Below are 44,123 nucleotides of genomic sequence, written 5' to 3'. Positions count from 1 at the left end.
ACGCCGACATCGAGGTCAGCGACGAGGGCGAACTGCCGTGGACCCAGCGCCTGGACATGACCGCGTTCCAGGAAGACACGGGCTACGAAGTCGAGTACGGCCTCGAAGCTGGCTTCCGCAAGTACATCGCCGTCCTCCGCGAGGAGGCCGGGCTGGACCCGCTGTAGGCAGTCGGAACGGTTCTGCGTCCCGGTCGGTCACAACGACCAATACGTCCCCCCGTCAACCGCCCGGGTAGACGGACATGGTCACAGGACTAGATTTCTGCACGGACCGGCTCCGCGTCGCCACCGGCGACCCGGACGACCCGACGCTGACGGATGCGCCCGCGCTCGTCGCGACGGTCGGCGCGGACGCGCTCGCCGACACCGGCCTCTCCCTGGACGAACTCGCGCACGCCGAACGCGACGGAACGGTGTACGTGGTGGGCGAGGACGCGAACCGAGTCGCCGACGCGACCCGTGCGACGGCGGAACCGCTGTTCGTCCGCGAGGTGCTGGCCGCCCGGGAGGGGGCTGGCGAGGCGCTGGCGGCGCTCGTGGAATCCGTGGCCGGCGACGACCCCGGGCGTGCCTGTTACACCTCGCCGGGGACGGTCGTCGAAGCCGACCTGCCGACCGAAACACACCGCGGGGTCGTCGCTGACGCGCTCGAAGCAGCGGGGTTCGACGCGACGCCCATCCACACCGGGCTGGCGACCCTCTACGGCGCGGCCGACGACGACGGCTACACCGGCCTCGGTGTGGCCGTCCGCCCGGAGTCCACCGCGGTCTGTCTCTCCTACTACGGCGTCCCGGTCGTCGCCTTCTCCCTCCCGACCGGCACCGAGGACCTCGTGGCACGGGCGGCCGACGCGGCGGACGCGGGTGAGAGCGACGTGCGCGTCGCGCTCTCGGCGTTCTCGCTCGGCCCCGACACCAAGGCTGGCGGCGTCGAGGGCGCGCTCGCGGAGGCCTACGACGGGCTGGTCGCGGACCTGCTCGACAGACTCGGGCACGAGGCCGACGAGGGGGACGTCCGGCCGGGCGTCGCGGCCCCGGTCGTGCTTGCCGGCGAGGGGGCGGTTCCGGGGCTCGAACTCCTGCTCGGTGGCCGACTCGACGACTCCGCGGTCCCCGTCTCCGTCGATTCGGTCCGCCGCGCCGCGGATCCGGTGACTTGCCCGGTACGCGGGGCGCTCGCCGCTGCGGAGGCCGACGTGGACGCGTACGAGGCGGTGGCCTGGTCCGAGACCGGGTCGCCCGAGACCGACGACGGGTCTGGCAACGGTGGCGCGTCGATGGCAGCCACCGGCGGTAGCGCCGAGACCGCCCCCGCCGACGGCCGGACGGGCGGGCAGAGCCCGGAGGACGACTCCGCGAACCGCGCCATCGACCAGATGTTCGAGCGCCTGGGCAAGCGCGACGACGAACTCGCCGAGGTGCAGGCCGCGGTCGACGAACTGGCAGCGCGTGTCGACGACCTGCGCGCCGAGGCTGCCCTCGCGACCGACCTCGCCGACGTCACCGACCAGCTGGACGACGTGGCTGCCGACCTCTCCGCCCTGGACGACCGCGCTGCCGCCGGAACCGACGTCGAACAGCTGGCCGAGCGCGTGGACGACCTCTCGGCGGACCTCGACGAGGCGACCGAGGACGCGACCGACCGCATCGGCGACCTCGAACGGCGGACGAACCTGAACGGCTCGCTGCTGGAGGACCTGCGCGAGGACCTCGACGACTCCGCCGAGGAACTGTCGGCGCTGACCGACCGGCTGGCCGACCTCGACGACCGGACGGTCGATGTGTCGGCCCACGACGCTCTCGACTCCCAGGTAGAGGAGGTCGCGGCGGACCTCGACGGACTGGGCACGATGCTCGACGGCGTCGCCGACGAACTCGCGGAGCTCCGGCTGGACCTCACGGCCGACCTGGACGCCGTCGAGGACGCGCTCGACGCCACCGGCGAGGACCTCGCGGCCCTGCGCGCGGAGAGCGCTGACGCCGAGCGCGTCGACGCACTCGCGGCCCGACTCGACGAGCTGGACGGATCGCTCGGGGAGCTCCGAGACGACGTTGACGCCGTGGACGACGAGGTTGCCGACGTGGCTGCCCGCGTGGACGGTGTTGCCGCGCAGGTCGACGACGTGGACGACGGCATCGCTGCCGTGGAGGACCGCGTCGACGCGGTCGAGGACCATGTGGGTGGCGTCGCCGACGACCTCGGCACCGTGCGGGAACGCGTCGATGGCGTCGACGACAGGCTCGACGAGACAGAGGCGGACGTGCAGTCGGTCGACGCTCGGGTCGCGGAGGTGGCCGAGCGAGTCGACTCGCTCGGGTCGGACCACGGGGAGCTGACGGGGCGTGTCGACGGCCTCGCAGCCCGGCTGGACGACATCGAGGCCCGCGACGTGGCGAGCACCGAGGACCTGGCCGCGCTCCGTGCGGACGTGAGCGACCAGCGGGAGGTCGTCGACGAGATCCGTTCGGAACTCTCTGCGGTCCAGGCAGACGCCGACGGGATGGACGAGCGCCTCGAATCGCTGGCTCGCGAGGTCGAGACCGTCGAGGACGAGGTGGCGACGGTCGCGGCGGAGTCGGTCGATCCGAGCGAACACGAGTCGCTCGCGGAGCAGGTTGGCGACGTGCAGGACCGGGTGGACGAACTCACCGAGGCGCTCGAAGACACCGGGGACGACGAGCTGGCCGAGCGAGCCGGTGAACTCGAAGCGCGTGTCGACGGTCTCGAGGACCGCGTCGAGGAGGCGGCCAGGTTCTCGGACCGGCTGGACTCGGTGGAGGAACGGGTCGAGTCGGACGACGAGGACGGGGAGGCGGCTACGGCGGCCCGGTCGTCCGCCGTCGCTGCTGGGATCGTCTCCGGGGCCACCGTCGCGGGAGTCGTCGGGCTGGTCGGTGCCGTCACGGGCCCGATGGGCGGCGGGCTGGCCGGCGTCGCTATCGCCGTCGTGGTCGGCGCGGCCGTGCTGTTGCGCTAGTTCCGCGACCGGCTCAGTTCTGGGTCTGGCTGTACTCGTCGACCCACTCCTTCAGGGTGATGCCCATGGCGGACTGGGTGATGGCGTTGGAGGAGGCGGAGTTCGCGCTCTTGACGAGTTCGGCCTCCATGGTGCGGGTGGGGACCTCGCCGAGGAAGTGCGGGATGGCACGCTGGACGGCGAGCGGACAGCCGACCTCGTGAGCGAGCGCGTAGCCGGAGATGGAGTGGGGAATCTCCTCGCTGGCGTAGTGCTCGCGGTCGGGCTCGTCGAGTAGCTCTGCGTCGACGAAGTCGACGTACTCGTAGGCCTTGCCCACGTCGTGGAGCAGGCAGGCGGCGACGACGACGTCCACGTCGGGGTCGGCCCCGTGGAACTCGCGCTGTATCTCGGCGGACTCGATGGCGATCTTGGTGACGCCGCGGACGTGCTCGACGTTGGTCACCTCGTGGATGTTCCAGGCGTACGGGATGTCCGCGATGTCCTGCCAGCCGCCGCGTTCGAGGCCGAGCGTCCAGGCCTCGACGACCTGGTCTCGTAGCTCGTCCTCCTCGATGCGGTCGAGCTCCGGGTAGGCGTCGCGGACCTGCGCCTCGTAGTCCGGCTCGGTCATCTCAGTACCCCTCGAAGTCCCCGACATCGTTCTTCTGGAGCGTCTCCTCCCCGATGAAGCGCGGGCGCTCTTCGATGGCGAGGAAGTTGTTCACGTCCTCGCGGGCCTGGGCAGCGACGTCCTTCGTCGGGTCGTAGTCGCGCGAGCCTTCGCTACCGAGGGCCTCGTGGAGGTCGTCGAGCGTCTCGAAGTAGAGCTCTGCGACGCCGTCGAACTCGGCGTTCTCCGGGTCGGTCGGATACACCGTCTGGTAGCGGACGACGCCCTCGATATCCTTCGCCAGCGGCGAGTGGTTGTTCTCCCAGTACTCGCGGAACTCCTCGTGGCTCATCCCCTCCTTGCGCACGAGGAACGCGCTGTGCTTGTAGAGGCCGTCGGTGTCGCCGTCGACCTCGTTCTTCCAGACCTTCTCCTCGCCGATGAACCGGGGGCGCTCCTCGACATCGAGGAAGTTGTTCACGTCCTCGCGCGCTTGGGCAGCGACCTCCCGCGTGGGGTCGTAGTCGCGCGAGCCTTCGCTGCCGAGTGCCTCGTGGAGGTCGTCGAGCGTCTCGAAGTACAACTCCGCGATACCGTCGAACTCGGCATTCTCGGGGTCGGTCGGGTACACCGTCTGGTAGCGCACGACGCCCTCGATGTCCTTCGCCAGCGGCGAGTGGTTGTGCTGCCAGTAGTCCATGAACTCGTCGTGGCTCATTCCCTCCTTGCGCACGAGCAGTGCGACGTGCTTGTACATACCTGCGGTCTACTCGGCACCGGACATAAAACTAGAGGACACAACTCTCCGTCGTATTTTTCGCGTTTCTCCGTGACGGAACCGGGATTGTGCCATCGAGAAGTGATTTGTACTCCATAAATACCCCGGATATGTGCGGGCGAACTGATTTAGGGTCTATTTAATAATTGTTCATGCATGGCACGGGGTACCAGTAATCGCAAGCAGCGCACCAGTAATAAAGGGGAATCCAGTGGTTTCGGGTCCCGTCGTAACTTCCTTCGGGCGACGGCAGGGGCGAGTGCTCTCGGATTGGCCGGCTGTCTCGACAACATCGGTGGCGGTGGTGGCAGCTCCGATACGATCACCTACGGCGTCGTCAGCCCGATGTCCGGCTCGTACAGCGGTCTCGCGCCCGGACAGCGGTACGGCGCGCGGCTCGCCATCGAGACGCTTCAGGAGGACGACGATTTCGACTTCGAGATCGAGGGCGTCTACAAGGACGGCCAGACCGAAGACACCGCCTCCGTCGACGCAGCCAGGCGGGCCGTCGAGGAGGACGGTGCGAACTTCATCATGGGGGCCATCTCGAGCTCCGTCGCTCTGGCACTGAACGAACTCGCCGCCGACGAGGAGGTCATCTACAACCCCGGCGGAGCCGCGGTTCCGGTCACCGGGAGCGGCTGCAACCAGTACGTCTTCCGCGCGGAGACGAACACGGCACAGATCGCCGAGGCGGTCTCCGAGTACACTGTCAACAACCTCGGGAACAACGTCTGGTTCCACATCGCGGACTACGCCTACGGCACGTCCGTCCGGAACCGTGTCGAATCCCGGATGCGCGAGGCCGACGCGAACCTCACCATCACCGGGAGCACCGCCTCGCAGCTCGGCTCCACGAACTTCGACACGTACATCTCCCAGATTGACAACTCCGACGCCGACGTCGTCGTCGTGGGGATGACCGGCGGCGACCTCATCAACTTCACGGCACAGGCCGTCGAGGCCGGCATCACCGAGGACAAGGACATCATGGCACCCACGATGTCCTTCCAGGTCGTCCGTCGGGCGCTCGGCCCGGCGGCGTACGGGCTGTACGGCGGTGTCCGGTACGTCGCGGACATCGACAACCCGCAGAACAACACCTTCCGCGAGGCGTACATGAACATGGACGAGACCAGCGCGCCGCCGGACAACTTCGCCCGGGTCGGCTACCAGTCCGTCATGATGACCGCGGAGGGCATCAAGGAGGCCGGCTCGACCAACGTCGACGACGTCATCGACGCGCTGGAGGGACTGGAGATGGACTCCATCCTCGGCACCAACCAGTTCCGGGCCTGCGACCACCAGGCGCTCAACCCGACGTGGATGGGCCAGTGCGTCGAGCCCGACTCGGGAGAGATGGCGGACGTCGAGCTCCTCTCGAAGGTCGAGGGGCCCGACGCCATGATCCCGTGCGAGGAGACCGAGTGCTCCCTCTAAGATGGTAGCGCTGCAAGCGAGCTTCGGTGTCAGCCTCCTCGATCAGCTCGTCAACGGGCTGACCGTGGGGATGGTGTACGTCCTCCTCGCGGCGGGACTGTCCATCATCTTCGGCGTGATGGACGTCATCAACTTCGCCCACGGGGAGCTGTTAGCCCTGGGCGCGTACTTCGGCGTCGCTATCACGACCGCCGGCATCGGCAACTTCTGGGTCGCGCTCATCGTTGCGCCACTCGCGGTCGCGGTACTCGGCGGTGCGTTGGAGCGGCTGACCGTCCGACCGCTGTACGGCAGGGACCCGCTGTACCACATCCTGCTTACCTTCGGGCTGGTGCTCATCTTCGTCGACGCCATCGAGCTGGTCTGGGGAACACAACCGCTCGGGACGATCGACGTCGGCGTGCTCTCCGGGACCGTCTCGATACTCGGCTTCCAGAAGACGCTGTACAGCTACTTCGTCATCGTCGCCGGGTCGCTCATCGCGCTCGGCGCGTGGCTGATGCTCGAACGCACGCGCTTCGGGCTGGTCGTCCGCGCCGGTTCGATGGACCGCGACATGGTCCGTCACCTCGGCATCGACATCGACCGCTACTACACGTTCGTCTTCGCGTTCGGTGCGTTCCTCGCCGCCGTCGGCGGGGTCATCCTCGCGGGTCGGCAGTCGGTCGGCCCCGGAATGGGTGGCTCGGTCATCATCCCGGCGTTCATCGTCGTGGTGCTCGGCGGACTGGGGAGCTTCCGCGGTGCGGTCGCCGGCGGCCTGCTCGTCGGCGTCGTGCAGGTCCTCGTCCAGTGGCAGGTGCCGTTCCTGGAGGGACTCGTCGTCTTCCTGCTCATGATCGGCGTCCTGCTCGTCCGGCCGCAGGGGCTGTTCGGCAGCCCGGAGTGGCACGACCCCGGCGAAGGGGGTGAACTGCTCACGGCCGCCGGGAGCGGCATACTGAGCGGCAGACAACGACGGCTGATCGGGGTGGGCGTCGTCGCGTTGCTCCTGCTCGCTCCGCTCGGTATCGGGGTGCTCTACGGTGCGTTCTACATCAACAGCATCCTCGTCGAGATACTCATCTGGGCGCTGTTCGCCCTGAGCCTCGACCTCGTGATGGGGTACACCGGCCTCGTCTCGCTGGGGCACGTGCTGTTCTACGGCCTCGGCGCGTACGCGACGGTGCTGTTCTCGCTGTACCTGGTGCCCTCGATCTGGCTCGCGCTGCTCGCCGGCATCGTGGTCGCGGCGCTCATCGCCTGGGTCGTCGGCTACCTGTCCATCCGCGTCTCCGGCGTGTACTTCTCGATGATCACGCTGGCGTTCGCCGAACTGTTCGCCAGCCTGTCGCTGAAGCTGCCCGGTCTGCGCGAGCAGTTCAACCCGACGCTTTCCTCGCTCGGCCTCCCGACCGTCCCGGCGCTGACCAACGGCGAGGACGGCATCGGCGCCGACGCGTTCTACTACGGCCTCTCGTCGGGGCCGGAGTTCGGTGACGTCTCCCTGCTCGGGGAGATCCACCTGTACTACTACGTCATCGTCGCGCTCGTCGTCGGCTCGTACCTCGTCTCCCGGCGGCTCATCGACGCGCCGTTCGGGAGTGTACTGCAAGCCATCCGCGAGTCGGAACAGCGCGCGTCGTTCCTCGGCTACGATACGACGGCGTACAAGCGCCGGGCGTTCGTCGTCAGCGGAGCGCTCGCGGGACTCGCCGGCGGGCTGCGCGCGACCCAGAACCTCGGGCGCGCCTCGCCCGGGTTCCTCGACTGGCTGCTGTCCGGCGAGGTCATCGTCATGACCCTGCTCGGCGGGATGGGCACGCTGTACGGCCCGATGGTCGGGGCGGCCGGCTACCTGTCGCTGGAGGAGATACTGCTCGACGTCGGTATCGAGCAGTGGCAGGGCGTGCTCGGCATCGTCTTCGTCCTGTTCGTCATCTTCGTGCCGCGTGGCCTCGTCTCGATTCCGTCGCTGCTGAAACAGTACACGGAGTCATCGTCGGAGTCACCCCCGGAGGGTGAGCCCACGGAGGTGTCCGACTGATGGCGGCGACGGACGACCAGACGGACGACACCAGGGAAGCGTCGTTCGGCGGCGGCGAGCCGGTGCTCGAGACGCAGAGACTGACTCGACGTTTCGGTGAACTCGTCGCCGTCGACGACCTCGATATCGAGGTCGGACAGGGCGAGTTCCGGAGCATCATCGGGCCGAACGGCGCCGGGAAGACCACCCTGTTCAACCTCATCTCGGGGGCCTTGCTGCCGAGCGAGGGGTCGGTCATCTTCGAGGGCGAGGACGTCTCCAAGCTGCGGCCGCACGAGCGCGTCCACCGCGGTATCGGCCGCTCGTTCCAGATCACGAACGTCTTCGGCGGGCTCTCCGTTCGAGAGAACGTCAGACTGGCCGCACAGGCGGTCCTTCAGGGGCGCTCGCCGGTCGAGAACGTCTTCCGGCACAAGGACTCGTTCGACGACCTGAACGGTCGGGCCGACGACGTGCTCTCGCGCATCGGGCTCGCCGAGCGCGGCCACGAACAGGCGAGCACGCTCGCCTACGGCGACCGTCGCCGACTGGAGATCGGGCTCGTGCTGGCGACGGACCCCCAGCTCGTCATGCTCGACGAACCGACCGCCGGCATGAGTGCCGAGGAGACCCGCGCCACGATGGAGCTCATCGGCGAGGTGCTCGGCGACCGGACCGTGCTACTCATCGAACACGACATCGAACTCGTCATGAACGCGTCCGACCGCATCACGGTGCTGAACCGCGGAGAGGAGCTGGCGACCGGGCCACCGGAGGCCGTCGCCGAGAACGAGCAGGTACAGCAGGCCTACCTCGGCGGTGGTGTGCTGTGAGCCTGCTCGAACTGGCGGACGTCCACGGCGGCTACGGCGAGACGGAGGTGCTCTCGGGCGTCACGATGGACGTCGAGGAGGGCGAGGTCGTCACGCTCGTCGGCCGCAACGGCGTCGGCAAGACGACGACGCTCCGGAGCATCGTCGGCGTGGTCGAACCGACCGCCGGGGAAGTCCGGTTCCGCGGCGAGGAGATCACCGGCTCGTCCTCGGAGACGGTCGCGCGGGACGGCATCGGGTTCGTCCCGGAGGAGCGCCGGGTCTTCCCCGGCCTCACGGTGACCGAGAACCTGAAGATGGGCCGGTTCGGCGGTGCGGACACCGCCCACCGCCGGAGCGTCGAGGACATCTGGGAGCTCGACGCCTTCGAGAACCTCCGCGAGCGCAAGGATAGCCGGGGCACCGACCTCTCCGGCGGCGAACAGCAGATGCTCGCCATCGCGCGGGCGCTCGTCGCCGGGGCGGACCTGCTCCTGCTGGACGAGCCGACGGAGGGGCTCGCACCCATCATCGTCGAGCGAGTCGCCGACCTCGTCCGCGAGCTCAACGAGGAGGGCATCACGGTCCTGCTCGTCGAGCAGAACGTGGCCGTCGCCTCCGCGCTGGCGGACCGCGTCTACATCCTCGACAAGGGGAGCATCGTCTACGAGGGCACACCGGAGGAGCTAGACGCCGACGAGGAGGTCCGCGACCGACACCTCGGCATCAGCATGTGACCCTCACCAAATCTTACGGTACAGCACGCGAAACGGATACTACGAACGTCCACAGTCACGACATATGACATACAACGACATCGAAACCGCGTCACGCGACGAACTGACCGAACTGCAGAACGAACGCCTCCGGAACACCGTCGAGCACGTGTACGAGAACGTGCCCTGGTACCGGGAGACCTTCGAGGACGCTGGCATCGCACCGGCGGACATCGAGAGCGTCGACGACATCTCGGAGCTCCCGTTCACCACGAAGGAGGACATCCGCGACAACTACCCGGACGGACTGTTCGCCGTCGACCACAGCGAGCTCCGCCGCGTCCACGCCTCCTCCGGCACGACGGGCAAGCCGAAGATCGTCGCCTACACCGAGGACGACCTCGGGGTCTGGCACGAGGTCATGGCCCGGTCGCTGTACGCCGCCGGCGTCCGCGAGGGCGACGTGGTCCAGAACTCCTACGGCTACGGGCTGTTCACGGGTGGCCTCGGCTTCCACGACGGCGTCGAGGAGCTCGGTGCCTGTGTCATTCCGACCGGCGGTGGCAACACGTCGCGCCAGCTCGACATGCTCCAGGACATGGGCTCCGACGTGCTCTCGTGTACGCCGTCGTACTGCCTCTACCTCGCGGAAACCGCCGAGGAGCGGGGTCTCGACATCAAGGACTTCCCGCTCGAACGTGTCGTCATCGGGGCCGAGCCGTTCACCGACCCGATGCGCGAGGAGATCGAGGAGGCACTGGGCGTGACAGCAGTCGACGTGTACGGCCTCTCCGAAATCATCGGACCGGGCGTCTCCATCGAGTGCGAGGAAGCACAGGACGGCCTGCACCTCTGGGAGGACCACTTCTACCCCGAGGTCGTCGACCCCAGAACCGGCGAGGTTCTCGACGAAGGCGAGGAGGGCGAGCTCGTCATCACGTCGCTCACGAAGGAGGCGTTCCCGATGATCCGGTACCGCACCGGCGACATGACGCGCCTGAACTACGAGGAGTGCGAGTGCGGGCGCACCATCGTCCGGATGGACAACATCACCGGACGGGCGGACGACCTGCTCATCATCCGTGGCGTCAACGTCTACCCGAGCCAGATCGAGGAGGTCATGGTCGACATGGCCGACGTCGCGCCCTACTACCGCATCGACCTCTACCGTGAGGGCAACCTCGACACGATGGAACTCACCGTCGAGCACGACGAGTCCTACGACGGCAGCCACAAGGAACTCGAGCGGGACATCGAGGGCAAGCTAAACGAAGTCCTCGACGTGAAGCCCGACGAGGTCGAGGTCGTCGGCCCCGGCGTCATCGAGCGCACCGAGGTCGGCAAGGTCAAGCGCGTCTTCGACCACCGGGAAGAGTAAACTCCCCCGTCGCCTCCGCTACCGGGGTCACCGCGGGGAGTAGCCGGCACCGTCGTCGAACCGCAGGCTGCACGTACTTTCTTGCTGTCGTCACCCGTCGAGAGAGCCATGCGGCGCACGCACGTCTCCGGGAGGACAGACACTGACGACGATGGAGAACTCGTCGGCGAGGGGGACCCTCACGCACAGGCGATGCAGGCGTTCCGGAACGTCGAGTCGGCACTGGCGGAGGCCGAGACATCCCTCGCCGATGTCGTCCGGACGCGGCTGTTCGTCGCCGACGCCGACGACGTGCAACAGCTCAGCGACGAACGGGAACGCGGCGAGGAACAGGACGAGCCCAGTCGGCGACAGCAACCGCTGGACAGTCCTCTCGAGCGTCTGATTGATTCCTGTCTTAGAGCAAAGAGAGTGATGAAATTACCCGGTTCAGTCCACGAAGCGGTAGACGCGCCCCCGGAACGTCGCGACCCGCTCGCCCCCGTCAGTGACGGGTATCTGGTACTCCGCGGTCCGCCCCGCCATGTGGGTCTCCCGGGCCTCGGCGCGGAGCGTGTCGCCGACCTCGACGGCGTCGAGGTAGCTCATGTTGGTCTCCAGCGCGACGGCCGTCGTCCCGTGTGAGTTCGAGGCGGCGGCGAAGGCGGCGTCCGCGAGTGAGTACACCGCACCGCCGTGTGGCGTTCCGTGGAAGTTGAGCATGTCCTCGGTGATGGTCAGCTCCAGCGTGGCCGTTCCCGGGCCGAGGTCCACGAGTTCGATGCCGAGCTTCTCGCAGAACGGGTCGGACTCGATGCGCTCCCGGACCTCCTCGGCGACCGGCTCCTCGTTCCCACTGGCGTCGTCAGCCTCCTCGGGGTCGTCACTCATGGGCGGCCACCTCCTCGACGCGCCCGCCGTTGACGAACAGCTCCTCGGGTGGGTCGCGTCCCTCGGGGTAGTCCTCGTGGTACTCCATCAGCTGGAACAGCGTTCCCGTGGGGTTCCGGGGCGAGACGAACGCCTCGGTCCAGGTGTCGAACTCGGCGCGGTCGACGACGCTGAGCCCACCGGCTTCGAGGGAGTCCGCGACGGTGTCCAGGTCCGCGACTTCCAGAGTGACGTGGTGGAGTCCGGGTCCGTTCTCCGCGAGGAACCTCGTGAGGAAGCTGTCGTCCTCGATGGGCTCGATGAGCTCGACCCGCGAGGCGTCACCGAGACGGTAGTAGACCCACCGAAAGCGGTCCTCGACGGTCTCGTCGTTCATCTTCTCACAGCCGAGCGCGAGCAGGACTGGTTCGGCGTCGGCCACCGACTCGACGGCGATGCCGACGTGGTCGACCCGGATGGGGACGTCGTGTGCCATGTGGTCGGGACGCACGTAGGGCGGCGACATACCAATTCGGGTGTCGGCAGGCGTCCGGGTCAGTCGAGCCAGTCCCGCAGCACCGCACCGAAGCCGGCCGCACCGATAGCGAAGGAGACGATACCGCCGACGCCGGTAAGAACGAGGAGACCGTTCAGGGCCGCCGCGATGAGGAGCGGGACGAGCCACTCGTCCGGGTCGGGCTTGACCAGTCGCTCGGCGATGGCGAGGTAGCCGATGGCTGCGCCGACTGCCCAGACGAGGCTCGCGACAAGAGCGAGCGGGATGGCGAGCACGATTCCGATGATGGTGACTGCGAGCAGGACGGTGACGACGACGAGTCCGACGAGCAGGACGAGCCCGTAGCCGAACGAGCCGACCGCGTCCTCGCGGACCGTGTCCATCATCCGACGGGTGTAGTCCGGCGCGAGCGCGACCATGATCGCGCCGACGACGAGCGTCGTCAGGAACGCCGACCCCGCCGAACTACCGAGGTTGACCGCGACGTCGATGCCGTTCGGGTCGGGGTCGAATCCCGGCTGGAGGACGATGCTGCTCACTGTGCCTATCATACGATACACACGCCGCCGCGGCGGAAAAAGGTTCCAGTCGCTGCGGTCGTGGGCGGGCGGACCCCGCGGCTCCCCTCAGGCGTGGTGCTCGATGCGGCGTCGGAGCTCCGACCGAATGCTGTCCGTGTCGCTGTCGTCGAACCGGAAGCTGTCCCGGGACTCGTCGGTTTCGGCCATCTCGGAGAGCAGCCCGCCGCGACGGTCGATTTCGAGGTGGACCTGCACCTCCTCGGCGGTCGGCGCGCAGATGAGCTCCAGCTCGTCGAGGTCGCCCGTGAACGGCCCGGAGCGTGGTCGGAACTCGAACTCCTGGGCGAACGGGTGAGAGTGGCCGAACCGGGTGCGTTCGACCTCGGAGCTGTGGAAGCCGAAGCCGAGGTCCTCGACGGCCTCGAAGAGCGCGGCCATGCGCTCGTCCGGCTGGACCTCGATGTGGTCCTTGTCCTTCGGGTCGAGTGCCCAGTCGATGTCGAGGCCGGTCTTGAGCCAGACCTTCACCCCGCCCCTGGTGAGCGGGGTCCCGTACGGGACGGTGAACTCGACCGGAATCTCCCGGCGCTCGCCCTCACCGATGGTGAACGAATCGGCGACGGTGAACCGCTCGAACACCGACTGCTCGTACCCCTCCTCGCCGCGGTAGCGGGTGACGAACGCGAAGTTGAGCTGTTCGATCTCCTGCTCGGAGGAGCCACCCTCGACTTCGACGGTCGCCTCGACGGTCTCCCCGGGGACGAACGAGCTGTCGGGGAGGATGGTGTCGACGGTTGCGGAGCCGATGCCGACGCTAGAGAGCACGCGTTTCATGTTTCGACCAACTATCTCCTTGCAACATAAGCTTTGTTCGAACCGTGTGGAATGACAGCAGAGACCGGGGCCTGCCCGTAGTTTGATAAGCCTACTGGCGGTAGGACCGTGCATGTACGAACGCTCGTTCATGGAGGGAACGCGGGGAACCCAGGCTGTCGACTGGGAGGAACGCATCGACGTGAAGCGGCTCCGCGAGGAGCGGTACGCGAAGGCGCTCGCCCGTCTCGAAGAGTCGGAGATGAGCTCGATGCTGCTGGTCTCGGACCCGAACATCCGCTACGTCACCGGCCTGGCGATGACCGGTGGCTCCGGCGCGGACCACTACACCCTGCTCACCGAGGACGGCGACATCGTCCACTGGGACACCGCCGACCACGCGAGCAACCAGCGATTCAACTGTCCGTGGCTCGACGACATCCGGTACGCCTGCCCCGGTCTCGGCAACGTCCCGCGGGCGTCCGGCCGGGACTCGGCCCGGAGCTGGCTGAAGCAGAAGATGGCCGACCTCGTCTACGAGGCGATGGAGGAGTACGGCGTCCACAAGGAGCCGATGGGCCTCGACGTGGGCAACATGGGCCTCATCGACGCGTTCGAGAACGACGGCGTCGATGTCAGAACGAAAGAGTGCGTCGACCTGATGCACGACGCCCGGAAGATCAAGACCGAAGACGAGATCGAGTGCCTCCGCATGGTCGCGGCCATCTGCGAGGCGGGCTTCCAGCAGCTCGTCGAGAACGCCGCGCCGGGCAAGCGCGAGTCTGAGGTCTGGGGCGACGCGGTCCGCGAGATATGGCGCCACGGCGCGATGGCCCAGGGCGGCTACGTCACGAGCGGCCCGAACACCTGGCCGAAGCACCAGGCGAACACGACCGACCGGATGATGCGGCCGGGCGACATCGTCTACGCCGACTTCTACAACATCGGCTACCTCGGCTACCGCTCGTGCTACTACCGCACTTTCTCCCTGGGCGAGCCGACGCAGGCCCAGCAGGACGCCTACGAGACCGCCGTTGACAACCTCTACGACGTGCTCGACCGCATCGAGCCCGGCGCGACCACCGACGAGATCTGCAAGGGCTTCCCCGATATGGAGGGCGAGCACGCCGACTGGTACGGCGCGACCGACCACTGGCAGATGACCACAAACCACTGGGCGCACGGGCTGGGGCTCCAGCTCTACGAGGAGCCGCTCATCTGGCGTGGCCTCTCGCCCGACCATCCCATCGAGATCGAGGAGGGCATGACGATGGCCGTCGAGACGATGGAGCCCGCCGACCGCCAGGGCGTCCGCGTCGAGGAGATGGTCGTCGTCCGCGAGGACGGCGTCGAGATCCTGAGCCAGTGGCCCGTCGAGGAGATCACGCAGATCGACTACTGACGGCTCAGAGCAGCTTCAGGTAGATGTTCTCGTCGTGGGGCTCGCCGCCGACGGTCGTCGTGGCGCGCTGGACGAGCTCGAACCCGAGCGAGCGGTAGAACTCGTTGCCGGGCTCGTTCGCCGCGAGCACCATCGCCTCGACGCGCTCGATGCCGCGGGTGCCGAAGTCGTCGATGGCGTACTCGACGAGCGCACGGCCGACCCCCTCGCCTCGATACTCCGGATCGACGTAGACGCGAAGCAGCGTTCCGGTGGCCTCGTCGACGACCCCGTGGACGAAGCCGATTACCGAGCCGGTCCTGTCCTCGTCGGCGTCCTCGCAGGCGACGATGAGACCCGTGTCGGCAGCGACGGCGTCCAGTTCGAGGCGGTCGGCGTCGTACCACTCCGTGACCGCCTCGCGGGTTGATTCGCGAGTCAGGATGTCCGGATAGTCGTGCTCCCAGGACCGCTCCGCGACGCCGATGATCTCCGGTACGTCGTCAGTGGCCGCGTGGCGGAAGTCCATGGTAACATGTGACGTGGTCGTGGGGCATTACTGTTCCCCCGGCACCCCTACTCGCTGTCCCCGACGCGCCACCCATGCGGCGACTCGTTGAGCCGCTCGCAGCCGTCCTCGGTGACGACGACGAGGTCCTCGATGCGCACGCCGAACTCGCCGTCGAGGTAGACACCGGGCTCGACCGAGAACACCATCCCCGGCTCCAGTTCCGTCCCGTTCCCGTCGACGATGTACGGCGGCTCGTGGACGTCGAGGCCGACACCGTGGCCGGTGCGGTGGACGAACCGCTCGCCGTAGCCGGCGTCCTCGATGACCTCGCGAGCCGCGCGGTCGACGGACTCGGCGGTGACGCCGGGTTCGACGGCCGAGACGCCCGCCTCCAGCGCCTCGCGGACCGTCCCGTGCACTTCCGCAAACCGCTCGGGGGGCTCGCCGGCGAACACGACGGTCCGGGTCTGGTCGCCGGGGTAACCGTCGACGTACGCGCCGAAGTCCAGTACGACGGGGTCGCCCCGTTCTATCTCCCGGTCGCCGTGGGTGTGGTGGGGCATCGCCCCGTTCGGTCCCGAGCCGGCGATGACGTCGAACGAGACCGATTCACCGCCGCCCGAGACCAGCCGCGACTCGATTTCGGCGGCCAGTTCGGCCTCGGTCCAGCCGACCACTTCCTCGCCCAGCTCTCGTAGTGCGACGCTGACCTCGTCCGCGAGTTGGCCGGCTCGCCGCAGGGCGTCGAGCTCGGCCTCGTCCTTGCGGACCCGCAGCTCGTCGAACACCACGCTGGCGAGGCCGAACGAGGCGTCCGGAAGCGCGGCTTCGAGGTCCTGCGTGAACAGCGCCCACATCGTGTCGTCGACGAGCACGTGGCCGTCGGCCGGGACTGAGAGGTCGGCAACCACGTCCTCGACGGCCGCCACCGGGTCCTCGCCGTCGCTCCAGGTCCGCACGTCCTCGACCCAGCTCTCGGACTCGACCTGCGAGCCGTAGAGGTCGGGGACGAGGAAGGTCGGGTCGCCTTCCGCGGGCACGAACAGGAACAGGTGCCGCTCCTGTGGCTCCTCGTCGAAGCCGGTCGCGTAGAACAGGTTCCGGCTCGGGAACAGCACGGCGAGGTCCCCCGCACCGTCTCGGAGCCGCTGCTGACAGGCCCGGGTGCGTCGCTCGAAGGCGGTTTCGGTCATGGCTCGGGTTTCGGACGCGGGGGTCAAGTAGGCTAGTGGGTTCGGGCACAGCGACTGGTCACGCACCACGAGGAGCGCGGGTCACTGCCGATTGCCGAATCGTTTTGACGCAGCCCGCGGAATCCAACGGGTATGAAGCTGGGAACCGGCCTGTTCACCTGCCAACGCCGCCCAGACGACGACCGTTCGACGACGGATATCTACGACGAGATGCTCGAGCTCTCGCGGACGGCCGACGACGCGGGCCTGGACAGCATCTGGGTGTCCGAGCACCACTTCACCGAGGACGAGTACCTGCCGGGAACGATGCCGTCGCTCGCGGCCATCGCGGCGGAGACCGACGAGATAGAGCTCGGCACCTGCATCGCGCTCGCACCGCTGTACGACGGCGTCCGGCTCGCGGAGGACACCGCGACTCTCGACCATCTCTCGCACGACCGGATGACGCTCGGGCTGGCCATCGGCTCCAACCCGGGCGAGTTCGAGGCCTTCGGTGTCCCCCAGGACGAACGTGTCGAGCGGCTGTCGGACCAGGTCGACCTGCTGCGGGCGGCGTGGTCCGAAGGTCCCCTCGACTACGACGCCGAGTTCCACGACATCGACCCCGACGTGTCGGTCACGCCGAAGCCCGTCGACAACGACGTGCCCATCATGCTCGGCGGCGGGGCCAAGCCGGCCGTCTGTCGGGCCGCTCGCACCGCCGACGCGTGGTGTGCACCGTCCAAACTCTCCATCGGCGGCCTGCGGAAGCGCATCGAGGACATCCGGACCGTCCGCGAGAAGGAAGAGATCGACGGTGATTTCGATGTCTACATCATCCGCCACGGGTTCGTCGGCGACTCCCGCGAGGACGCGTGGGAGACGATGAAGCCCGGCTACTTCTACATCCAGCGGCGCTACGCCGAGCTCTTCTCCGGGGAGACTGTCGACGAGCTGCCCGGGGAACGCAAAGAAGAGCTGAAGCAGCAGGCCATCTTCGGCACGCCCGAGCAGGTCGTCGCCGACCTGAAGCGCTACCGCGACGCGCTCGGCGACGACGTGCACGTCATCTTCCGCACCTACCACCCCGGCATCGGGACGGAGACGATGGCGGAGTGCATCGAGCGACTCGGGAACGAGGTCGCACCGGAACTGCGTTGACATCGGGGAAGGGGCCGTCTCAGGCCGACTCGGGCACCGTGAACTCGAAGTGGTAGTCGCCGTCTCTCGCGACTTCGAGCAGTTCCTCGACGAGTGCGGTCTTCCCGCGCGAGTAGTCGCCGAGGTCGTTCGTCTCGTCGGCGAGCCGCCGTTTCACCGCCCCGTACTCGTCGCGCAGGTCGTCGCGTTCCCGGAGTACGTCCCGCGTGGCGACGCTGACCTTCCAGCCGTCGTCCGACTCGGCGAAGACGTGGACGTTGAACCGCTGTCCGTCCTCTCGACGAGGCACGACGTTCCAGCCGTCGTGGTTGTCGTAGCGCGTGCCGCCGAGACGGTCGACGATGACCGCCGCGGCCTCGCGGACCGTTCCATCCTCGACGACCACGTCGAGGTCGACGATGTCCTTCGCGGCGAGGCCGGGGACGGCCGTGGAACCGACGTGCTCGATGCGACGGAGGCTGTCCGCGAGGCCGGCGGCTTCGAGCGCGTCCTGCACCTGCTTGCGCTGGGACTCGTACCGTTCGACCCACGTCTCGTGACGGGAATCGACGAGTTCGATGGGGTCGTCGTGGAGATCGACCATTAGTAGGCGGAGTCGAGCGGGACAGTTCAAACTTCGGGGTCAGTGCTACCGCTTGTCTTCCACCATCGCTACAACGGTGCAGGGTCAAGGGTCACCATGGGTTTCCACACGTTCCCGATCGACCGCGCCGACGCACTCGAGGACCCCTCACGCTACCGCTACTGCTCCCGCGAGGAGCTGGTCGCCGCGCTCGACCTCGACGGGACCGAGGCCGTCGCCGACCTCGGTTCGGGTACCGGCTTCTACACGGACGACGTGGCGGCGTTCGCCGACCGGATGTACGCGGTGGACGTGCAGGCGGAGATGCACGACATCTACAGCGAGAAGGGGATGCCCGACAACGTCGAACCGGTGACGGCACCCGTCGACGACTTGCCGTTCGACGACGGTGCGCTCGAGGCCGCGTTCTCGACGATGACGTACCACGAGTTCGCCGGCGAGGGCGCGCTCGAGGAACTGCATCGAGTGCTCGTGCCGGGCGGGCGCCTCGTCACCGTGGACTGGACCGCGACGGGCGAGGGGGAGTCGGGACCGCCACGTACGGAGCGGTACGACCTGTCCGAGGCGATTTCACACCACGAGGCGGGGGGGTTCGTCGTCGAGCGGGCCGACGAACGTCCGGAGACGATGCTCGTCGTCGCCACCAGGAACTGAACGAACGTCCACTTCTGAGCCTAGTATGTGTTTAAGGAATATGTGTGCGTCTGTAGAGTATGCGTGTGTTACAGCATAACACTTTACCTTGTGGAATTGTACCATACAACTACGATGGTACGAACCGACCCATACACACCGAGCCGGACCGAGTACGAGTGCGTCCGCTGTGGCGCACGACTCGAATCGGCCAGTGCGACCTGCGACAGCCCGCTGTGTGACGGCGCGGTCCGCAACGTCGCCGTCTCACGGGAGTAGTACAGCCCGCTGCCAGCACCGTTCCCAACGCGACAGACGCCACTCGATTCCGTTCTCGCGGCCCTTCTGGGGTCGCGCTCGCTTTCTGCACTACGCAGAGCGTTCCGTAGAACGGTTAGACTATACGAGGGAGAATCCAGCGCACTGACACATCTGGCGATGTCGGCTGGTCGACCGCGGACAGCGTGGCCGGCCTCATCGCACCCGCGGCCGGCATCGGTCAGCGAGTCAGAAGTCGGGCAGGTCCTCGGGTGGCTCGTAGTCGGCCTCCCAGTCGATGTACTCCTCTTTCAGCACCTCGCAGACGATCTGCCCCAGCTCGGTCAGTCCGGCGTTGATGCCCGAGACGGTCCCCCAGGAGTCGAGTTCCGTGTGGTACGTCCGCTCCTTCCAGTCCTCGGGGATACCCGGTGCGTGGTAGCCGACGCGGTCCGCGAAGTCGTCCCAGAAGAAGTCGAACTCCCCGAACAGCTCCATCTCGCCGGCGATGCGGAACTGCTCCTCGCTCATGTCGGCGTGATCGGCCCACTCCTCGAACGCCCGCTCCCACGCGCCGTCGTGCAGGAACGCCTCAAGCTCCTCACGGCGGTAGTCGGCGTCCGCGGCGACCGAGGCGTCCTCGTACTCGTTCGGGTCGACGTACTCGAGTTCGGGCGGCGCAGGCGCGTCGACGTCAAGTCCCATGCGGATCCGTAGGGCACGCCGTCCGATAAGGGTGCAGGTCCGGGGCTGGACCCGCCGTCGAGGAACCGCGGTCACAGGCTCCCGTCGTCAGCGGCCTCCCGAACCGCGGCCGCCCGGTCGTGGATGGCTGCGAGTTCGTCCTCATCCTTGTTGTCGAGGTGATGGTAGACGAGCCCCATCCGACCGGTCGCCCGGAGCTGCTCCTCGTGGCGGTCCAGGAACTCCCAGTAGAGCGCGTTGAACGGACAGGCGTCCGCGCCGGTCGTCTCGTCGGGGTCGTAGCGACAGCCGTCGCAGTGGTCGCTCATCTTCTCGACGTAGTTCGCCGAGGAGACGTACGGCTTGGTCGACATGGCGTCCGTCCCGAAGCTCCCCATCCCCACGACGTTCGGCGTCGTCACCCAGTGGTAGGCGTCGACGAACCCGAGGTGGAACCAGCGGTTCAGTTCGGCGGGGTCGACCCCGAGCAGCGTGGCGAAGTTCGACAGCACCATCAGCCGCTCGATGTGGTGGGCGTAGCCACGCTCCCGAACGTGGCCGACGCACGCCTCGAGACAGCGCATCTCGGTCTCGCCCGACCAGTACGCGTCGGGGAGTGGCCGGTCGTGGCCAAGCTGGTTCGCGTCGGCCATCGCGGGCATCTCGCGGCGGTAGACGTGTCTGGTGAACTCGCGCCAGCCCAGCAGCTGGCGCACGAAGCCCTCGACGCTCGGGAGCGGGGCGTCGCCGGCCTCGTACGCGTCGATTGCCGCCTCGATACACTCCTCGGGGCGGAGCAGGCCGAGGTTGAGCGCGGGCGACAGCAGCGCGTGGTTCAGCGACCACGACCGCTCGACCATCGCGTCCTGATACGGCCCGAACGTCGGCAGCCGGTCGGTGACGAACGCGTCGAGGGCTTCGAGGGCGGCCTCGCGAGTCACCGGCCAGCGGAACTGCGCAGTCTCACCGTCCGGCCACGATTCGAACGTCTCGTCGACCCAGTCGACGACCGCCCGCGTCGTCTCGTCCGGCTCGAACACCGGTGGGTCGGGGAAGCGGACCTCGGGGCGGGGGAACTCGCGGTTCTCGTCGTCGAAGTTCCACTCCCCGCCTTCGGGCCCGTCGTCGCCGTCCATCAGGTACCCAGTCCGACGGCGCTGCCAGCGGTAGAACGACTCGTGGACCGGCTCGTCGTCGCCCGCCCAGTCGTCGAAGGCGTCGGGGGAACAGCAGAACAGGTCGTTCTCGACCAGCGTCAGCTCCGCGTCGACCCCCGTCTCCGCGGCCGCCTCAGCGACGACGTCACCGAGGCGCTCGCCCGCGCCGTGGCTCGGCGGCCGCATCGCGACGAGCCGGTCGGGGGCCTGGTCGGCCAGATGGCCAGCGACACCCTCGCGGAACGTCTCGACCTGACGGTAGTCGACGACGTGACCGGCCTCGCGGAGCCGGTCGCGGAAGTGACGCATCGCACTGAACACCAGCACGAGCTTCTGTGGATGGTACGGCAGTTTGCGTGCGAACTCGCGTGCCTCGACGAGCAGCACCGGCTCCTCGCCGGGTTCTACGTCAGCCAGCGGTCCGGCGTCGGCCGCGAGTTGGTCGCCCAGCACCCAGACGGTCATACCCCTGCTTGGAGCGGGGGCGGGAAAAGCGCGGTTCCGAACGACGAGCAGTCAGGCTCGCGTCAGTGCGTAAAACACGACTGCCAGCCCGGCGATGTCGACCAGCTGGCGAACGATCGAGAGCCCGAGGTCGAGCTCCGGCGAGGTCCCGCCCGGCAGGAGGAGCAGGAAGTGGACGGTGCCCAGCAGCGCGATGCCAACGGCGAGGGCGCGCATCGCACGACTCCCGTTCCGGAGGTACCCGCGGTAGGCCTGATAGACGACCAGCAGGCTGACGACGACCCCGACCGCCGCCACCACCGACCGAACGACGACCGGGTCCATCAGTGCGACACCTCCGGCTCGCGGTTGCCGTGACGTTCGTTCGTTGCTGTGGTTGGTCCGGTCATGATCAGTCACCCGCGTAGATGGCGTAGAGTACGATGCAGAGGCCTGCCAGCCGCGTCGCCGCCGCGACGGTGCTCGTCGTGTCTGCCTGGTACTGGAGCGTCGACAGCGCGAGGTTCAGCAGCTTCGGGACGGCGACGACGGTGAACAGTCCCGCGCTGAGCGCCAGTAGCCGGGTGCTGTGGGTGCGCTGGTAGCCCCTGTACGTCCGGTAGGCGATGACGCCAGCTAACGCGATGGAGACGAAGACCCCGACGAACAGCGCGAGGACCAGTATCGCCGGACCGCCTGTAGTGGTGACGCCTTGCATCTATCTCAGCTCCTCGAACAGGTCGGTGAACCGGTCGGCCGGGTCGGTCTGGTGCTCGAGCTCTACCTCGAAACCGTCCTCGTCGAGTTCGATGGTCACCCGCTGCAGGTTCGCCTCGAACACCTCGTAGTGATGCCCGTCGGGGTCGAGCTCTTGGTCCGACGTCACGAGGTCGTGCTCGCGGAGTCTGTCGATGCGTCGGTAGATGGTGGGGGGCGACGCATCGCAGTGTTCCGCCAGCTCGTTCGCGGACATCGGTCGGGAACTCGTCTGGATGAGGATGGTGCGGGCGTACTCGTCCTCGAGCAAACCCGCGACGTCTACGAGCACCTCATCACTCATCAGCCCGGTTTTCGCCCGACCATCTTATAAAACGAACCAAACTTTCACGGCTTGAAGTAGAACCGCTGTTTATACAACCTCTGACTGACACGAAGCGAACACGATGCCCGCTATCGAAACGACCGCCCTGACCAAACGCTTCGGTGACGTCCTCGCCGTCGACGAGCTGGACCTCACCGTCCGAGAGGGAGAGATTTTCGGCTTCCTCGGCCCGAACGGTGCCGGCAAGTCGACGACAATCAACATGCTGCTGGACTTCCACCGGCCGACCAGCGGCTCGGCGACCGTCCTCGGCCTCGACGCCCAGGACGAGATCGGCGAGATCCGCAAGCGCGTCGGTGTCCTTCCCGAAGGCCTCGAACTGTACGACCGACTCACCGCGCGTGAGCACCTCCAGCTCTGCGTCGAGATGAAGGACGCTCCGGAGGAACCGATGGCCGTCCTCGAACGCGTCGGACTCAGCGAGGAGGCCGACCGGAAGGCCGGCGGCTTCTCGACTGGAATGTCCCAGCGCCTCGCGCTCGGGATGGCGCTGGTCGGCGAGCCGGACCTCATCATCCTCGACGAGCCCTCCTCCGGGCTGGACCCCAACGGTATCCAGCACATGCGCGAACTCCTCCGCGAGGAGGCCGCGAACGGGACGACCGTGTTCTTCTCCTCGCACATCCTGAGCGAGGTCGAGGCGGTCTGTGACCGCGTCGGTATCATGAGCCAGGGCGAACTCGTCACCGTCGACAGCATCGACAACCTGCGCGAGCGCTCCGGCGACGCCGGCGAGGTCGAGCTCACCGTCGAGACCGTTCCGGACGACCTCGGGCTGAAGATGATGGACGACGTCAGCGACATCGAGATCGACGGCGACGAAATCCGCGCCTACTGCCACAACGGCGAGGCCAAGATGAACGTCATCCGGCACGTCGACCGCGCCGCGACCGTGACGAACGTCGTCGCAACCGAGACCTCGCTGGAGGAGCTGTTCAACAAGTACACCGGCGGCGGCCGTGACGGGCTCGACGACGACACCCGCGAGCTCGCCGAGGAACGCGAGCAGCCCCAGGAGGTGGCACAATGAGCCTGCAGGCGGTCGTCAAGAAGGACATCCTCGACGTACGCCGGGCGAAGCTCGTCTGGGGGGTCGGCCTGCTGTACACGCTGTTCGCGGGGCTCTCGTTCTGGGGCATCGGTTCGAGCAGCGACACCGACATCTACAACGCGCTGTTCTCCATGGCAGGAATCGGCGTCCTCATCATCCCGCTGGTCGCGCTGGTCGCGGCCTACCTCTCGGTCGCCGGTGAACGCGAGACAGGGAACCTGAAGTTCCTGCTCTCGTACCCGAACAGCCGCCGTGACGTGGTGATCGGGAAGTTCATCGCGCGGTCGGCCATCGTGGTCGCCGCCATCATCTTCGCGTTCGTCGTCGGCCTCGGGATGGCGTTCTACTACTTCCCCTCCGTCGAACTGCCGAACTACGTCGGCTTCGTCGGCCTCACGCTCGTCTACGCGCTGAGCTACGTCGCCATCGCGGTCGGCATCTCCGCCGCGACGAGTACCCGGTCCCGCGCGATGGGGGCGGCCATCGGGTCGTGGTTCGTCCTCAACGTGTTCTGGAACTTCCTGCCCATCCAGCCCGCGACCGTCATCGAGTTCGTCGCGGACAAGCTCGGCACGAGCGTCTCGCAGAACTTCAAGGACCTCGTCTGGGTGCTGAGCCCGACCGGTTCGTACTTCAACTCGCTCTCCCTCGTCTTCCCCGACCGCATCAACGGCGCTCAGGGCGGCGGAGGCGTGGGCGACCCGTTCTACCTCCAGCCCGAGTTCATGTTCGTCATCCTCGCGCTCTGGATCGTCGTCCCGCTCGCGCTGGGCTACTGGCGGTTCGAGCGCGCCGACCTCGGCTGAGAACCGTTCACAGACGCACCGAACGCTTTTTCTCCTCCCTGTCGACGCATCGGCCATGCAGGAGTTCGTCACGCCGCCACCCGTCGAGCGAGGGGATTCGGTGGCTGTGGTCGCACCGGCCTCGAACGTCCCGCCCGAGCTCTCGCACGTCTACGAGCTGGGCCTCGAACGGCTGCGCGAGACATTCGACCTCGAGCCCGTCGAGTACCCGACCGCGACGAAGGACCCGGAGTGGCTGGCCGAACACCCCGAGGAACGTGCACAGGACGTGATGGACGCCTTCGAGGACCCCGACATCTCGGCCGTCATCACCAACATCGGGGGCAACGACCAGATCCGGGTCCTCCCCCATCTCGACCCCGATGTCCTCAGGGAACACCCGACCCGATTCTACGGCTGGTCCGACAACACGAACCTCGCGTGCTACCTCTGGAACCAGGGTATCGTCTCGTACTACGGCGGCTCGACGCTGCTGGAGTACGCGATGGACGCCGAGATGTTCGACTACTCCGTCGAGTACATCGGCCGCGCGCTGTTCGAGGAGTCAATCGGCGAGTGGGAGGAAGCGGACTGCTTCACCGACCAGGCCGGCGACTGGGCGGAGCCCCGGAGTCTCGACTACCACCGTGACATCGAGCCGGCCGACGGCCGCACCTGGGCCGGCGGTGAGGGGCCGGTCGAGGGTCGCATCTGGGGCGGCTGCTTCGAGGTGCTCGACCAGTGGTTCGTCCACGACGAGTGGCTGCCCGACCCCGCGGACCTCGAGGGCTGCGTGTTCGCCATGGAGACCAGCGAGGAGCTTCCCCACCCCGGCATGGTCAAGGGGTGGCTCCAGGCGCTCGGCGAAGCCGGCTATCTGGATGCGTTCGACGGTGTGCTCGTCGGTCGGCCGGCCGCCCGGAACCACACGCCCGCCGGCGACACCCCTGCCCACGAGCGGGAGACGTTCCGCGAGCAGCACCGCGAGGTCGTCGAGTCGGTGGTCGCCGAGTACAACCCCGAGGCACCCGTGGTCATGGACTGTGAGTTCGGCCACACCTATCCGACGTGCCCGCTGCCAATCGGTGGCGAGGTCCGTATCGAGCCCGAGACCGAGACGCTGATGCTCCGGTAATCATGTCCGACGACGGCCCCAGCGTCGGAGACGCCTACGACGAGCTTGCAGAGGGCTACGCAGCAGACGTGCGTTCGAACGCCTACAACGCCCACCTGGAGTTCCCCGCCACGTCCTCGATGATACCCGACGTGGACGGGCAGCGAGTCCTCGACGCCGGCTGTGGCACCGGCGTCTACACCGAGCTCCTGCTCGACCACGGTGCCGACGTCGTCGGGCTCGACGCCAGCGAGGAGATGCTGGCCCACGCCCGCGATGCGGTCGGCGACCGCGCCGAGCTCCGTCAGGCAGACCTCGGCGAGCCGCTCGACTTCGATGACGACGCCTTCGACGGAGTCGTGAGCGCACTCGCGCTCGGCTACGTGGCTGACTGGGAGTCGCTGTTCGCGGAGTTCGCCCGCGTGCTCCGCCCCGGCGGCTTCGTGGTGTTCTCGACCGGTCACCCGCTCGACCAGTTCCCGCTGGACGAGGGCGGTGAGCCGGTCGCCGCGGAGAACTACTTCGAGGTCGAGCGGCTGACGAAGGAGTGGGACGTGCCGGTGTCGTACTACCGTCGGCCGTTCTCGGCGGTCGTGAACCCGCTGCTGGAGAACGGCTTCCGGCTCGAGACGGTCGTCGAACCGCAGCCGACGGAGGGGTTCCGGGAGCAGCTCCCGGAGCGCTGCGAGAAGGAGTCTCGATATCCGGTGTTCCTCTGCGTGCGGGCGCGGCTGGACTGACCCTACTCCTCGCCGTTCATGGCGGCCTCGTAGAGCTCCTGTCCACGTTCAGTATCGACTGTCAGCTCCGGGACCGGCGTCGGCTCGTCGTCCTCGTCGATGGCGACGAACACCATGTACGACTCTGTCGTCAGCTCCGTCTCGCCGGTGTGGGGATGCTCCCGGAACACGCGGACGCGGGTCTTCACGCTCGTCCGGCCGGCGTCGAACACGTACGCCCTGACCAGTGCGATGTCGGCCTGCGGGATGGGTCGCCGGAAGTTCGTCTGGTCCATGCGGGCCGTGACGCAGGTCTCGCCGGCGAAGCGCATCGCCGCCATCGCGGCAACCTCGTCCATCCACTTCATCACGTTCCCACCGTGGGCCGCGCCGAGATTGTTCGCGTCGTTCGGGTTGACGATGACCCGGTTCTCGACGTAGGTGTCGGTCAGACTGGGCATGGCTGCCAGTTCCCGTCCCCGGTGGAATAGCCTACCGGGTTCGGTCGGCCTTCGATGCGCGTTTCGAGGGTCCGCGCGCTCCTCACGACGGCGACACGGGTGCTCCGCTGAGCCGGCGACTCGACCGCACCGAGTTCGCTCGAACTGCCGCAGCACCGGTGTGTCGGATGCGAACGCGCTCCGACAACCGTTTACCGCCCGAGCCAGAAGCGAGTGGCAATGAGCGACTCAGCCGCCCCTCCATCGCCGGAGCCGCCCGACCCGCCGGGCGACGGTGAGGGGTCCGTCACCGTCCTCGGGACGGCTCACGTGTCAGAGCGGAGCGTCGAGGAGGTCCGCGAGACCGTCGCCGAGGAGCAGCCCGACGTCGTCGCCGTGGAGCTCGACGAGGACCGGTACCGACAGATGCGCGGGGAGACGCCAGACGACATCGAGCCCCGCGACCTCCTCGAGGGCAACACCGTCTTCCAGTTCATCGCCTACTGGATGCTCTCGTACGTCCAGACGCGGATGGGCGACCAGTTCGACATCGAGCCCGGGGCGGACATGCTGGCGGCGGTCGAAGCCGCCGAGGAGCACGGCCTCGGCGTCTCGCTGGTCGACCGGGACATCCAGGTGACCATCCAGCGGTTCTGGCGACGGATGACCGCACTCGAGAAGGTGAAGATGATGTCGGGGCTCATCTTCGGCGTCGCGGACGCGCTCGTCGTCGGCGTCACCGTCGGGCTGTTCGCGGGGCTGTTCCTCGGGCCCCTGGCCGGCTTCGCCGTCCCCGCGGTGTTCGGCGTCGGGACGACGACCGTCCAGTCCGTCGCGGGCGGGAGTCTCGTCGGCCTGCTCGCGGGCTACCTGCTCTGGGAGGGCGGGATGCGGACGATGCGCGAGGACCAGTCCATCGTGCTCGGCGCAATCGGCGGTGCGACAGTCGGCGCGGGCGTCGCTGCCAGCGGTGTCACCGCGCCGTACGTCGCCACCGTCCTCGGCGGCGGCCTCGGTGTCTCCTTCGCCGCCGGGCTGCTCGGCGGCATCCTCGCCGGCGTCGGCGTCGGTGCCGTCCTCGGGCTCCTGCTCGCCGTCGCCGGCTTCGACGCCGACGAGGCCGAGGAGTACGAGGAGTTCGACATCGACGACCTCACCGACGCCGACGTGGTGACGGCGATGATGGAGGAGTTCCGCCGGTTCTCCCCCGGTGGCGCGCAGGCGCTCATCGACGAGCGCGACGCGTACATCGCGCACAACCTCGTCACGCTCCGGAACCAGGGCTACTCGGTCGTCGCAGTCGTCGGCGCGGGCCACCGCGAAGGCATCGAACGCTACCTCGACAACCCCGACACGCTCCCGCCGATGGCGTCGCTTCAGGGCACCCAGAAGCAGCGCCGGTTCTCCGTCATGAAGGTGCTCGTCTACCTGCTGACCGTCGGCTACATCGCCTTTTTCTTCCTGCTCGTGATGGCCGGCGTGAACGACCTGTTCCTGCTGAAGCTGTTCGCGGCGTGGTTCCTCTACAACGGCATCTTCGCCTTCGGCCTCGCCAAGCTCGCCGGCGCACGCTGGACGAGCGCGGGCGTCGGCGGGGCCATCGCCTGGCTCACCAGCCTCAATCCGGTTCTCGCACCCGGCTGGTTCGCGGGCTACATGGAGCTCCGGAAGGACCCGGTGAACGTCGGGGACATCGCCACGCTCAACCAGATTCTCGGCGACGAGGAGAGCCCGCTCGCGGACGTCGTCCGGCGGATGTTCGAGGTGCCGCTGTTCAAGCTCATCATGGTCGTCGCCGCGACGAACATCGGGAGCGTCGTCGCGAGCTTCAGCTTCCCGCTCGTCGTGCTCCCGTGGCTCGCGCCAGACGAGATCGACACCGTCAACGAGCTGATGGACGTACTGCTGCGTGGCGCCGAGAACAGCCTGGACATCATCGTGGGGCTGCTATGAGCACGTCGATGCGGTCAATCAAGGAGACCGAGCTACGCGACCTCGCGGCCGCCTGGCTAGCGCTCTCGGTGGCGTTCGCGCTGCTCTTTTTCCGCGGCGCATTCCAGCCCGGGTCGGCGACGGACTTCTCGCTCCCGTTCGCGATCCTCGTCTGTGCCATCACGGCCGGCGTCGCGTTCCTGCTGCACGAACTCGCCCACAAGTTCACCGCACAGCGCTTCGGCTACCCGGCGGCGTTCAAGGCCGACTACAACATGCTGGTGCTCGCCGTCTTCAGCGCGATGGTCGGGTTCCTGTTCGCGGCACCCGGCGCGGTGTACCACCCGCAGACGACCGAGCGCGAGAGCGGGCTCATCGCGCTGGCCGGGCCGGCAACGAACGTCGCGCTGCTGGCGGTGTTCTTCCCGCTGTACCTGTTCCCTGGCGTCGTCGGCGTCGTCGGCTTCCTCGGCGTCTGGATCAACGCCTTCCTCGCCGGCTTCAACATGATCCCCTACGGCCCGCTCGACGGCAAGAAGGTCTGGAACTGGAGCAAGCCGGTGTTCGTCGCGAGCTTCGCGGTCTGTGGGACGCTGGCGGCGGGTGCGTTCCTCGGATTCCTGCCCTGAGCGTTGGCTACGGATGTCGCGGGTCACGAATGCCGGGGTTTCTTGCGCGTCGGATGATTCATCGGCGGTATGTCACCCTCCAGACCGTTCTTCGAGTCCCCCTCCGGCGAGTTCGACACCGGCCAGATACTGTACGAGGCAATCCCGCTCGCGAAACTCGTCGCCGGCATCGGGGTCGTGGCATTGCTCCCGCAACTGGTGCACTGGCTGTTCGTCGAACTCGTCAGTCTCACGCCGACTCTCGCCGTCGTGTTCACGCTCGCGACGCAGTTCGTTCTGGCTGTCGGGACCGGGCTCGTGCTCATGTACGTCGTCGTCAGGGCGAACCAGCTCGCCGACCAGTAGTCCGTTCGACGACCAACCTACTTGTGGCTGTGCGACGACCGCTAGTCGATGGACGCCACCTCGCTCGACTGGAACCCACCCGACGACTGGCGACGGGTGGAGACGCTCGACGCCCACACCGGCGGCGAACCGCTCCGCATCGTACTCGACGGCCTCCCACCGCTCGAGGGCGAGACGCTGCTGGCCAAGCGTCGGTACATGCGGGACGAACTCGACGACTATCGCCGCCTGCTGATGCACGAGCCCCGCGGCCACGCCGACATGTACGGCGCGATTCTCACGGAACCCTCCGACGAGCGCGCCGACGTCGGCGTGCTGTTCACCCACAACGAGGGCTACAGCACGATGTGCGGGCACGGAATCGTCGCGCTGGGCGTCGCGTTCGTCGAGGCCGGGCCGTGCGAGCCCGGCGACGACATCGTGTTCGAGACGCCCGCCGGCCTCGTTACGGCGACGACCCACGGGGACGAGTCCGGCGTCGACCACGTCGCTTTCGAGAACGTCCCGGCGTTCGTCTACGCCCGGAACCGCGCCGTCGAGGTACCGGGCCTCGGCGCGGTGGAGTACGACGTCGCCTTCGGCGGGGCGTTCTACGCGTACGTCGAGGCCGCCGACGCGGGGGTTGACCTCGGGACGGAGGACGCCGCGGAGCTGGTGGACCTCGGCCGACGCATCAAGCGTGCGGTCGCCGACGACCTCGCCATCCAGCACCCGACCGAGGACGACCTCTCCTTCCTCTACGGGACCATCTTCGTCGATGACGACCCCGCGTCCGACGCTGACAGCCGGAACGTCTGCGTCTTCGCCGACGGTGAGGTGGACCGCTGTCCGACGGGCACGGGAGTGAGCGGTCGACTCGCGCTCCTCGCGGCCGACGAGCGGGTCGGGCCGGGCGAGCGGTTCACGGTCGAAAGCATCGTCGACTCACGGTTCACCGGCTGGTACGAGGAGGAGACGGCGTTCGAAGGGTACGACGCGGTCGTCCCGACGGTGCAGGGGAACGCCCACATCACGGGCACGCAGACGTTCGTAGTCGACCCTGACGACCCGTACCCGGCGGGCTTCTTTCTGCGGTAACTGGCCGGCGCGCCTGCCGACTACTTCAGCGTCACCCAGGTCAGGAACAGCAAGGCGACGAACTGCATCCCGCGCAGGACCGCGACGGCCTGCTGGACGCTCGGGGCGTTGCCGTAGAACATCTTCATGCTGAAGAAGAAGTACAGCGCGGTGGCGTTCTCCAGCAGCATCACGACCGCGAAGGCGACGAGGCCGAGTATCAACGGCGTGCGGAACGTCCGGTAGTTCCGGAGCCAGATGACCGTCAGGACGGTCAACAGGACGACGTTGATTCCGGCGAAGCCGCTCGCGACCGCTATCGTCTGGTCCATGCTCATGTTTCCTCCATGTGTTCTGTCACGTTCTCGAACGTCTCCCTGTTGTGCTCGAACTGGTCGGTGAGGAAGTACATCGCGCCGTAGTCCTCACCGCCCTTCTCGAGGACGTTGTGTTCGACCAGCATCTCGAGGTGGTGCCGCACGGTGTTGTAGTCCACGTCGATGGCCTCGGCGAGCTGGTTGGCGTTGCGCGGGCGCTCGTCTATCGACCGGATGATGCGCACCCGGTTCTTCCCGCCGCGTGTCCCGACCAGTAGGTACCACAACGCCTTCTCCATCGGTTCGTCTCATGCGTGCTCGGACCGGCTATTTAGTGACACCGCTAGATGTCTATCGTCTTCGACACCCAGCCGCTCGCCCCGTTCGGGTACGGACTCGCCTGCTCTTCGGGCTGGAGCGCGCCGGTGCCGTCGGTCGCCCTGACGACGAGCTCGTGTTCGCCGCCGCCCTGGAACTCGTAGCGGTACATCCGCCAGACGTCCTCGTCGGGCAGGGGCTCGGAGAGCTCGGCATCGTTCCACGAGTCGCCGCCGTCGGTGGACACCTCGACGCGGTCGATGCCGCGCAGTCCGGCGTAGGCGTGGCCGACCAGTTCGACTGTGCCGTCGTCCCGGACGGTGATGCCCTCGTCGTACAGTTTGGCGACGGTGTTGACGGGACCGGTGCCGTGCCAGCCGCGCTCCTCCCAGTAGCCCTGCTGTTGTTCGTCGATGAGTTCGATCTCGGTGACCCACTTGATGTTGATCTCGCCCCAGTGTCCGGGGACGAGCAGGCGAGCGGGCTTGCCGTGGCTCGCGGGGAGCCGCTGGCCGTTCATCCCGTACGCGAGGAAGGCCGTCTCCATCACCTCCAGCGGGAAGACCTGGTAGTAGTCGTCGGCCGCGTACACCTTCACACAGCCGCAGTCGGGCGACGGGCCGGCGCGGTCGAGGAACGCCGCGATGGGGACGCCGGTCCAGAGCGCGGTGTCCAGCTTGCGCCCGTTGAGGTCCTCGCCGACGCAGCGGAGCGTGACGAACCGGTGTTCGGGCTCCATGCCGGTGAGGTCGTAGTAGTCCATCGACACCTCCTCCTCGACCGACCCGGTGACCTGGAGCTCCCAGGTCGCGGGCTCGACGTCGGGGTCGAACGTGGCGATGTCCGTCTCGTAGAAGTCGGCGTTGGGCGTGACCATGCCCCCGAGGTTCTCGGAGTCGAACGACAGTGCATCGGCGTCGGACATACGGTCCTCCGCGGCCTGACGCTGTGCTGAGTCGAGCGGCTCGGTCGGGTCGACGGACTCGACGTTGCTCCCGAGCGCCGCGCCGACGCCGGCGTAGGCGACGGTTCCGAGCGCGAGTCCGAGCGTCTGCCGTCTCGCGGCGTCGTCCGGCATGTACTCGTCTGTATCGGCCCGCAACCGCGGGTCGAGCGCAGCCACGTACACACCGACGACGACCATCGCGGAGAGGGTACCGAGGATGGCCGGCTGGAGAGCGCCGGTCGGCAGGTAGAGGCCGGCGAAGACGAACAGGCCGGCGAGTGCGAGCGCCAGCGGTGGACCACCCACGCGGCGGCTAACGGCGAGTGCAGCCGCGGCTGCGAGCCCCAGCCCGCCGACGACCACGGCGAGGGAGAGGGCGATGTGCAGAATGTGGCCGGCCGAACCGAACTCCTCGATGGCGAACGCGACGATCGGACCGGGCGTCGCCGCGACGATGCGTGCGTCGACGGGAGCCACGACGAACGCGTCGCGCGACCAGCCCGCCAGCGCGAACGACCCCGCGGTCGCCGCGACACCGGCCAGTACCGCCACCAGCGCGTCCGTCAGTCTCCCAGCTGTGATTCTGTCAGCCATCCTTGGTGAGACGCTGGCACTCGGTGCCTAAAGCCGTTGTTCGAACTCCGGCCAGAATGGTTCTAGAATTCGGTGGGCTTTTGCGGGTCCACAGCGCGCTCTCTGCCATGACCGAGGACGAGGAGCTCACGTACGCGGACGCGGGGGTCGACATCGAGGAGAGCGAGGCGGCGACGGCGGCGCTCTTGAACGCGGTCGGCAACGTCGTCGACACCGAGTACGCGGGGATGCTCGACATCGGCGACCAGTACCTCGCGCTGGCGACCGACGGTGTCGGCACGAAGCTGCTCGTCGCGGAGGCGCTGTCGGACTACTCCACGGTCGGCATCGACTGCATGGCGATGAACGTCAACGACCTCGTCGCCGCGGGCGTGACGCCCGTCGCGTTCGTCGACTACCTCGCCGTCGACGAGCCGACGGAGGCGTTCGCCGAGCAGGTCGGTGAGGGGCTGGCGGAGGCGGCCGACCGTGCGGACGTGGCCCTGCTCGGCGGCGAGACGGCCGTCATGCCCGAGGTCGTGGACGGGCTGGACCTCGCGGGCACCTGCGCCGGGCTCGCCCCGAAAGACGCGGTGTTCGACGGTGCGGCCCAGGAGGGCGACAGGCTCGTCGCGTGGCCCTCCGCGGGCATCCACTCGAACGGCCTCACCCTCGCCCGGACTGCCGTGACCCGCGACCACGAGTACACCGACCCGTTCCCCCCCGAATCCGACCGGAGCATCGGCGAGGTGCTGCTGGAGCCGACGCGCATCTACACGGACCTGCTCAAGCCCATGCGCGAGCACGGGGTCCGCGCCGCGGCTCACGTCACCGGCGGCGGCTGGACCAACCTCTCCCGGATGGGCGACTTCGAGTACCGTATCGAGGACCCGTTCCCGGCGCAGCCGGTGTTCGGATTCGTTCAGGACCTCGGGAACGTCTCGCCCGAGGAGATGTACCGCACGTTCAACATGGGCACCGGCTTCGTCGCGGCGGTGCCGGCGGCGGCGGCCGACGACCTCGCGGACGCAACCGAAGACGGCCGGGTCATCGGGGAGGTCGCGGCGGGCGATTCGGTCGAGGTCCGCGGGCTGTCGCTGTCGTAGTCTCAGGCCGCGGTCGAGGAGTTCTTCGCGCCAATCCGGCGGAACACGTACTCCACCCCGGCGAGCAGGGGGTACGCCGCGACCGGCAGGAACCCGTACAGCACGGCGATGTACAGGCCCCGAACCGGCTGGAAGCCAAGGGTCAGCCCGAACGCCGCGCCGAGGACGAGCCAGCCGACCAGCAGCGCGACCGGGGCCCGGAACCGGTACCGCCGCAGGGCGAACACGGGGAGCGCGACGAGCCCGAACGACAGCAGGCCGTACAGCGGCCCGATGTCGGTGAGCACGGCCGTCGCCTGGACGTCGGACGGCCACCAGACGCCGGTCGCGAGCCCGGCGACGAGCAGGAACGCGAGGAACGCGAGCCAGGTCGCGAGGGCGGTACCGGCGGCTCTGGACACCGACGCTGGCGCGGGTCCGTGGCTGGCGATGGCCATAGCTCGACAGTTCGAGGCCTCGTCACGTCAAGCTTTGGCAGAGGTCAGGAGAGCCGCGCCGCGAGGTCCGCCTCGGTGATGATGCCGAGCGTCTCGCCGCCCTCGGTCACCATGACGGCCTTGTAGTGGTCGAGCAGGTTGCTGACTTCCTCCAGGGTCGCGTCCTCGGAGACGGTCGGGAACGACTCGCTCATGTACTCGCGGACGGCTTCGTCACGGGCGTTCTCGTCCACGTGGACCAGGTCTGACTCGCTGATGCTCCCGACGGGGATGCCGTCTTTGATGACAGCGAGCTGTGAGTACGCCTCCTTCTCCATCGTCCGGACGGCGTCGCTGACGGTGTCGTCGGGGGCGATGGTGATGACGTCCTCGTGCATCAGGTCGCCCGCGCGGACGATCTCGCCCTCGGCCTCGTCCAGCGCCTCGACGATACGTCGCAGGGTCGAGAGTCGTGGGTCGACGTCACCGCCCTCGATACGGGCGATAAGTGGCTGAGAGACGTCGGCGGCGTCGGCGAGCTCGCTCTGGGTGAGCCCCAGTTCCGTACGGCGTTCGCGCAGATCCGCCGGAGTCGGGAGTTCCATACCCGACCATTACCCGAGGTTATAGAATAAGTGTTCCGGGTGTTACTCGTCCTCGTCGCTTTCGCGTTCGATGGTCTCGACGACCTTGAGCGGCACGTCGCGGAGGGCACCCCCGACCTCGCTCTTTGCGATGCGGTTCGCGTGTTCGTCGCTGTCGGCGTTGAACACCTCCATCTCCAGCATCAGGCCGACGAGTGCGGTGTCGGCGGCGATGTAGGACGACTCGAACGGCTCGCCACAGGCCGGACAGTCGGTGAGGCCGACGTTGACCTCGACGTAGTCCTTGCCCTCCTCGTTCAGTCGCTTGCCCGCCTCGCTCACCGCGACGCCGATGGCGTCGTTGATGTCCGTGACGTCGCGAACCAACCACGCAGCCTCCATCACAACGAGATAGTTGCTCATGCTCGCACGGACGGGCCGGAGCAAGGCTTGTTTTGCGGTTCACTCCCGCCGTGGAGAAGCGCACGAGATTCGCATCATTCCCATAAGTTACGAGAATCACGGACGTTCGGAACGGGTCAGCAATCCGTATTCCCGTCCCGTTGGCAGTTCTAGTTGCCTATCGGACAAACAGGATTGAAACGCAAGAAGGCGGCGAGTTTGTGTCGAGTTATCACACCATACTTCGGCGGGAAAGCTTATATAGGGCCACCGCCGACCGTCGCTCGAAGCCAGATGATAGACCGGGCCTACACGGCAACCCTGTTCGCGCTGTACCAGCTGAGCATCGCCGCCGGCATCGTCCTGATGCCACTCGCGCTCGCGATGCAGCAACTCGGCGTCTCGCTGCCCATCCACCGGCTCGTGGCGTCGCTCGGTACGGCGTACGACGAGGCGAACGCAGTCTGAGCGGGGACGACCACACGTTTTCGCGACGCAACACGCCGAGCGGTGCGTCCGTTCGATGCCGGGAACGTCCGACGAGACCGCCGCCAGCCGGCCGCTGACCCGTCTCCTTTTGTAGGAACACGCCGAATCGAGGGGCAATGAAGACCATCAAGGACAGCGTCCACGACCACATCGAGGTCGAGGGCGTGGCTCGGGCACTCCTGGACACACCCGAGATGCAGCGACTCCGACACATCAAACAACTGGGGACCGCATCGCTCGTCTACCCCTCCGCGAACCACACACGGTTCGAACACTCGCTGGGCGTCTACCACCTCGCCTGCGAAGCACTCGAACATCTCAACGTCGAGGGACCGCGGGCGGAGAAGGTGAAGGCGGCGGCGCTGCTCCACGACGTGGGCCACGGCCCGTTCAGCCACAACCTCGAACCCCTCACCCACCGCCGCACCGGGAAGTACCACGACGACGTCCACCAGCTGTTCGAACGCGGGGACGTGTCGACGGTCCTCCGCGACCACGACATCGAACCGCGTGAGGTCGCGGACCTGGTCGCCGGTGACGGTCGGTTCGGCCAGCTCGTCTCCGGCGAACTCGACGTCGACCGGATGGACTACCTCGTACGCGACGCTCACCACACGGGCGTCCCCTACGGCACCATCGACCACTCCCGGCTGGTCCGCGAACTCACCTTCCAGGACGGGGAGCTCGTCCTCGCGGCGGGCAATGTCCAGACAGCGGAGAGCCTGCTGGTCGCCCGCGCGCTGATGACGCCCACCGTCTACAACCATCACGTCGCCCGGATCTCGAAGGCGATGGTCCGTCGTGCCGGCGAGCGCCTGCTCGACAGCACCGAGTACGACGCCGAGGACCTGCGGCGGATGGACGACCCCGGCTTCCTCGTCGCCCTGCGGCGGGGCGAGGAAACCGCCGAGGTGGCCCGCCGGTTCGACGAACGCGACCTCTACAAGCGCGCGGTCTGGGCAGAGCATTCGAACGTGCCCGAGCACGTCCTCGACATCGAACACGAGGACGTACGGGGATACGAACTCGAGATCGCCGAACGAGCGGGCGTCGACCCCGACCAGGTGGTCCTCGACGTTCCGGGCGAGCCCACGATGGACGAGTCATCGACACGCGTGCTTGTCGGTGGCGAGGCCCGACGACTGGACCAGCAGTCGCCACTGGTCGAGGCGCTCCAGTCCGCACAGCTCGCGCAGTGGCGCCTCGGCGTCTACTGTCCCGAAGCCGTGACCGACCAGGTCGGCACCGCCGCGGCGCGCGTGCTCGACCTCGACATCGACGGCGCGCTCGTCTCCGAGGTCAGGGGGCTGCAGGGGACCCTCGACCAGTACGGCCAATGACGGGGGACGGTCCCGAACCGGCCGACGGTGACGACGGCCAGCGCCTCGTCGAGGGAACCATCCTCCGCGGCCGCGAGTTCGAGCCGGTCGAGGGCCGGGTCGTCGTCGAGAACGGCGAGATAGCGGCTATCGAGGAGGAGCCCGTCGAGAGCGACGACATCGTGCTCCCGGCGTTCGTCAACGCCCACACGCACATCGGCGACTCCATCGCGAAGGAGGCCGGCGGCGGACTCTCGCTCGAGGAGCTCGTCGCCCCGCCGGACGGCCTGAAGCACCGGCTGTTACGGCAGGCGAGCACCGAGGAGAAGATCGCGGCGATGCACCGCTCCCTCGAGTTCATGGCCGAGGCCGGCACCGCCGCACATATCGAGTTCCGCGAGGGCGACGTCGACGGTGTGCGGGAGATCCGCGCGGCGGGCGAGAACGTCCCCGTCGAGTCGGTGGTGCTCGGGCGCGGCAGCATCGACGCGATGACGGCGAGCGACGGCTACGGTGCTTCGGGGGCGAACGACGCCAACTTCGACCGCGAACGCGCGGCGACCGGCCGGGAGGACAAACTGTTCGGCATCCACGCGGGCGAGGTGGACAGCTCGGATATCGACGCCGCGATGGACCTCGACCCGGAGTTCCTCGTCCACATGGTCCACCCCGAACCGTGGCACCTCGACCGGCTCGCGGACGCGGAGACCCCGGTCGTCATCTGTCCGCGGTCGAACCTCGTCACGGACGTCGGTCTCTCGCCGCTGCCGGAGCTTCTGGACCGGACCACGGTCGCCCTCGGTACCGACAACGTGTTCCTGAACTCGCCGTCGATGTTCCGCGAGATGGAGTTCACCGCGAAGCTGTTCGACGTCTCCGCGACCGAGGTGCTCCGGATGGCGACCGTCGCTGGCGCGGACATCGCCGGCCTGAACTGTGGGCTCGTCGAACCCGGTCGGAGCGCGGAACTGCTGGTCCTCGACGGCGACTCGCACAACCTCACCGGGACGAAAGACGTCGTCCGGGCGGTCGTCCGCCGTGCGGGCGTGGACGACATCCGGTCGGTCGTGCGCTAGCGGGGGCTGCTGTGGGGCGGTGAACCGACGGCACACTCAAGACCCGCGCCGCCATACGCGATAGCATACCACATGTACGACCGGATACTGGTGCCGACCGACGGCTCCGAGGGGGGCGAACGGGCGGTCCGTCACGCCATCGACCTCGCGGTCGCCCACGACGCGACCATCTACGCCGTCTACGTCGTCGACTCCGCCAGCTACGGCGGCGTCCCCATGGAGACCGCGTGGGAAGGCCTGCACGAGATGCTCGAACACGAGGGCGAGGCGGCGCTGGACCGCGTCGTCGAGATCGCCGAGGAGTCCGGGGTACCCGTCGAGACCGCGTTGCTCGAGGGCACGCCAGCGAAACAGGTCGTCCGGCACGCCGAGTCGGAGGAGTGCGACCTCGTCGTCATGGGAACACACGGCCGTGGCGGAATCGACCGACTGCTGCTCGGGAGCGTGGCCGAGCGCGTCGTCAGGTCTTCGGAGGTGCCGGTCCTCACGGTTCAGGTGTCGGGATGAGGGCCGCAGCGACACGGCTCGTGCGCGACGAGCGTGCGGCGATGACGCTCGGTGAGCGCGTCGTCGCCGTGGCCGCTATCGCGTTCATCAACGCGGCGTTCGCCATGCTCGTCCCCTGGATGGCGGTGTTCGCCCTCATCGTCTCCCTCCCGCTGCTCGCGGTGGTGGTGTTGCGCTGACTACGACGCGTCGACCGGTCTGAGGTGTTCGCAATCGCCCGCGCTCACCCGGACGACGCCGTCGGCCGTCTCCACGAGGAGCGCGCCCGGCGGCTCGATATCGACAGCCTCACCGACCACCTCGCCGGTCGGCGTTTCGACGCGAACCCGCTGGCCGAGCGTCAGGGCGTGCTCGCGCCACGCGGGTAGGACCGCCGCGGCGTCGGTGCCGAGGTCGTGGAACTCCTCCAGCACGCGCTGGAGGAACACGCGCCGGTCGACGTCCGCACCGCCACGTTCGCGGAGGCTCGTCGCCGTCGGCGGCAGGTCGTCGGCGTCGACGTTCGCGCCGATACCGACGACCAGCCACGAGACGCGGTCCGCCTCGCCCTCCATCTCGGTGAGGATGCCCGCCAGCTTTCGGTACTCGGCGTTCCCGTCGCCGTCGGAACCGTCGGTAGGCTCGTCCACAGCCACCAGCACGTCGTTGGGCCACTTGATACGGGCGTCGACTCCGGCTTCGCGGGCCGCGCGCGTGACCGCGACCGCCGCGGCGAGCGTCGCGAGCGGCACCTGCGACGGCGGCACCGTCGGGCGGGTCAGGATGGAGGCGTAGACGCCCCCGGGCGGGGCAGCCCACTCCCGGTCGAGGCGGCCGCGACCGCCGGTCTGCTCGTCGGCCACCACGACCACGTCGCCCGCGCCGCCGTCGGCCAACTCACGGGCGCGAGTGTTCGTCGAGGCCAGGGACTCGTGGTACTCGATTTCGTATGGGGCGTCCAGTCCGTGAGCGATGGCCAGCCCGCCGTACGCCGGCACCGAGGTCAGCCGGTAGCCGTCGTCGTCGCTCTCGACGCCGAAGCCCGCCTCGCGGATGGCCTCGACGTGCTTCCAGACGGCGGCTCTGGAGACATCGAGCTCGTCGGCGAGTGTGGGGCCGCCCACCGGCCCGTCGGCGAGCGCGGCGAGGACCTGCCGTCGTGTCTCGTTCATGCCCGGCAGGTTCGTGGCGACGCGACTTGAAGCGGCCGGTTGGTCGGGAGAAAGGGGGTCGCTCTGCTTCCGAGGTCAGTCCGCGCGCAGCTCCTGCAGCCGTTCGCGCCCCGGCTCGATGAGCTCGTCGAGGTAGCTCGCGAGCGTGTTCTTCGCGTCCTGCGGGTGGAGCTCGCCGGAGTCGAGGTCGACCGCGAGGTCGTCGTACGACTCGTAGACGAGGTCGCCGCCGTACTTCTCGGGCCGCTCGACCGTCACCGACTCGAACCGCGGGAAGACGTGGTAGTGGAACAGCTCCAGCACGGGGTTGTGCCGGTCGTTACCGTCGTCGTCGGGCTCTGGATCGGCCGTCGGCGGGCAGTACGCCTTGTTCACCTTCTTCTGGAGGTCCTCGGCGGAGTCCTCCATCGAGATGGTGACGCCCTCGCTGGAGGACATCTTGCCGACGCCGCTCGTCAGGTCGGCGAGGATGGGCGTGTGCAGGCAGGGACGGCTCTCGTAGCCCAGCGACGGGAGCTCCTCGCGGTGGAGCATGTGGACCTTCCGCTGGTCCATCCCGCCGATGGCGAGGTCGAGGTCGAGGTACTCGATGTCGAGCGCCTGCATCAGCGGGTAGACGACGTGGCTGACCTTCACCGTCTCGCCGCTCTGGATTTCGGCCATCGCGCGCTGAGCACGGTTCAGGCTCGTCTCCAGTTCGAGCTCGTGCAGGTCGAGCGCGTAGTCCTCGTCCATCTCGAAGCTACTGCCGTAGACGAACTCCGTCTGGTCCTCGTCGAGCCCGTACGCGAGGAACTGGGCCCGCATCCGCTCGGCGGTCTCGCGGATCTCCTCGAACGTCCCCTTCCCGTTGAGGTAGGCGTGGACGTCGGCCAGCAGGACGACCACTTCCATCCCCGCCTCCTGCAGGTCGATGAGCTTGTTCGCCGTCAGGAGGTGACCGAGGTGGAGGACGCCCGAGGGCTCGTAGCCGACGTAGACCCGCTTCCCGTCGGGGTCGTCGGCCAGTGCGCGCACCTCGGACTCGGTGATGACCTCGTCGGTGTTCCGGGTCATCAACTCGTACGTGTCCATACGGACACGAATTCGCCCGGGGGCTTTGAACCTTGCCAAGCCGTGCGAACCGTTCAGAACGGCTTGAGGACGTTCTCGACGTTGTCCCGCATCGCGCCGGCGATGTGCCCGCTCGCCGCGCCCATCCCCGCGCCGATGCCCGACCCGACCGGGCCGAGTGGCCGGCCGATCTTCGCACCGATCTTCGCGCCCTCCTCGGCTCCCTTCTTGGCGTGCGAGTTCTTGCGCATGCACGGCGGCTTCAGCGGATTCATTGGTTCGCTTCGCCGTTGGAACCGTCGATACAAAAATCCTGACCAGCGACGGTTCCCCGGCGACCCGACCGAACAATTAAGCACTCATGGAAAGTTGCCAGTAGTATGCGAGTCGAGGACGACGACGGCGTACGGACGATAACGTTCGACCGGCCGAACGTGATGAACGCGATGAACCTGGAGGTGGCGACGGAGCTGGCCGACGCGGTCGCGGGGGCCGACCCCGTCGAGCACGACGCCATCGTGCTCACCGGCGACGACCCCGCGTTCTCGGCCGGCGGCGACATCCAGGCGATGAAGGAGCGCGAGGAGGGGCCACGCGAGTCGTACCAGCGCGTCGCGGAGACGTTCAACCGTGCCGCGGCCGAACTCCTGAACAGCGACGTGCCCGTCGTGGCGAAGATCAACGGCGACTGCGTCGGCGCGGGACTGGCCATCGTCGCAGCGTCGGACATGGCGTACACGGTGCCGGACGCGACCTTCTCCTGTGCGTTCATCCGCGTCGGCCTGGTTCCGGACACGGCAGCGACGTTCACCCTGCCGCGGCTCGTCGGCCTCCGGACGGCGAAGCGACTCACTATGACCGGCGAGTTCTTCGACGGGAGCGAGGCCGCCGAGATGGGGCTGGTCAACGAGGCCGTGCCCGAGGAGGAACTGGACGAGACGGTCGACGAACTGGTCGGCAAGCTCTCCCGCCGCCCCACGAAGACCGTCGGGATGACCAAGCAGGCCATCCACGAGAACCTCGACAACGACTGGCGGAAGGCGCTGGACTACGAGAACATGCTGCAGGTGCAGGCGTACATGTCCGAGGAGCACGAGGAGGGCGTCGACGCGTTCCTCGAGGGCCGCGACCCCGAGTGGGACTAGTCGCTCGGGTCGGCGTGTTCGAGAGTTCGGAGCGCTGCCCGAGTGAGTCTCACCGGTCGAGGAACCGCCGGATGGTGCCGTCGAACGCCGCCGGATGTTCGACGACTGCCTCGTGCCCGGTCCCGCGGAGCATCGCCAGCCGGCCGTTCGGGAGGGCAGCCGCGGCGGCGCGGTAGTCGGCCTCGTCGAAGAACGGGTCCCGGTCCGCGCCGACGACGAGGGTCAGGGGGTCGACGCGCTCGCAGGCGTCGGTGCCGTCGAACGCGAGGCAGGCGTCGGCGGAGACGAGGAAGTCGGTCGGGTCGACCGGCTCGAACGCCCGCTCGTAGACGAGCGAACCGACCTGCAGGAGCCGGGCCCGCGCGCCGGCGGCGAGAATCCCGGCAGCGTTGCGATAGATTGAGCCCCAGTCGCCGGCGACCGCCCAGTCGCGCCAGCGCCGGACGACCGACGTCCCGCCGTCGCTCAGGCCCGCACCCGACAGCCCGAGCACAGCGCGGTCGACCCGGTCGTCCGCGGCGGCGAGATGCTGGACGACGAACCCGCCCATGGAGAGCCCGAGCACGTCGACGGAGTCCGCGTCGAGGGCGTCGAGGACGCGCTCGTATCCGCGGGCGAGGTCGGCCATCGTCGTGTCAGGGGCGAGCCCGGGCGGCCGGCTCACCATGTAGGCGGTGTGGGTGTCGGCGTAGCGGCGGAGGTACAGCGCCATCAGCCGCGGGTACCACCAGGAGTCGCCGACCCTGTGGAGAGGGTCGTTCAGTCCGGGGACGACGACCAGGGTCCGGGAGCCGTTGCCGACCCGGACGAACGGATGGGTGGCGACCGTGCCGGTGCTGGCGAGTGCGGGGAACACGGTCGAACTCGGACCCGGACCGGCTTAATCCCGTCCCCGATGCGGGGTGGGCGCTCGCCTCAGCCCTGCCCGACCATCGACTCCTCGTCCGCCCACTCGCGCTCGCGGAGCTCGTACTTCTGGACCTTCCCGGTCGCGGTCTCGGGGAGCTGGTCGACGAACTCGACGCGGGTGACCCGCTTGAAGTTCGCGACCCGGTCGGCGACGAACGACTTCACGTCCTCGGGGTCGATGGTCGCGTCGGCGGCCGGGACGACGAATGCCTTCGGCGTCTCGCCCCACTGCTCGCTCGGCGCGGGGATGACCGCCGCCTTCGCGATCTCGGGGTGGTCGTAGAGCACGTCCTCGAGCTCGATGGTCGAGATGTTCTCGCCGCCGGAGATGATGATGTCCTTCTTGCGGTCCTGAATGGCGACGAAGCCGTCCTCGTCCCACGTCGCGAGGTCGCCCATGTGGTAGTAGCCCTCGCGCCGCTCGGAGAACGCCGTCTCGGTCTCCTCGGGCTTGTTCCAGTAGCGGTCCATCACCTGGTTCCCGCGGACGACGATCTCGCCGATGGTCGAGCCGTCGCGGGGCACGTCCTCGCCGTCCTCGTCGACGACGCGGACTTCGGTGCCGAGGTAGCCGATGCCCTGCCGTTTCATCAGGTCGAACCGCTCGTCGTCGGTCTTACCGGCGAGGTGACGGGGCGAGTGCGAGGTGGTGATGAGCGGGCCGGTCTCCGTCGCGCCGTAGACGTGCATCAGCGTCCAGCCGAACTCGCCCTCGACAGTCCGGAGGGTGGCTTCGGGGGGTGCCGCACCGGCGGTCGCGGCCCGGACGGGGTTCGCGCCCGCCGTCTGGACCTCGCCGTCGTGCTCGTCGTAGTAGTTCATCAGCATGTTGAGCACCGTCGGCGCGGCACAGAGGTAGCTCACGTCCTCGGTCTGGATGGCGTCGAAGACGGACTCGGCGTCGACGCCTCGTGTGCAGACGTGTGTCCCGCCGTTGCCGGTGACGGAGTAGATGTGGCCCCAGCCGTTGACGTGGAACATCGGCAGCGTCCAGAGGTAGACGTCGTCGTCGGAGATGTTCTGGTGGGCCGTCACGAGGTAGGAGTGGATGGTCTCGGCGCGGTGCGTGCGACAGACACCCTTCGGGTCGCCGGTCGTCCCGGAGGTGTAGTTGATGGTCACCACGTCGTCCTCGCTCATCTCGGCTCGGTCGTAGTCGGGGCCGGCCGCCTCCAGCTCCGCGTCGAACGAGCGCCAGTCACCGTCGACGGCGTCGGCGTCGTTCGTCACGAACGTCTCGGTCGGCACCTCGTC

51 protein-coding genes and 2 pseudogenes (1 of these 53 cut by a window edge) are annotated in these 44,123 nt (G+C 67.9%); 27 read left to right on the top strand and 26 right to left on the bottom strand.

Annotated features, from left to right (window positions below):
• Positions 1-167 (top strand): annotated as a pseudogene (locus NO978_RS16845) (UDP-glucose 4-epimerase); the annotation flags it as partial.
• A 77-nt stretch (positions 168-244) separates the two neighbouring features.
• Entirely contained in the window at positions 245-2,980 is a 2,736-nt protein-coding gene (locus tag NO978_RS16840) for a hypothetical protein (protein ID WP_257300723.1), read from the top strand.
• Between the two features lie 13 nt (positions 2,981-2,993).
• Here NO978_RS16840 and NO978_RS16835 read toward each other — a convergent pair whose 3' ends face one another.
• Together NO978_RS16835 and NO978_RS16830 are read right to left on the bottom strand one after the other, a co-directional pair.
• The gene (locus NO978_RS16835; protein WP_257300722.1) at positions 2,994-3,593 is read right to left on the bottom strand and encodes an HD domain-containing protein; all 600 of its coding nucleotides are present in this window, start codon (positions 3,591-3,593) and stop codon (positions 2,994-2,996) included.
• 1 nt (position 3,594) lies between these two features.
• Positions 3,595-4,329: an EthD domain-containing protein gene (locus tag NO978_RS16830; protein WP_257300721.1), complete on the bottom strand. Its 735-nt coding sequence runs from the start codon at positions 4,327-4,329 to the stop codon at positions 3,595-3,597.
• 177 nt (positions 4,330-4,506) lie between these two features.
• Between NO978_RS16830 and NO978_RS16825 the strand changes: the two genes are divergently transcribed.
• The 6 genes and pseudogenes from NO978_RS16825 to NO978_RS20050 form a co-directional block, all read left to right on the top strand.
• Positions 4,507-5,790, top strand: a complete 1,284-nt coding sequence (locus tag NO978_RS16825; RefSeq protein ID WP_257300720.1) for an ABC transporter substrate-binding protein — start codon at positions 4,507-4,509, stop codon at positions 5,788-5,790.
• Position 5,791: 1 nt separating this feature from the next.
• Positions 5,792-7,816: an ABC transporter permease gene (locus NO978_RS16820; protein ID WP_257300719.1), complete on the top strand. Its 2,025-nt coding sequence runs from the start codon at positions 5,792-5,794 to the stop codon at positions 7,814-7,816.
• Positions 7,816-8,628: an ABC transporter ATP-binding protein gene (locus tag NO978_RS16815; protein WP_257300718.1), complete on the top strand. Its 813-nt coding sequence runs from the start codon at positions 7,816-7,818 to the stop codon at positions 8,626-8,628. The genes NO978_RS16820 and NO978_RS16815 overlap by 1 nt, the downstream gene beginning before the upstream one ends.
• A 2-nt stretch (positions 8,629-8,630) precedes the next feature.
• A complete protein-coding gene (locus tag NO978_RS16810; protein WP_303647357.1) occupies positions 8,631-9,344 on the top strand; it encodes an ABC transporter ATP-binding protein in 714 nt (237 codons plus the stop codon).
• 64 nt (positions 9,345-9,408) lie between these two features.
• On the top strand, positions 9,409-10,701 hold the full coding sequence (paaK, locus tag NO978_RS16805) for a phenylacetate--CoA ligase PaaK (RefSeq protein WP_257300716.1): 1,293 nt from the start codon (positions 9,409-9,411) through the stop codon (positions 10,699-10,701).
• A 108-nt stretch (positions 10,702-10,809) separates the two neighbouring features.
• A pseudogene (locus NO978_RS20050) lies at positions 10,810-10,950 on the top strand (Rid family hydrolase); the annotation flags it as partial.
• 180 nt (positions 10,951-11,130) lie between these two features.
• Here the strand turns inward: NO978_RS20050 and paaI are convergent.
• The 4 genes from paaI to NO978_RS16780 form a co-directional block, all read right to left on the bottom strand.
• On the bottom strand, positions 11,131-11,571 hold the full coding sequence (gene paaI / locus NO978_RS16795; RefSeq protein WP_257300714.1) for a hydroxyphenylacetyl-CoA thioesterase PaaI: 441 nt from the start codon (positions 11,569-11,571) through the stop codon (positions 11,131-11,133).
• Positions 11,564-12,046, bottom strand: a complete 483-nt coding sequence (locus tag NO978_RS16790) for a VOC family protein (protein ID WP_257300713.1) — start codon at positions 12,044-12,046, stop codon at positions 11,564-11,566. The genes paaI and NO978_RS16790 overlap by 8 nt, the downstream gene beginning before the upstream one ends.
• 59 nt (positions 12,047-12,105) lie before the next feature.
• A complete protein-coding gene (locus tag NO978_RS16785; protein WP_257300712.1) occupies positions 12,106-12,618 on the bottom strand; it encodes a hypothetical protein in 513 nt (170 codons plus the stop codon).
• A gap of 75 nt (positions 12,619-12,693) precedes the next feature.
• Positions 12,694-13,422 carry a sporulation protein gene (locus tag NO978_RS16780; protein ID WP_257300711.1) on the bottom strand — a complete coding sequence of 243 codons (729 nt, stop codon included), beginning with the start codon at positions 13,420-13,422 and terminating at the stop codon, positions 12,694-12,696.
• A 112-nt stretch (positions 13,423-13,534) separates the two neighbouring features.
• Between NO978_RS16780 and NO978_RS16775 the strand changes: the two genes are divergently transcribed.
• Entirely contained in the window at positions 13,535-14,803 is a 1,269-nt protein-coding gene (locus NO978_RS16775) for a Xaa-Pro peptidase family protein (RefSeq protein ID WP_257300710.1), read from the top strand.
• A gap of 4 nt (positions 14,804-14,807) precedes the next feature.
• Here the strand turns inward: NO978_RS16775 and NO978_RS16770 are convergent, their stop codons facing one another.
• Both NO978_RS16770 and NO978_RS16765 read right to left on the bottom strand, forming a co-directional pair.
• The gene (locus tag NO978_RS16770) at positions 14,808-15,311 is read right to left on the bottom strand and encodes a GNAT family N-acetyltransferase (RefSeq protein WP_257300709.1); all 504 of its coding nucleotides are present in this window, start codon (positions 15,309-15,311) and stop codon (positions 14,808-14,810) included.
• 47 nt (positions 15,312-15,358) lie between these two features.
• Positions 15,359-16,486 (bottom strand): Xaa-Pro peptidase family protein, encoded by a 1,128-nt coding sequence (locus NO978_RS16765; RefSeq protein ID WP_257300708.1) that lies wholly within the window; start codon positions 16,484-16,486, stop codon positions 15,359-15,361.
• 132 nt (positions 16,487-16,618) lie between these two features.
• Here NO978_RS16765 and NO978_RS16760 point away from each other — a divergent pair, with 132 nt between their 5' ends.
• Positions 16,619-17,626: an LLM class flavin-dependent oxidoreductase gene (locus NO978_RS16760; protein WP_257300707.1), complete on the top strand. Its 1,008-nt coding sequence runs from the start codon at positions 16,619-16,621 to the stop codon at positions 17,624-17,626.
• Positions 17,627-17,645: 19 nt separating this feature from the next.
• Here NO978_RS16760 and NO978_RS16755 read toward each other — a convergent pair whose 3' ends face one another.
• On the bottom strand, positions 17,646-18,209 hold the full coding sequence (locus tag NO978_RS16755; protein WP_257300706.1) for a GrpB family protein: 564 nt from the start codon (positions 18,207-18,209) through the stop codon (positions 17,646-17,648).
• Positions 18,210-18,305: 96 nt separating this feature from the next.
• Here NO978_RS16755 and NO978_RS16750 point away from each other — a divergent pair, with 96 nt between their 5' ends.
• Both NO978_RS16750 and NO978_RS16745 read left to right on the top strand, forming a co-directional pair.
• A complete protein-coding gene (locus NO978_RS16750) occupies positions 18,306-18,863 on the top strand; it encodes a class I SAM-dependent methyltransferase (RefSeq protein ID WP_257300705.1) in 558 nt (185 codons plus the stop codon).
• Positions 18,864-18,977: 114 nt separating this feature from the next.
• Entirely contained in the window at positions 18,978-19,121 is a 144-nt protein-coding gene (locus NO978_RS16745; RefSeq protein ID WP_257300704.1) for a rubrerythrin-like domain-containing protein, read from the top strand.
• Between the two features lie 228 nt (positions 19,122-19,349).
• Here NO978_RS16745 and NO978_RS16740 read toward each other — a convergent pair whose 3' ends face one another.
• From NO978_RS16740 to NO978_RS16720, 5 genes are all read right to left on the bottom strand, one after another.
• Positions 19,350-19,805 (bottom strand): hypothetical protein, encoded by a 456-nt coding sequence (locus tag NO978_RS16740; RefSeq protein WP_257300703.1) that lies wholly within the window; start codon positions 19,803-19,805, stop codon positions 19,350-19,352.
• 71 nt (positions 19,806-19,876) lie between these two features.
• On the bottom strand, positions 19,877-21,406 hold the full coding sequence (locus tag NO978_RS16735; RefSeq protein WP_257300702.1) for a cryptochrome/photolyase family protein: 1,530 nt from the start codon (positions 21,404-21,406) through the stop codon (positions 19,877-19,879).
• A 51-nt stretch (positions 21,407-21,457) separates the two neighbouring features.
• Positions 21,458-21,730, bottom strand: a complete 273-nt coding sequence (locus NO978_RS16730; protein WP_257300701.1) for a hypothetical protein — start codon at positions 21,728-21,730, stop codon at positions 21,458-21,460.
• Between the two features lie 67 nt (positions 21,731-21,797).
• A complete protein-coding gene (locus tag NO978_RS16725; protein WP_257300700.1) occupies positions 21,798-22,103 on the bottom strand; it encodes a hypothetical protein in 306 nt (101 codons plus the stop codon).
• Positions 22,104-22,445 (bottom strand): winged helix-turn-helix domain-containing protein, encoded by a 342-nt coding sequence (locus tag NO978_RS16720; protein WP_257300699.1) that lies wholly within the window; start codon positions 22,443-22,445, stop codon positions 22,104-22,106. It abuts the gene before it with no gap.
• Positions 22,446-22,548: 103 nt separating this feature from the next.
• Between NO978_RS16720 and NO978_RS16715 the strand changes: the two genes are divergently transcribed.
• From NO978_RS16715 to NO978_RS16700, 4 genes are read left to right on the top strand one after another with little or no spacing between them, the layout of a single operon-like run.
• Positions 22,549-23,517, top strand: a complete 969-nt coding sequence (locus NO978_RS16715; protein WP_257300698.1) for an ABC transporter ATP-binding protein — start codon at positions 22,549-22,551, stop codon at positions 23,515-23,517.
• Positions 23,514-24,344 carry an ABC transporter permease gene (locus NO978_RS16710; RefSeq protein ID WP_257300697.1) on the top strand — a complete coding sequence of 277 codons (831 nt, stop codon included), beginning with the start codon at positions 23,514-23,516 and terminating at the stop codon, positions 24,342-24,344. The genes NO978_RS16715 and NO978_RS16710 overlap by 4 nt, the downstream gene beginning before the upstream one ends.
• A gap of 55 nt (positions 24,345-24,399) precedes the next feature.
• Complete coding sequence (locus NO978_RS16705) at positions 24,400-25,458, top strand: S66 peptidase family protein (RefSeq protein WP_257300696.1); 1,059 nt, start codon at positions 24,400-24,402, stop codon at positions 25,456-25,458.
• Between the two features lie 2 nt (positions 25,459-25,460).
• Positions 25,461-26,177 carry a class I SAM-dependent methyltransferase gene (locus NO978_RS16700; RefSeq protein ID WP_257300695.1) on the top strand — a complete coding sequence of 239 codons (717 nt, stop codon included), beginning with the start codon at positions 25,461-25,463 and terminating at the stop codon, positions 26,175-26,177.
• Positions 26,178-26,179: 2 nt separating this feature from the next.
• Here NO978_RS16700 and NO978_RS16695 read toward each other — a convergent pair whose 3' ends face one another.
• Complete coding sequence (locus tag NO978_RS16695; protein WP_257300694.1) at positions 26,180-26,617, bottom strand: acyl-CoA thioesterase; 438 nt, start codon at positions 26,615-26,617, stop codon at positions 26,180-26,182.
• A 219-nt stretch (positions 26,618-26,836) separates the two neighbouring features.
• Here NO978_RS16695 and NO978_RS16690 point away from each other — a divergent pair, with 219 nt between their 5' ends.
• From NO978_RS16690 to NO978_RS16675, 4 genes are all read left to right on the top strand, one after another.
• Positions 26,837-28,549: a TraB/GumN family protein gene (locus tag NO978_RS16690; protein ID WP_257300693.1), complete on the top strand. Its 1,713-nt coding sequence runs from the start codon at positions 26,837-26,839 to the stop codon at positions 28,547-28,549.
• Complete coding sequence (locus tag NO978_RS16685; RefSeq protein ID WP_257300692.1) at positions 28,546-29,157, top strand: metalloprotease; 612 nt, start codon at positions 28,546-28,548, stop codon at positions 29,155-29,157. The genes NO978_RS16690 and NO978_RS16685 overlap by 4 nt, the downstream gene beginning before the upstream one ends.
• Positions 29,158-29,226: 69 nt before the next feature.
• Entirely contained in the window at positions 29,227-29,502 is a 276-nt protein-coding gene (locus NO978_RS16680) for a hypothetical protein (protein ID WP_257300691.1), read from the top strand.
• Positions 29,503-29,550: 48 nt separating this feature from the next.
• Entirely contained in the window at positions 29,551-30,579 is a 1,029-nt protein-coding gene (locus NO978_RS16675; RefSeq protein ID WP_257300690.1) for a proline racemase family protein, read from the top strand.
• Positions 30,580-30,599: 20 nt separating this feature from the next.
• On the opposite strand, the gene NO978_RS16670 is transcribed toward NO978_RS16675, so the two are convergent.
• The 3 genes from NO978_RS16670 to NO978_RS16660 are packed head-to-tail and all read right to left on the bottom strand — an operon-like array spanning position 30,600 to position 32,733.
• A complete protein-coding gene (locus tag NO978_RS16670) occupies positions 30,600-30,896 on the bottom strand; it encodes a hypothetical protein (RefSeq protein WP_257300689.1) in 297 nt (98 codons plus the stop codon).
• Complete coding sequence (locus NO978_RS16665; RefSeq protein WP_257300688.1) at positions 30,893-31,174, bottom strand: winged helix-turn-helix domain-containing protein; 282 nt, start codon at positions 31,172-31,174, stop codon at positions 30,893-30,895. The genes NO978_RS16670 and NO978_RS16665 overlap by 4 nt, the downstream gene beginning before the upstream one ends.
• 44 nt (positions 31,175-31,218) lie before the next feature.
• Positions 31,219-32,733, bottom strand: coding sequence for a molybdopterin-dependent oxidoreductase (locus NO978_RS16660; RefSeq protein WP_257300687.1), 1,515 nt, complete (start codon positions 32,731-32,733; stop codon positions 31,219-31,221).
• A gap of 107 nt (positions 32,734-32,840) precedes the next feature.
• Between NO978_RS16660 and purM the strand changes: the two genes are divergently transcribed.
• Complete coding sequence (purM, locus tag NO978_RS16655) at positions 32,841-33,818, top strand: phosphoribosylformylglycinamidine cyclo-ligase (RefSeq protein WP_257300686.1); 978 nt, start codon at positions 32,841-32,843, stop codon at positions 33,816-33,818.
• Positions 33,819-33,820: 2 nt separating this feature from the next.
• Here the strand turns inward: purM and NO978_RS16650 are convergent, their stop codons facing one another.
• Genes NO978_RS16650 through NO978_RS16640 form a run of 3 tightly spaced genes read right to left on the bottom strand, consistent with a single transcriptional unit; the run spans position 33,821 to position 35,241 of the window.
• The gene (locus tag NO978_RS16650; protein WP_257300685.1) at positions 33,821-34,255 is read right to left on the bottom strand and encodes a hypothetical protein; all 435 of its coding nucleotides are present in this window, start codon (positions 34,253-34,255) and stop codon (positions 33,821-33,823) included.
• A 44-nt stretch (positions 34,256-34,299) separates the two neighbouring features.
• Entirely contained in the window at positions 34,300-34,839 is a 540-nt protein-coding gene (locus tag NO978_RS16645) for a CBS domain-containing protein (RefSeq protein ID WP_257300684.1), read from the bottom strand.
• Between the two features lie 42 nt (positions 34,840-34,881).
• On the bottom strand, positions 34,882-35,241 hold the full coding sequence (locus NO978_RS16640) for a DUF555 domain-containing protein (protein ID WP_257300683.1): 360 nt from the start codon (positions 35,239-35,241) through the stop codon (positions 34,882-34,884).
• 273 nt (positions 35,242-35,514) lie between these two features.
• On the opposite strand from NO978_RS16640, the gene NO978_RS16635 reads away from it, so the two are divergent.
• From NO978_RS16635 to NO978_RS16615, 5 genes are all read left to right on the top strand, one after another.
• Entirely contained in the window at positions 35,515-35,688 is a 174-nt protein-coding gene (locus NO978_RS16635; RefSeq protein WP_257300682.1) for a hypothetical protein, read from the top strand.
• 137 nt (positions 35,689-35,825) lie between these two features.
• On the top strand, positions 35,826-37,049 hold the full coding sequence (locus tag NO978_RS16630; protein WP_257300681.1) for an HD domain-containing protein: 1,224 nt from the start codon (positions 35,826-35,828) through the stop codon (positions 37,047-37,049).
• Positions 37,046-38,104: an amidohydrolase family protein gene (locus NO978_RS16625; RefSeq protein ID WP_257300680.1), complete on the top strand. Its 1,059-nt coding sequence runs from the start codon at positions 37,046-37,048 to the stop codon at positions 38,102-38,104. Before NO978_RS16630 ends, NO978_RS16625 begins: the two co-directional genes overlap by 4 nt.
• 72 nt (positions 38,105-38,176) lie before the next feature.
• Complete coding sequence (locus NO978_RS16620; RefSeq protein ID WP_257300679.1) at positions 38,177-38,611, top strand: universal stress protein; 435 nt, start codon at positions 38,177-38,179, stop codon at positions 38,609-38,611.
• Positions 38,608-38,790 carry a hypothetical protein gene (locus tag NO978_RS16615; RefSeq protein ID WP_257300678.1) on the top strand — a complete coding sequence of 61 codons (183 nt, stop codon included), beginning with the start codon at positions 38,608-38,610 and terminating at the stop codon, positions 38,788-38,790. The genes NO978_RS16620 and NO978_RS16615 overlap by 4 nt, the downstream gene beginning before the upstream one ends.
• Here the strand turns inward: NO978_RS16615 and NO978_RS16610 are convergent, their stop codons facing one another.
• The 3 genes from NO978_RS16610 to NO978_RS16600 form a co-directional block, all read right to left on the bottom strand.
• Positions 38,791-39,762 carry a biotin--[acetyl-CoA-carboxylase] ligase gene (locus tag NO978_RS16610; RefSeq protein ID WP_257300677.1) on the bottom strand — a complete coding sequence of 324 codons (972 nt, stop codon included), beginning with the start codon at positions 39,760-39,762 and terminating at the stop codon, positions 38,791-38,793.
• 75 nt (positions 39,763-39,837) lie between these two features.
• The gene (locus tag NO978_RS16605; RefSeq protein WP_257300676.1) at positions 39,838-40,836 is read right to left on the bottom strand and encodes a tyrosine--tRNA ligase; all 999 of its coding nucleotides are present in this window, start codon (positions 40,834-40,836) and stop codon (positions 39,838-39,840) included.
• 53 nt (positions 40,837-40,889) lie between these two features.
• Complete coding sequence (locus tag NO978_RS16600; RefSeq protein WP_256300064.1) at positions 40,890-41,090, bottom strand: hypothetical protein; 201 nt, start codon at positions 41,088-41,090, stop codon at positions 40,890-40,892.
• A gap of 105 nt (positions 41,091-41,195) precedes the next feature.
• Between NO978_RS16600 and NO978_RS16595 the strand changes: the two genes are divergently transcribed.
• A complete protein-coding gene (locus NO978_RS16595; protein WP_257300675.1) occupies positions 41,196-41,960 on the top strand; it encodes an enoyl-CoA hydratase/isomerase family protein in 765 nt (254 codons plus the stop codon).
• Positions 41,961-42,009: 49 nt separating this feature from the next.
• Here NO978_RS16595 and NO978_RS16590 read toward each other — a convergent pair whose 3' ends face one another.
• Together NO978_RS16590 and NO978_RS16585 are read right to left on the bottom strand one after the other, a co-directional pair.
• Positions 42,010-42,816, bottom strand: a complete 807-nt coding sequence (locus tag NO978_RS16590; protein WP_257300674.1) for an alpha/beta fold hydrolase — start codon at positions 42,814-42,816, stop codon at positions 42,010-42,012.
• 59 nt (positions 42,817-42,875) lie between these two features.
• Positions 42,876-44,123, bottom strand: partial view of a long-chain-fatty-acid--CoA ligase gene (locus tag NO978_RS16585; RefSeq protein WP_257300673.1) — the 3' portion only. 363 nt of this gene lie beyond the right edge of the window; 1,248 of the gene's 1,611 nt are visible here — the last part of the coding sequence; the start codon falls outside the window, past its right edge; it ends in the stop codon at positions 42,876-42,878.

It is taken from the genome of Haloarchaeobius sp. FL176 (assembly GCF_024609245.1).
Lineage (GTDB): Archaea > Halobacteriota > Halobacteria > Halobacteriales > Natrialbaceae > Haloarchaeobius.
Note: the sequence above shows the minus strand (reverse complement) of the source record. Positions and strands in the feature narration are given on the sequence as shown.

Coding starts and splice junctions, on each gene's coding strand:
- NO978_RS16840 (WP_257300723.1), top strand. CDS start 245: ATGGTCACAGGACTAGATTTCTGCACGGACCGGCTCCGCGTCGCCACC.
- NO978_RS16835 (WP_257300722.1), bottom strand. CDS start 3,593: ATGACCGAGCCGGACTACGAGGCGCAGGTCCGCGACGCCTACCCGGAG.
- NO978_RS16830 (WP_257300721.1), bottom strand. CDS start 4,329: ATGTACAAGCACGTCGCACTGCTCGTGCGCAAGGAGGGAATGAGCCAC.
- NO978_RS16825 (WP_257300720.1), top strand. CDS start 4,507: ATGGCACGGGGTACCAGTAATCGCAAGCAGCGCACCAGTAATAAAGGG.
- NO978_RS16820 (WP_257300719.1), top strand. CDS start 5,792: ATGGTAGCGCTGCAAGCGAGCTTCGGTGTCAGCCTCCTCGATCAGCTC.
- NO978_RS16815 (WP_257300718.1), top strand. CDS start 7,816: ATGGCGGCGACGGACGACCAGACGGACGACACCAGGGAAGCGTCGTTC.
- paaK (WP_257300716.1), top strand. CDS start 9,409: ATGACATACAACGACATCGAAACCGCGTCACGCGACGAACTGACCGAA.
- paaI (WP_257300714.1), bottom strand. CDS start 11,571: ATGAGTGACGACCCCGAGGAGGCTGACGACGCCAGTGGGAACGAGGAG.
- NO978_RS16790 (WP_257300713.1), bottom strand. CDS start 12,046: ATGGCACACGACGTCCCCATCCGGGTCGACCACGTCGGCATCGCCGTC.
- NO978_RS16785 (WP_257300712.1), bottom strand. CDS start 12,618: ATGATAGGCACAGTGAGCAGCATCGTCCTCCAGCCGGGATTCGACCCC.
- NO978_RS16780 (WP_257300711.1), bottom strand. CDS start 13,422: ATGAAACGCGTGCTCTCTAGCGTCGGCATCGGCTCCGCAACCGTCGAC.
- NO978_RS16775 (WP_257300710.1), top strand. CDS start 13,535: ATGTACGAACGCTCGTTCATGGAGGGAACGCGGGGAACCCAGGCTGTC.
- NO978_RS16770 (WP_257300709.1), bottom strand. CDS start 15,311: ATGGACTTCCGCCACGCGGCCACTGACGACGTACCGGAGATCATCGGC.
- NO978_RS16765 (WP_257300708.1), bottom strand. CDS start 16,486: ATGACCGAAACCGCCTTCGAGCGACGCACCCGGGCCTGTCAGCAGCGG.
- NO978_RS16760 (WP_257300707.1), top strand. CDS start 16,619: ATGAAGCTGGGAACCGGCCTGTTCACCTGCCAACGCCGCCCAGACGAC.
- NO978_RS16755 (WP_257300706.1), bottom strand. CDS start 18,209: ATGGTCGATCTCCACGACGACCCCATCGAACTCGTCGATTCCCGTCAC.
- NO978_RS16750 (WP_257300705.1), top strand. CDS start 18,306: ATGGGTTTCCACACGTTCCCGATCGACCGCGCCGACGCACTCGAGGAC.
- NO978_RS16745 (WP_257300704.1), top strand. CDS start 18,978: ATGGTACGAACCGACCCATACACACCGAGCCGGACCGAGTACGAGTGC.
- NO978_RS16740 (WP_257300703.1), bottom strand. CDS start 19,805: ATGGGACTTGACGTCGACGCGCCTGCGCCGCCCGAACTCGAGTACGTC.
- NO978_RS16735 (WP_257300702.1), bottom strand. CDS start 21,406: ATGACCGTCTGGGTGCTGGGCGACCAACTCGCGGCCGACGCCGGACCG.
- NO978_RS16730 (WP_257300701.1), bottom strand. CDS start 21,730: ATGGACCCGGTCGTCGTTCGGTCGGTGGTGGCGGCGGTCGGGGTCGTC.
- NO978_RS16725 (WP_257300700.1), bottom strand. CDS start 22,103: ATGCAAGGCGTCACCACTACAGGCGGTCCGGCGATACTGGTCCTCGCG.
- NO978_RS16720 (WP_257300699.1), bottom strand. CDS start 22,445: ATGAGTGATGAGGTGCTCGTAGACGTCGCGGGTTTGCTCGAGGACGAG.
- NO978_RS16715 (WP_257300698.1), top strand. CDS start 22,549: ATGCCCGCTATCGAAACGACCGCCCTGACCAAACGCTTCGGTGACGTC.
- NO978_RS16710 (WP_257300697.1), top strand. CDS start 23,514: ATGAGCCTGCAGGCGGTCGTCAAGAAGGACATCCTCGACGTACGCCGG.
- NO978_RS16705 (WP_257300696.1), top strand. CDS start 24,400: ATGCAGGAGTTCGTCACGCCGCCACCCGTCGAGCGAGGGGATTCGGTG.
- NO978_RS16700 (WP_257300695.1), top strand. CDS start 25,461: ATGTCCGACGACGGCCCCAGCGTCGGAGACGCCTACGACGAGCTTGCA.
- NO978_RS16695 (WP_257300694.1), bottom strand. CDS start 26,617: ATGCCCAGTCTGACCGACACCTACGTCGAGAACCGGGTCATCGTCAAC.
- NO978_RS16690 (WP_257300693.1), top strand. CDS start 26,837: ATGAGCGACTCAGCCGCCCCTCCATCGCCGGAGCCGCCCGACCCGCCG.
- NO978_RS16685 (WP_257300692.1), top strand. CDS start 28,546: ATGAGCACGTCGATGCGGTCAATCAAGGAGACCGAGCTACGCGACCTC.
- NO978_RS16680 (WP_257300691.1), top strand. CDS start 29,227: ATGTCACCCTCCAGACCGTTCTTCGAGTCCCCCTCCGGCGAGTTCGAC.
- NO978_RS16675 (WP_257300690.1), top strand. CDS start 29,551: ATGGACGCCACCTCGCTCGACTGGAACCCACCCGACGACTGGCGACGG.
- NO978_RS16670 (WP_257300689.1), bottom strand. CDS start 30,896: ATGAGCATGGACCAGACGATAGCGGTCGCGAGCGGCTTCGCCGGAATC.
- NO978_RS16665 (WP_257300688.1), bottom strand. CDS start 31,174: ATGGAGAAGGCGTTGTGGTACCTACTGGTCGGGACACGCGGCGGGAAG.
- NO978_RS16660 (WP_257300687.1), bottom strand. CDS start 32,733: ATGGCTGACAGAATCACAGCTGGGAGACTGACGGACGCGCTGGTGGCG.
- purM (WP_257300686.1), top strand. CDS start 32,841: ATGACCGAGGACGAGGAGCTCACGTACGCGGACGCGGGGGTCGACATC.
- NO978_RS16650 (WP_257300685.1), bottom strand. CDS start 34,255: ATGGCCATCGCCAGCCACGGACCCGCGCCAGCGTCGGTGTCCAGAGCC.
- NO978_RS16645 (WP_257300684.1), bottom strand. CDS start 34,839: ATGGAACTCCCGACTCCGGCGGATCTGCGCGAACGCCGTACGGAACTG.
- NO978_RS16640 (WP_257300683.1), bottom strand. CDS start 35,241: ATGAGCAACTATCTCGTTGTGATGGAGGCTGCGTGGTTGGTTCGCGAC.
- NO978_RS16635 (WP_257300682.1), top strand. CDS start 35,515: ATGATAGACCGGGCCTACACGGCAACCCTGTTCGCGCTGTACCAGCTG.
- NO978_RS16630 (WP_257300681.1), top strand. CDS start 35,826: ATGAAGACCATCAAGGACAGCGTCCACGACCACATCGAGGTCGAGGGC.
- NO978_RS16625 (WP_257300680.1), top strand. CDS start 37,046: ATGACGGGGGACGGTCCCGAACCGGCCGACGGTGACGACGGCCAGCGC.
- NO978_RS16620 (WP_257300679.1), top strand. CDS start 38,177: ATGTACGACCGGATACTGGTGCCGACCGACGGCTCCGAGGGGGGCGAA.
- NO978_RS16615 (WP_257300678.1), top strand. CDS start 38,608: ATGAGGGCCGCAGCGACACGGCTCGTGCGCGACGAGCGTGCGGCGATG.
- NO978_RS16610 (WP_257300677.1), bottom strand. CDS start 39,762: ATGAACGAGACACGACGGCAGGTCCTCGCCGCGCTCGCCGACGGGCCG.
- NO978_RS16605 (WP_257300676.1), bottom strand. CDS start 40,836: ATGGACACGTACGAGTTGATGACCCGGAACACCGACGAGGTCATCACC.
- NO978_RS16600 (WP_256300064.1), bottom strand. CDS start 41,090: ATGAATCCGCTGAAGCCGCCGTGCATGCGCAAGAACTCGCACGCCAAG.
- NO978_RS16595 (WP_257300675.1), top strand. CDS start 41,196: ATGCGAGTCGAGGACGACGACGGCGTACGGACGATAACGTTCGACCGG.